Here is a 57,010-nt window from a genome sequence, read left to right as displayed (position 1 = left end):
ATCGATTCCTTGTGTTTTCGGTTGCGCTCAGGCCGCCAGCTTTTCCACTTCGGCAATGCGCGACACCAACGCAGACAGTTCTGCCGTCTCGGCATCGGTCAGGTCGGTCAAAGGGGCACGGACCGGACCTGCATCACGACCGATAACCTTCATACCGGCCTTGACGATCGACACCGCATAGCCGCGCTTGCGATTGCGCAGCTGGATGTACGGCAGCACGAACTCGTTGAGCATCTTGTAGACCTTGGCATTGTCGAACGCTCGCACGGCGGCGTAGAACTCTAGCGCGAACTCCGGCACAAAGTTGAAGATGGCCGACGAATACGTCGACACACCCATCGTCAGGTACGGCAGAGCGAAGGTCTCGGCGGTCGGCAGGCCGCCAACGTAGGTGAAGCGGTCGCCCAGGCGGGCGTAGATGCGGGTCATCAGTTCCAGGTCGCCCACGCCGTCCTTGAAGCCGACAAGGTTCGGGCAGCGGTCTGCCAGGCGTTCGAGGTGGTTCTCGTCCAGGATCTGGTTGGCGCGGTTGTAGACGATCACGCCCAGCTTGGTCGATTTGCAGACCTGCTCCACGTGCGCGGCCACGCCGTCGGCGGAGGCTTCGGTCAGGTACGGCGGCAGCAACAGGATGCCGTCGGCGCCGGCAGCTTCAGCGGCCTTGCAGTATTCGATCGATTCGGCCGTGCCGCGGCCAGCCGGGGCAATCACCGGAATCTTGCCGCCGGTTTCCGCCACGGCAGCGCGCACCACGTGGTCGGTTTCAGCCGCGGTGAGCGAGAAGAATTCGCCCGTGCCACCGGCGGCAAACAGGCCGGCTGCATCGTGGCTGAACAGCCAGTTCAGGTTGGCGCGATACGCTGCCTCGTCGAACGACAGGTCCGACGCCTTGAAGTGCGTGACCGGAAAGGACAGCAGACCAGAGCCGATCTGTTGGGCGAATTCTTTGGGGCTGTATCGGGACATGTCTCGCTCGCGATGAATGCGTGTTGTTGATGAGCGAATTCTTGCACCCGCATCGATTCAAGTCCAAGCCAACTGCTGTCTCGATTAATACAAAACTTGTATTGATACAGGGTCTTCCCTAAGTCCCCGATTTCGATGCTGCAGCCGCACGTGACGGCGCGGCCGCGTCTGGTCAGTGGCGCGTCAAACTGCGCCCTCGGCCTCCACATAAAGGGCGTACAGGGAATGCGAACTGGCCATGTAAAGGCGGTTGTTCTTCGGCCCGCCGAAGGTCAGATTGGGGCAGCGTTCCGGCAGGTGGATGAAACCGATCGGCTTGCCGTGCGCGTTGAAAATCTTCACGCCGTCGTAGTCGGCCGAATTGATGCCCAGGCGCCCGTCCGAGCCCCAGCCGCACCAGAGATTGCCGTCCTTGTCGACGCGGAAACCATCGAGCGCGCCCGCGCCATTGGCGTCGATCAGCTTGGTCTTGTTGGACGCCGTGCCGTCGGGTGCGATGTCGTAGCTCCAGATGCTGCGCGACGGCGTGCCCTTCCACTCGACCACGTAGAGCTTCTTCTCGTCGGGCGAGAACGCCAGGCCGTTCGGGTTGACGAGGTCGGTGATGATCGCGCGGATGCTGCCGTTCGGGTCGATCCGGTAGACGTTGGTGGTGGCCTGCTCCGGCTGCGCCTTGAAGCCCTCCCAGTTGCCGTTGATGCCGAACGTGGGGTCCGTGAACCAGATGCTGTCGTCGGACTTGACCACGATGTCGTTGGGCGCGTTCAGCCGCTTGCCCTGGTATTGATCGGCCAGCACGGTAATGCTGCCGTTGAATTCGGTGCGCGTGATGCGGCGCGTCACGGAGTGCTCGCACGTGACGAGGCGCCCCTGCCGGTCGCGTGTATTGCCGTTGGCGTAGTTCGACGGCTCGCGGAACACGCTGAACGCACCATTCGTCTCGTCGTATTTCATGATGCGGTTGTTCGGGATATCGCTTACGAGCAGGTAGCGCCCGGCAGGAAAGTAGACGGGCCCTTCGGCCCAACGCATGCCCGTGGCAAGTTGCTCCACCGAACTGCTGTACAGGCGGTATTTCAGGAAGCTTGGATCAAGCACTTCTACCGCCACGTCGGGGTAACGCGCGTTCGGCTTGAACCCTTCGATCTTCTGCGCGGCGGCCAAGCCGCTGGCCGCTGCAAGCCCTGCGCCTGCCACGCTCCTGAGAAACCTGCGGCGGTCGACTTCCGCGCTTTCCATGGACATGCTTGTCTCCTGATGGTTGTTATTGGCCCTTCAAGCCGAAGGGGCGAGCCGATTCTTGCACCGGCGATCTTTCCCATTCAAGATAAGCACTGACTCAATCCATACAGGTTTTGAATCGATGTTTGAACTCAGCCAACTCCGCTGCTTTGTTGCCGTGGCCGAAGAGCTGCACTTTGGGCGCGCAGCGGAGCGCCTGCACATGACGCAGCCGCCGCTGTCACGCCAGGTCCGCCTGCTCGAACACCAGGTCGGCACAGAACTGCTGGAGCGCAACAGCCGCTCCGTCAAGCTGACCGCTGCGGGGCGCAGTTTTCTACCCGATGCGTCGCGCATCCTGCGCTTGGCGGACGAGGCGGCCGCCACGGCCCGGCGCGTGGCCACAGGTGCCGCAGGCCAGTTGGCGATTGGCTTTACCGCGTCGGTCGGCTACGGGAAGTTGCCTTCGCTGGTGAGCGCCGTGCGGGCGGCTTCACCCGGCGTGCGATTGACGCTCAAAGAAATGGTGAGCGGCGCGCAACTCTCTGCGCTGGATGCGCGCGAAATCGACGTCGGCCTGCTGCGCCCGCCGGTGGAGCACGGCGAGCTGATTGCCGTGCCGTGCTCGCAGGAAGCGCTCGTGATCGCGCTGCCCGAGGCGGTTGCCGACAGCTGGCCGCAACGCCCTAGCCTGCGCGACTGCGAGGGGCAGCCGCTGCTCATGTATTCGCCATATGAGGCGCGCTATTTCCACCAAATGGTGAGCAGCCTGTTTGAGCGTGCGGAGGTACTGCCCGACATCGTTGAATACGTCAGCCAGATCCACTCGATGCTGGCGCTGGTGCGTGCCGGCATTGGCGTAGCGCTCATTCCCGCGGCGGCGGCCATGCTGCACTTCGAGGGCGTCGTCTACCGCCCGGTGCGCACCACGCCCGCCACGCCGGTTGAACTCTGGATGGCCTATCGGAAAGACAACGACAACCCGGTGTTCAACCTGCTCAAGACGGTGCTGCACAACTCGCTTGCCGAGGGGCACTGAACTCACGCGGCACTGCACTTGCTGAGCCATGGCGATCCCGACCAGGAGACCGCCATGCCGCAAACACGCCAGAACATTCGACGCTCCGCCATATGGTCTGCCGCGGTTGCCATCGGTTTGACCGTGGTTGCGCTGCCGCACCCCGCCCACGGCAAGCTGCCACCGCCCACGCCGGCCGAACAAGCCGCCGCTGCCCAGAAGGCCGAGACGGAGCGCGCCCAGAAAGCGCAGGAGCAGGCCCAACTGACCACAGTGCAGGACCGCTTGGCGGCACGCTTTGGCAAGGGTGGCAACAACGCCCCAGACGCCACCACTCCGACCTCTAATCTGCCCAAGAACGTCGCGGAAGCGCCCGGTACCGCTGGCCCGCATGGCGGTTCACGCCCCAGTGCGGAATCCCATTCGGGCAACGCCCGCTAAGCCCCAAGCGGAAGCCTGCGCGTCAAAGGCGGAAGCCGCCGCAGGCAGCAATACGGCCTCCACCTTGACCATGCATCGATCGACCCATTGATCAGCATCGACGTGATCGCGACGTGCTGTGCAGCCGAATCCACGCTCTGCACGACAACTCCGGGCTGCTCCCCGTCAGCCGCACGGCACCTGGGGTTTCAGTAGACGCCTCCGCCCAAGTCCAGCAAGATGCGCAAAACCCCACATCAGGAACTTGCCGATGAGCACGCCTGCCCGCGCTGCCGTTTCCGCTGCGGCATCCGCACAAACCCAGTCCACGGTGCCGCTGCGTGATTTCGTGACCTCTCTGTCGCGCTTGCTGGATCAGCAGCCGACTGAAGCCGAGATCCTCGAGCGCGCCGGCGCCCTGCTCGGCGCACTCGTCGCCCGCGACGACTGGCTGCCAGCTGAATACGCGCAGCCGCACCCCGAGCACTTCCAGCAGTTCCTGCTGCATGCAGATTCGGGCGAGCGCTTTTCCATCGTCAGCTTTGTCTGGGGCCCTGGCCAGCGCACGCCCATTCACGATCACACCACGTGGGGCCTGATCGGCATGCTGCGCGGCGCGGAATACTCGCAACCGTTCAAGCTCGACGCGCAGGGCAAACCCAAACCGGATGGCCCCGCCATCCGCCTGGAGCCCGGCGCTGTGGAGCGCGTTTCCCCGCGCATTGGCGACATCCACCGTGTGCACAACGCCTTTGACGATCGCACGTCGATCAGCATCCACGTGTATGGCGGCAACATCGGCGGCATCCACCGCTCCGTCTATATGGAAGACGGCGAGCGCAAGCCTTTCGTCTCCGGCTATTCGAATACCCATCTGCCCAATCTCTGGGATCGCTCCAAGGACACGCCCACATCATGAGCAGCCCTATCGACGCCATTGAATCGCCGGTCGCTGCGCCGCTGGCCGAAACCCACGTCCCGACGCTCGCGTATGCCGACGTGCGCGCTGCCCTGCTGGCTCGCAAGGAGATCGCGCTGCTCGACGTCCGCGAGGAAGACCCGTACGCGCAAGCGCACCCGCTGTGGGCGGCCAACCTGCCGCTCTCGCGGCTGGAGCTGGAAGCGTGGTCGCGCATTCCGCGCCGCGATACATTGATCGTGTTGTATGGCGTGCACGATGGCGTGGACCTCGCCCCGCGCGCGGCCGCCAAGCTGGCTGAACTCGGCTATACGCGCGTGTACCTGCTCGAAGGCGGCCTCGATGGCTGGCGCGCCGCCGGCGGCGAGGTGTTCCAAGACGTGAACGTGCCCAGCAAGGCCTTTGGCGAATACGTGGAGGCGCACCGCCATACGCCGTCGTTCAGTGCGCAGGAGGTCAAGGCGCTGCTCGATGCCAAGCGCGACGTGGTCATCGTCGATGCCCGCCGCTATGAAGAGTTTCAAACCATGAGCATCCCTACGGCGACGAGCGTGCCGGGAGCCGAGCTGGTGTTGCGCATCCGCGAGCTGGCGCCGGACTCGAGCACGCAGGTCATCGTCAATTGCGCCGGGCGCACGCGCAGCATCATCGGCACGCAATCGCTCGTGAATGCCGGCATTCCCAACCCGGTGGCGGCACTGCGCAACGGCACCATCGGCTGGCTGCTGGCTGATCAGATGCTGGACCATGGCGCCAGCCGCCGGCACCCGCTGGACGTGTCTGCCAACACGCGCGCGCAAGCGCAAGCCGATGCGCGCGCCGTGGCCGAACGCGCCAACGTCCCGCGCATTGCGCTGGCTGACGTCGCCAAACTGGAGGCGCCGGACCGCACGCTCTACAAGCTCGACGTGCGCACGCCCGAGGAATACGCCGCCGGCCACCTGCCCGGCTTTGCCAGCGCGCCCGGCGGACAGCTTGTGCAGGAAACCGATCACACAGCAGCAGTGCGCGGCGCCCGCATCGTCCTGGCCGATGACGACGGCGTGCGCGCCGACATGTCCGCCTCGTGGCTCGCACAAATGGGCTGGGAGGTCTATGTCGTCGATCCGGTTAATGCCAGCGACCGCAACGTCACCGGCGCGTGGCAGACACCGGCCCCGCAACCACCCGCCGTGCGCACAGTTGACGCCCGCACTCTGGCCGGCTGGCTGGAAGCGGGCGACACAGCCGTCATCGACGTCACACGCAGCGCCAACTACGTTGCACGGCATATTCCGGGCGCGTGGTTTGCCGTGCGCTCAAACCTGCCCGCCGCGCTCGCGCGCATCCCGACAGCACGCCGCTACGTGCTGACCTGTGGCTCCAGCCAGCTCGCCCGCTTTGCCGCCGCCGACCTTGCCGAGCTGACGCAAGCCGAGGTGTGGGTCCTCGACGGCGGCACCGCAGCATGGGTGGCGGCCGGCCTGCCCGTAGAAACCGGCGAGACCCACCTGGCCTCAGCCCGCATCGACCGCTACCGCCGCCCGTATGAAGGCACGAGCGCCCCGCGCACCGCGATGCAGGCCTATCTCGATTGGGAGTTCGGGCTGGTGGAGCAATTACGGCGGGATGGTACGCACGGGTTTCGGGTGATCTGACCCGCCTTCGAGGTTCGGAACGTGAGGCTTGGCGTTTTGAACTCGACACTCCGGGTTCCAATACTCCGCGCTTGCGGTTCCGAACTGCACCGTTGGCGTTCGGGACCTGACGGGTAGCGTTCAGAACCTCGATATCTCGTAGTTCGAACGCCGACGTTGCGGTTCTGAACGCCATGCATGAGGTTCAAAACTCGGCACGCCGGGTTCATAATCCCCGATCACGAGGTTCGGAACCCGGCGGTTGGGGTCTCAAACCCCGCATACGCCTCAGCTCACTTGCTTGCTAACACCGCTCACAACGAGCGATAACAAAACTCGTTTTGCGCGTCAGCTTGCCTTGAGTAGCATCGGGACTTCCTCGCAGAGGTTCCCTCATGTCCCCCTTCATCGCCCTGTGCCTGCTCATCACCTACGTGGTGTGGGGCACAACGTATCTCGCCATCCGCTTTGCGCTGACCGATCTGCCGCCCTTCCTGATGATGGGCTCGCGCTTTCTGGCCGCCGCGTTGCTGCTCGCTCCGCTGGTCATCCTGCGCCAACGCGGGAAACCGGAAGATCGGCCGACTGCGCGCCAGGTCCGCAACTGCGCGCTCATCGGTGCGTTCATGCTGGTGGGTGGCATGGGCATGACGGCGGTGGCCGAGCAGACCATCTCGTCGGGTGCCACCACGGTGATGATCGCGTCGATGCCGCTGTTCTCCACGCTGTGGACGTTGCTGGCCGGCGGCCGCCTGCGTGCGTATGAGATTGGCGCCATTGCGCTGGGCAGCATCGGGATTGCGGTGCTGTTTCGCGGGGCGGAGTTCCAGGCCAGCACGGTCGGCGTGCTGGCACTGACCATCGCCATTGCTTCGTGGTCATTCGGCTCGCAGCTCTCCAAGCGGATCGACATGCCCAAGGGCATGATGGCGTTCGTACTGGAGATGGCTTTTGGCGGCGTGGCGCTGGTGCTGCTCAGCCTGATCACCGGCGAAGCGTGGCCGAAGCACATCGGCATGCATGCCGCGCTTGCATGGGGCTACCTTGTGGTGTTCGGCTCGGCCATTGCATTCACGGCTTACATGGCGCTGGTCGAGCGCGTGTCCACCGTCATGGCGACAAGCTATGTGTATGTGAACCCGCCGATCGCCCTGCTGATGGGCGCATGGCTGGCCGATGAAGTGGTCGCGCCGCAGACGCTGGGCGCCACGGGCATCATCCTGGCAGCGGTGGTAGTGCTGACGGCCGGGGCTACGCGGGCGGCGCGGCGGGCGGCGGCTTGAACGCCCCCAATGGCCACTCAGCAAAAAGCCCGCGCATTGACGGGCTTTTCTTTTGGCGCGATCAAGCCGTCTTGATTTCAGTCAGCAGATCGGGGTGGTGATCCAGAAGCTTCAAGAGTTTCACCAGCGCCAGAGACGGTTTCGTCTTACCGGTTTCATAGCGCGAGAACGCATTGACGCCGCCACCAAAAATCTCGGCGGCCTCACGTTGGTCAAGATTCAGCTTGCGACGCACAGCCGCGATGTAGGCGGGGTCAACGTAGGCCGAATTCACCTGACGCTGAAAGGCGGATACCAGTTCGCCATATCGGTCGCCCTGCCCCCGTTCGAGCACGATTTCATCGCATGCCGGGCAGAAATCTCCCGTCACGGAGGGGATGACAGTGGTTTCGCCTTTGTAGGCGTACGGCACATCGCGCGTGTCATGAATCAACTCGGCAGCACCACAGCTCGGGCATTTCACGATCAAAGCTCCTTGAAGGAAACGATCAGCACGTCATCAACGACGGTCAGCTTCAGGTAGATGTCTTGGTCGCTCGCCTTGGCGTGATAGACGTCTTGCCACACGCGGTGGTCGGCATGCGTTGTCATGCTCTTGTAAAAGCAGTGCGGCGTAAGCGTCATGACGACTGCGCACATACCCGCCAAATTCGTGATACCGAGTTCGAGCGCACCCTCGTATGCGCTGCGTGTCGCGCGCACGCTGCCGGATCGGATCAGTTCGCGAACGAGCGACAGTTTGGCATGTGGCGTACGTTTTTCCATGCACGCCAAATTGACCTAGTTGGTTATTATACCAAATAGGTCAATTCTGAAAGCTCGGCTTTCTGCGGGAGGAAATTACCCCGCCAACGACGACGGCAACGAAGCACTCGGCATCGCATCCTCGTCGGCACACGCAGCGGTGCCGCTGTCCGCAGTGTTGTCCAGCCGGTTGAGCCACGCCATCAATGCGTCGGCTTGCTGCGGGCGCGAGAACAGATAGCCCTGCCCCAGGTCGCATCCGGCGTTGCGCAGCAACGCGAGCTGCTCGGGATCTTCCACGCCTTCGGCCACCACTTGCATGCGCAGGCTATGCGCCATGGCGATCACCGCGCCGGCAATGGCCTCGCCGTCGCCGGGCATGCGCTGCACGAAGCTGCGGTCGATCTTGAGCTTCTGGATCGGGAAACGCTGCAGATACGCCAGCGACGAATACCCGGTGCCGAAATCGTCAATCGACAGGCTGATGCCGGCCGCGTGCAGGGATTCGAGCAGCGCGATGTTGGCCTCGATGTCTTCCATCAGCACGCTCTCCGTAATTTCGAGTTCGAGCTGATTCGGCGGCATGCCGGTTTCGCGCAGCACGGCCATGACGTTTTCCACGAGGGCCGGGTCACGCGTCTGCCGCGCCGACAGGTTGACGGCCACCCGCAGCGTGACGCCGTCTTCGTGCATCCAGCGCACAGCCTGTTGGCATGCGGTGCGCAGCACCCATAGGCCGAGCGGCACGATCAGGCCGGTTTCTTCCGCCACCGCGATGAACTCGCCGGGGCCGATCAAGCCGATCTCCGGATGGCGCCAGCGCACCAGCGCCTCCACGCCGTAGACGTTTGCTTTGCAGATCACCGCATCGTGTGCGTCTTCTGTGCACAGGCGCACCTGCGGCTGGTAGGCCAGCAACAGCTCTTCGCGATCGAGCGCGCGGCGCAGATCGGCTTCCACACGCAGGCGGCGGCGCGCCTGCTGGTCCATCTCCGATGTGAAGCTCGCAGCCGCATTCTTGCCGTGGTTTTTGGCGTGGTACATCGCCGTGTCGGCGTTGCGTGTGAGCACCTGCACGTCGCGTGCGTCATGCGGATACAGGCTCACGCCCACGCTCGCCGTCACGTAAATCTGATGCAGGTCGAGCGCAAACGGCGCCGCCAGCGCGGCAAGAATGCGTTTGGCCAATCCGTCGGCCAGCGTTGCCGCTTCCGTGTCGGCAATTTGCGCACGGCCGGACAGCTCTGCGATCACCGCAAACTCATCCCCGCCGATGCGGCACAGCACGGCACGCAAGTTGGCTTGGTCGACCACGTCATTCAGCCGCCGCGCAACCTGGCGCAGCAGGCGGTCGCCGTTGTTGTGGCCCAACGTGTCGTTGACCACCTTGAAGTTGTCCAGATCCAGCAGGAGCAGCCCCACTGCACCCGCTTGGCCTGCGCGCTTGAGCGACACCTGCAGGCGTTCGTTGAAGGCATGCCGGTTCGGCAGTTCCGTGACCGAATCGATGTGGGCGAGGTAGTCCAGATGCGCCTCTGCCTGCAGCACCGCGCGGCGCATGCGGGCGATCACGAGATACGCCAGACCCATCGCGCCGATGCCCACCGACACCGTGAGCACGGCATAGCCGAGCAGTTGCATGTACAGCTCGGTCAGGCTCGAGCGCACCACCACATAGCCGATCACGCGACGCTCCGACTCCACCGGCTCCACCACCTCCAGCGTGGTCAGCGTGGACACATCCGAGTCCCGCAGCATGGCGGCATCGGGCGCGCGCACCGGCGCGGCATCGCGGTGCTGGTACAGCGCCAACGGCTTGCGCAATGCACTGAAAATACCGGCCGCACGCAGCGACGGCGATGCCTCCAGCGCGGCCAGCGTTTCTTCTGCGGCACGACGGTCATTGAAGAGCAGCGCGGCCACGCTGTTGGCGCCAACGATGCGCGCCTGCACATGCACGTCGCGCACCAGCGCCGCATGCAGCGCGATGAACTGGAACACGATGAGCAGGAACCCCGCGATGGTCAGCGCCGCGCCAGCACCGGCCATGTTGGCCCGCACCATGGAGTGCCCCAGGCGGGGCCGAGGGGTCGTAATGGACAAGCTCATTGCACGGTCCTAGCCAGGCGCAGCAGTTGCGAGCTGAGCTGCAGATGGGCCTGCCGCGCGGCCACTGCATCGATGTCGAAAACCACGCGATCGTCATGCAGCGTCAACGCGATCATCGGTTCGGGGTTGCCGGCCACGCGCTCGTTCTTCGGGCTGTCGGACACCGTCAGCACCGGCGTGCCCGGGTCGAGGCGCACGCCGTTCTGGGCACGCGTGTCAAACACCAGGACATGGCAGCCGGCAACGGTGCCGTCGTTGATATGTCGGATTTCCAGGCGGTGTCCGCGCACGGGTTTTCCTGTCAGTTTTTCCAAGGCCGCTTGCAACGGATGCTGTGCTGTCACGCACACCACCATTGGCGCGTCGGCCTGCATGACTTCGGCCGGCCAGTTGGTGAACAGCGCAAAGTTATAGATGAACGCCGCCTTGACCTGCCCCTCGCTGGCCTGCATTTGCGCGTGCGTGGCACCCATGCATGCCACGCCCGCCAGCACGGCGCCCAGCACCGCGCATAACCTGCGCGGTCGTGGCCATTGGGCGCGTCGGACGATGCCGTGCGGGGCTCTCATCGGAAGGTGTAGGTGAACTTCACGCGAAAGGCACGGCCATCCTGCTCGACGGACGGCTGAGGCAACTCCGGCCCGGCCGGATCGGCATAGCGCCGATCGAACAGGTTGTAGATGCTGGTCGACATCTCCAGGTTGGGCGCCAACCGTGCCGCCAGCAAGGTCAGGTTGGCGATCCAGTAACCGCCCACCTGGCCGGCTGTCGTCAGCCGATTGCTGATGTACTGCGCCTCCACCCCAGCACGCCAGTCGCTGCGCCACACAGGCGCGGTGGCGTTGATCTTGAGCATGTGACGCGGCGAGTTGCTCAACGTCTGGCCGGTATCGACGTCTTCGGAACGCTGGAAACTGTAGCTCGTGCGCAGGCGCGTGCCGCCCGGCCAGTTCTGCTCGTAGCCGAGTTCTGCGCCGCGTGTGCGCACACGCGCTACGTTGCTGAAAAAGAGCAGCCCGGTGTTCGGGTCTTCGCTCTGGCTGATCAGGTTGGAAACGTTGTTCTGAAACACCGACAAGGTCGCCTTGCCGCCCGCGGCAACTTGTTGCTCGATCACCGTTTCATACGTACGTATGCGTTCGGCCGATAGCCCGTTAGTGACCTGCTGGCCGCCGGGCGCGCTGGTCTGATAGTTCAGCTCGTAATCGTTCGGCGCGCGATAGGCCATGCCGTAGATCGCCTTGACGGTGGTCGTTGGGGCGGCATGCCAGATCAGGCCCACGCGCGGGCTGAAGATGCCCGGCGCAAAACTCGTGTGGTCGTAGCGCAGGCCCGTGTCCAGCACCCAGTCCCGATGGAGCATGAATTGATCCTGCACATACACGCCCACGCGGTTGTTGTCGCGATGGTCGTCCAGGTAGCTGGCGTACGGCGCTGTATCGAAATTGCGCATTGCATCACGGTAGTCGCGTTGCAGCTCCGTGCCGATGACCAGAGTGTGGCGTTCGATGCGGCGGGTCACGAGCTTGAGTTCCGTGCCGTACCACGCAGTGTCGAATAGATCGCGGTTGATGCCGACCGGCGGCGGGCTGTATGCGTAGTCCCCCTGCGAGACATAGCGGCCCCAGAACAGCCGCGCCGTCACGTCGGTCGTGTCGTCCAGCGCGTGCTGCCACGTGCCGTTGAACATCTGCCGCGTGTCGACGGTGCGCGAGCGCGGGTCGTTGAAGCTTTGGTCGTACGGCGCCGTCGGCACGCCCTTCGTACGATCGACGTAGCCGAAGGTCAGCCCGAACTCTCCAAAGCTGCCCTTGGCAAACAGGCGCTTTGCGCGGTCGTAATCCATGCCGCGGGCCACGCCATCGCTCACGCCCGGCTGATTGAACTCGGGAAAGTAGAGGTCGCGCCCCGGGGCATCGTTCACGCTGGCCGACAGCAGCCATTCGGCGCCGTTCTCGGCCCGCTTGCCCCACGTCACGCGGGCAGCGCGCGCATTGGCGCTGCCCGTTGATCCGCTGGCCTGCACGCCGTCAATGTCGCGGCCCCGCTTTGTGATGATGTTGATCACACCGAATAGCGCGTTCGATCCGTACACCGCCGAGCCCGCTCCGGGCACGTACTCCACCCGCTCGATCAGGTCGACGTCCAGGATGGCTTCGGTGCCGACGGCCGCCTGGTCGAAGATGGGATCGTTGGTGCGATGGCCATCAATCAGCAACAGGAAGCGCGTGTCGTAATCGCCCGCGCGCAAGAAGCCGCGTGCGCCCAGCGTGGTGTAGTTGCGATCGTAGTTGGTGTAGAGCCCCGGAAGACTGCCCAGAATGTCAGCCAGCGTGCGCCAGCCATAGGCTTTGATGTCAGCAGCGGTGATGACCGAAACCCTGGCGGGTGCCTCATTTGCGGCTTGCGCGTACTTGGATGCGCCGGTGACGACCTGCACCTGCATGAGTTGCTCGATGGGCAGTGCGGTCAGATCGGTGACGTCTGTTTGCGCCAGCGCCGTGCGGCAAAGCAACGCACCGACCACCGCAAACATTTGCGCGCACCGCTTCGGGTGGGATGGCACGCACGGCAAGCGCATGGGCAACGCGAATGAATGCTCGGCACTCGGGTGTTTGCGGCAACCAAGCGCAAACGCACGGGCAATTACAACAAGGGGCGACATCAGCAGAACCGGCAAAACCGATCACATCTCTGGAGGGACGTTCAGCGGGAATTCGATAGTTCTGCTTTAAAACGGAGAACCGGCGCGGTTCTTTACCCCTCCCAGGCTGGGGCGACACATTACCGCCGTTATGGTGTGGAGGCAGCACGGGCCATTTGTGACGCCAGAGGCTCAGCGGCGGCGCTTGCGCAAACGTTCGATGGCGACCAGTTGCGCGACGGCCTCGGCCAGCTCCGCCTGCGCACGTGCATAGTCGAATTTGCTCTTGCTGTTCTGCATGTGCTCTTCTGCGGCCTTGCGCGCCTGCTCGGCTTTGGCCTCATCCAGGTCGTGCGCGCGCACAGCGGTGTCTGCCAGCACGATGACCTGCTCGGGTTGCACGTCGACAAAGCCGCCGGCCACGAAGAGGATCACCTCTTCCCCGTTCTCCTGCGTGACCCGGACGGTGCCCGGACGCAGCCGCGTAAGCAGACGTTCATGGCCGGGCAGAATGCCTAGTTCACCCTCGGTGCCGGGGATGACCACAAACTTGGCGTTGCCTTCGTACAGCCGCTCTTCTGCCGTGACGACATCGACCTTCAGCACCGGCATGGTGTCTCCTCTGTTACGCGCATAGGTTCATACGGTAGCACGATGTGCGCCCGGCGCCCTCCTCGAAACTCGCTCAAATTCAGGCCAGCGTCGACGCAAGCAGCCACGGCTGACCGTAAGGTTTCACGGTATGTAGCGTCACAAACGCTGCCTAGACTGTGCACCTGACGATCAAAAAGACATATCAGGGAAACACAAGCATGCTGGGCGATCTATTGATGTCGTTCTTCGAGGTGGCGCGCCAGGGCAGCGTCACCTCCGCTGCCAAGCACCTGCGCCTGTCGCAGCCGACCGTGACCGGACGCATCCGCCAGTTGGAGGAGATGTACGGCGTGGAGTTGTTCCACCGCCGCGGCAGCCGGCTGGACCTTTCAGACCTGGGCGTGAGCCTCATGCCCATCGTCGAGCGCCTTGCGCAGCAGGAAGGTGACGTCGATTTTCTCCTGCGCAATGCCGGCGATCTGCGCACTGGCAACCTGCGCGTGGGCGCCACGGGCCCTTACTACATCCTGCCCAGCGTGGCGGCGTTTCGCGCGCGGCATCCGACCATCGAGATCACCATCGAATTCGGCAATTCGCAGCAGATGCTCGAGGCGCTCTCGGAGGTGCGTATCGACCTGGCGGTTTCGTCTCACGCCGTGGATGATGAACGCCTGCATCGCATCACGTTGGCTGAAGACACCATGGTGCTGGTCGTGCCGCTAGACCATGCGCTTGCACGGCGCCTGAGCATCACGTTGGATGACGTTGCCGGCTGCCAGTTGCTGATGCGCGAACCGGGCTCCGTCACCCGCCGCGTCACCGAAGACGCGTTCGCCGCAGCCGGCATCGAGCCTGCCAGCACGAGCATCATCGGCAGCCGCGAAGCCATTTACGAGGCGATCAGCCTGGGGCTGGGCTGCAGCATCGTGCCCGCGCGTGAAGCACCGCGCCGCCCCGACGTGCGCGTGCTACCGTTTGCAGACAATGCGCCGGTCATCTACGAATACCTGTACTTCCTGAAGGAGCGCAAGGACGCACGGCTGGTACGCGCGTTCCTCGACTGCCTGAACCCTCAGGTTGCGCAGGCACCGAAGAAAAATGCCAATGCGTTCATCGCCAAAGTTATGGCGATGGACACAGCCGCGACGCGCTAGGGCCGTAACCTCGCGGTTTTTCAACCGCCCCCGCCCGCCTGCTGTATGCAATCGCTTGCCCTGTTTGACCTGGACCACACCCTGCTGCCCATTGACAGTGAATACGAATGGGGCCGCTTCCTGGTCGCCCAGGGCGCCGTGGATCGAAGCGTCTTCGAGCAAGCCAATGAACGCTGGATGCGGGAATACCGCGACGGCACGCTCGACTTTGCGCGACATGCGCGCTTCTCGCTCGGCCTGCTGGCGCAGCACCCGCGCACACGGCTCGACGCCTGGCGCGCCACATTCTTGCGCGACGTCATCGCGCCCGCCATGCTGCCGCGCGCGCGACAACTGGTCGACACACACCTGCGCGCCGGCGACCTTTGCTGCATCGTCACCGCCACGCACCGCTACCTGACCGAGCCGATTGCCGCCGCGTTCAACGTGCCACATCTGCTGGCGGTGGAGGGCGAGACCCTCAACGGTCAGAGCGATGGCGCGTTCACGGGCAACCCGCTCGGCACCGCCACGTTTGGCGCAGGCAAGATCGTGCGCGTAACGGAGTGGCTCGCGCAGCGCGGCCAGCGCATGACAGACTTCTCGCGCACCGTGTTCTACAGCGACTCACGCAACGACCTGCCGCTGCTCGAAGCCGTTTCGCATCCGGTGGCCGTGAGCCCCGACACCACCTTGCGAGCCGTGGCCGAATCGCGCGGCTGGCCCATCGTCGAACTCTTCGCTGCCTGAAAACAAAAACGCCCGCGCGGCCTGAACCGTGCGGGCGTCTCCGCACTGAATAAAGCTGCGTCAGGCAGCCACCGCTGCGGGCGCGCTTGCCGGTGGCGTCCATTGCGGCAGTTCGGAGCCGTCGACCAGCGCGTCCATATGCCGATGCGCCAGCGCCGGACCCACGCTCATGCCAATGCCGCTGTGCATTAGCGCGACGGTGGTGCGGTCGTCGACGCGGGTGACGGAGAACGCGCCGCTGCCGGGTACATGGCACTTGGCGCCGTACACGCCCTGCCAACGCTCCACCACGCGCAGCTTGCTGCCGAAGGTGTCACGCACGAGCTCGAGCATGATGTTGTCGACCGACTCGGCGTTGAACGGGCGGGCGTCCTGACCATAGTCGTGCGAATCGCCAATGATCCAGTCGCCATATGGCGTGGGGCTCACCAACAGGTGAATGCCATGACGCGCCAGCTCGGGGCGCTGATGCTCGATCTGCATGGCCAGCGCCTGGGCGGTCGGCAAGTCCGCAAATGCGCCGTAGTGCGTGCATGACAGGCCAGTCAGCACGGCATGCTCCAGGCGGAAGCCGTCTTCCGGCGTGACACGCAGCATCTGCAGGCGGCAAACCTGCGGTTGCAGCGTGCGAAGCTGGTCAGCACACAGCGTCTGGTAATCGTGACCGCTGCAGACAACCACACGCTGGGCGTTGCACACGCCAGCAGTTGTTTCCAGCCGGCCGCCTTCCACATGGCGCACCAGCGTACCGAAATGGAAGCGCACGCCTTGCGTGGCAAGCCATGACGCCAGCGCCGGAATGGCTTCGCGCGAATAAAGCTGCAAATCATCAAAGCCCTGGAGCGCTGCGCGGTGGCGCATGAAGCGGCCATCGTAGAGGTTTGCCAGGTCTGCGCTGCGCAACAGCTTTACGTTGTAGCCGAAAGCCGGTGCGCGCGTCGCCATGAACTCGTCCACCACGGCTTCTTCTGCGGCATTGCGGGCAAACAGCAGCGCACCGTTGGCGCGCGCAAAGATGCCGGTCTTGTTGGCCCAGTCGAGATACAGCGCGCGGCTTTCGCGCGCGAGGTCCAGCATGATGCCGGGCGGCTGGCCGGTCACCAGCATCTGGCCGAAATTGCGAATGGACGCGCCGACGGCAATATCACTACGCTCGAATACCGTCACGCGCAGGCCGCGTTTGACGGCAGCGGCCGCGTGCGCCAAGCCCAAAATGCCAGCCCCGACGATGGCGACGTCGGTGCTGGCATCCAGGCCCCCTTGAGTTACGGGAGCTTGCATCGCTTACTTCTTCTCCGACTTGCCGTCGTAGCGCTTCGTCCACTCAGCGAGGATGCGATCACGATTGGCGCTGGCCCACGTAAAGTCGTTCTTGATCAGACGCTTTTCGTAGTCGGCCGGCAGCAGCGGATCAGGCTTGGAGAAGCCCGGCGTGGCGACCACGGCAAAGTTCTTCTCGTACAGCGCCATTGCAGCCGGGCTTGCGGAGAAGTCGGCCAGCTTCTTGGCGGCGTCCAGGTTCTTCGTGCCCTTCATGATGCCGGTGGCTTCCACGTCCCAGCCCAGGCCTTCGGACGGCAGCACGATGTCGATGGGTGCGCCTTCCTTCTTCGACTTCACGGCACGGTATTCAAACGCGATGCCGATCGGGAATTCGCCCGAAGCAGCCATCTTGCAAGGCTTGGAGCCCGAGTGCGTGTATTGACCGATGTTCTGGTGCAGCGCGTCCATGTAGGCCCAGCCCTTCTGCTCACCCAGCATCTGCAGCCATGCGCTTACGTCGAGGTAACCGGTGCCGGACGAAGCCGGGTTCGGCATGACGATCTTGCCCGCGTACACGGGCTTGGTCAGGTCAGCCCACGAAGTCGGCTTCGGCAAGTTCTGCTTCTGTGCTTCGACGGTGTTGAAGCAAATGGCCGCGCCCCATGCATCCATGCCCACCCATGCCGGCGGGTTGGCCTTGTCGCGGTACGTTGCACCGATCTTCGACAGATCGGCCGGTGCGTACGGCGTCAGCATGCCTTCCTTGTCCAGGATGGCCAGGCTCGATGCGGCCAGGCCCCACACGACGTCGGCGCGCGGGTTGTTCTTCTCGGCCAGCAGCTTGGCGGTGACAACGCCAGTGGAGTCGCGCACCCACTTGATCTCGATGTCCGGATTGGCCTTCTCGAAAGCTTCCTGGTACGCCTTCACTTGATCAGCTTCCAGCGCCGTGTATACGGTCAGCGTGGTCTTGGCAAAAGCCGACGTGGCGAAAGCCATCGCGGCCGAAGCGACTGCGGCGGCCAGCAGGGAAAGACGTGCGGTCATGGTTTCCTCGGTATGGTGTGATGCAGCGGAAAAGACAACAAACAGAACAACAAACTCAGATGCACTGCGGGCGTTCACCGCGCGCCAGACGGCGGTTGATGTCGGCCACGACTTCAGGCAGATCGGCAATCGTGTCGATCTCGTAATGCGGACGGCAGGCGGAAAAGCCGGCCGAGATGGCAACGCGATGGCGCGCACGCTCGTCTGCAGACAGTGCGATGTATTGCTCGTACGGCAGGCCCAGCGCGTTGCCCGACATGAGCAGCGCAACGGTCCACATGCCGGCGCGGCGGCCCTCTTCAATTCCGGGCACGGTGTCGTCGACCTTCACGCAGGCCGCGACATCGCCAATCGCAAGATCAACCACGCAGCGCAGCGCCTGCGCCGGCCACGGGCGGGCACGCGGCACTTCATCGCAAGCGACCACGCAGTCGGGCGCGTAGCCGGCACTGGCAGCCAGGTCGACCACGCGGTCCATCACCACGCGCGGATAGCCCGAGCACGTGCCGATCTTCAACCCCGCTTCGCGCAGTGCGGCGATGGTGTCCAGCGCGCCCGGGATCATTGCGGAATGCGCACCCACCTTTTCGATCTGCAGCGGCATGAAGCGGTTGTAGATGGCGGTGACATCGTCATCGGTGGGCATGCGACCGTGTGCGAGCGAGAAACGCGCGGCAATCGCACCGTCATTGCACAGCGTGCGGATGTGGTCCCACTTGCCCAAGCCCATCGGCCCGCGTGCTTCGTCCAGCGTGATGGCCACGCCAAACTCGGCAAACGCTTCGACGAAGATCTGCGTGGGAGCAAACGAGCCGAAATCGACCACGGTGCCGGCCCAGTCGAGCACAGCGGCCTCCAGGCGCAACAGCGTGCCGCCCGGGTTGACGCGGTCTGCGCCTGCCTGGCGCGCCGAGATTGGGGAGGAGTCACCCATGTTCATGCTTCCTTTCTGCTTTTTTTCGGTTACGGACTACGAATTCAATGCGCCGCCGTGCGCCAGGCCTGCGTGCGGCGCACGACGCCGCGCGTGGCCAGTTCCAGCAGCAGCGATACGGCGATCGACGTGACGAGAATGAGCGTGGACATGGCCGCAGCGGGGCCGATGTCGCCGGCGTCGTCCATGTTCAACACGGCCACGGAAGCGAGCACGGTATCGGGGCTGTAGAGGAAGATCACCGCCGACACGGTCGTCATGGCCGACACGAACAGGTAACGCGCGCAAGACAACACGGCCGGCAGGCACATCGGCAGTGTCACGCGCCAGTACGTGCGAAGCGCCGACACCTTGAGCGAGGCCGACACCGCCTCGAACACCGGATCGAGCTGCCCCAGCGACGCCACCGACGTAAGGTGTGCCGCCGTGGCGCAGTGCATGATCGTGCAGAGCACCATCAGCGCCATGCCGCCATACAGGCCGTTGAGCGGATTGGCCGGATGGTTGAAGAAGAACACGTAGCCCAGACCGAGCACGAGGCCGGGCACCGCCATCGGCAGCAGCACGGCAAAGCGGATGGCCGAATGCAGCCCGGATTGCAACCATCCTGCGGCGCGCGTCTTTTCGACCAGCCATGCACCGGTGAAGATCAGTGCGGTGCCAAACACCGTGGTCAGCGCGGCCAGCTTCAGGCTATTGCGATACGCCAGCCAGCCGCCGCCGTCCATGTTGTCGAAGTCGTAATTGCGCAGCGAGAGTTCGAGGTTGTAAGGCCAGAGCTTCACCAGCGACGCGCCAACGGCGGTGGCAAGCATGAGCAGAATCCCGCCGACGACCAGCACGCTCAGCAGCAGGAAAAGCCCATCACGCAGGCGATCCGGCTGCGGGTGATATGGCTGCGCGCGGCTGGCCAGCGCGGCGTGCTGGCGGCGCTGCACGAGGCGCTCTACCGCAAAGGTCAGCAGCGCCGGCAGCAGCAGCATCAAACCGATGACAGCGCCGCGTGCAAACTGCTGCTGACCAACCACCGCCTTGTAGGCCTCCACGGCCAGCACCTGATAGCTGCCGCCCACCACGGTCGGCACACCAAAGTCGGTCGCGACCAGCGTGAAGACCAACGCGAAGGCGCCGAACAACCCGTAGCGCGCACCGGGCAGCGTGACCGTGCGGAACGTCCGCCACGGGCTCGCGCCCATGGCACGGGCGGCGTCATACAGCCGGCCGTCTGCCAGCGTGAGCGTCGCCTGCAACAGCATCAACGCATACGGAAAGGTGTAAAACACCTCGCCCAGCACGATGCCCCAGAAGCCGTAGATGTTGTTGCCGCTCATCCATGCCTTGAGCAGGCCTTGGTTGCCAAACAGGTAGACCAGCGCAATGCCCGGCAGCAGCGACGGCGCAAACAGCGGCAGCATCGCCAGCGTGCGCAGCGTGCCGCGCAACGGCATGCAGGTGCGTTGCACCGCGTAAGCCAGGGCAAACGCCAGCGGCACCACAATGGCGGCCACCGCGCCGGATACGGCCAGCGTACGGCCAACCATGTCGAGAAAATTTGGCGCCTGGACCACGTGGGCAACCAGCGCCAGGCCATGCTCGTCTGTGCTGCGCACACTGGCAACCAGACCCGTGGCCTGCAACAACATCATGGCCGTGGGAAGCAGCAAACCGATGGCGAGCAACAGCAGCCAGCCAAGCTTCATGCCGGTCAGCACCGGCGCATCGGTACGCCAGAAAGGCCGGCTCGCAGCGCGAACCGGCTCGGATTGAGTGGCCGCAACCACGTTCGTCTCGGGAGGCAACATCGACATGGCGGCCTCAGGCATACACGCGCAAGCCGTCGCGCTCCAGCGCAATCCACAGCTTGCTGTCGCCCAGGCCATTGCGGCCGGCTTGCAGCGCGCTCGATGCCACTTCGGCCACCAGCGGTGCATCGGCCAGGCCATCGATCGACAGCGTCACGCGCGTGCGGCTGCCGAGGTAAATCTGGTCGACCACGCGAGCGAGATGGCGGTTGGGGGCGTCGTCGTCCGGTTGCAGCGTGACGGCTTCGGGGCGGCAGAACAGGCGGCCCTGCATCGAGCCGCCATCGGCGAAAGCCGGATCGAGCAGCAGCGGTTGGCCGGCCAGCGTGGGCGTGCCATCTTCCGCGCGTTCCAGCGGCAGCCAGTTGGCCTGGCCGACAAACCCGGCGACAAACCCGGTGGCCGGGCGCGAATAGATCTCCGCCGGCGAGCCCGTCTGCTCGATGCGGCCGTTGGACATGACGGCGATGCGATCGGCCATTACCATGGCCTCGTCCTGGTCGTGCGTGACCATCAGCGTGGTGACGTTCAGCTTGCGCTGCAGGCGGCGCAGCTCGATGCGCAGGTGTTCGCGCACCTGGGCGTCCAGCGCCGACATCGGCTCATCCAGCAGCAACAGCGATGGCGCGGGCGCCAGCGCGCGGGCCAGCGCGACACGTTGCTGCTGGCCGCCCGACAGCTGCGACGGGTACTTCGCCTCGCTACCGGCCAGGCCAACCAGCGCGAGCATCTCCGAGACTCGCTCCTGCATGCGCGCACGGTTGCCGTTGCTGGCGTCCAGCCCGTAGCCAACGTTCTGCGCGACCGTCAGGTTGGGAAACAGCGCATACGACTGGAAGACGATGCCGTAGTCACGCTCGCGCGGGGGCAGGCTGGAAATATCGCGGCCACCGGCGATGATCTGGCCACCGTCGTGCGCCTCCAGCCCGGCGATGATGCGCAGCAGGGTCGTCTTGCCGCAGCCCGACGGGCCCAGCAGGCAGACGAACTCGCCCTGCGCCACATCCAGCGACACACCGTCAAGCGCCGTAAACGCGCCAAAGCGGCGCGAGACTTGCCGCACAGACAGGAACGGCGCGGCAGAACCCAAGGTCGGGTTGGAAACAGGCTGAGAGATGGGCACGGGGCGCAGACAGTGGCAAAAACGATCGCCACTGTAGCCAGCCGACATGTACCCCTTGTGGCAGTTACCCCAAAAACGCCAATGCGCGCATTTCCGGATTTTGGTTCGTCTATGACGAGACCGGCCGGACCTCGCTCAGGAAGGCGGCAATCAGCCGCGCCTCGCGCCGATCCTGCAGGCAATACAGGTATTCACTCAGCTCCGGCGCGCCACCTTCAAAGGGCAGCACACGCAGATCGGCGTGGCTTGGCACTTCCTGGCGGGCGATCACGCTGACACCCAGGTTGCGCGTGATGGCCTCACGGATGGATTCGCGGCTGCCGATCTCCACCGTGGAAGCCGGCGTCACGCCAGCCTGCGCCATCATCGTTTCGGTCATGGCGCGCGTGGTCGATCCCACCTCGCGCACCAGCAGCCGGCACTGCGACAGCGCGCTTACCGGCACGCTCGTCCGGTCGGCGAGCGCGTGGCTGCGATGCACCACGAGCACGAGCGGATCGCGTGCCAGTTCAATACGCAGAAAGCGCGCGTCGTCCACCCGCTGCGACGACGATGCCACGTCGACCCGGTACTCCTGCAGCGCTTCGAGCATCTGCACCGAATTGCCGGCTTCGATGCTGACGTCAATGCCGGGATGGCTTTTGCAGAACCGATCAACGATGTCGAGCACGTAATACGGCGCGGTCGCGCCGATGCGCAGGTGGCCCGATCCCATGTCGCCGGAATTGCGCAGGAAGAAGTCAATCTCGGTTTCCTGGCGCACGAGCTGGTCCACCAGGGGCATCAGCCGCACGCCCGCGTCCGCCAAGGAAAGCCGGCGCCCGCCCCGGTAGAACAGCTCGACACCGTAGGCCTCTTCCAGGGCGCGGATCTGCGAAGTCACGGTCGGCTGCGACAGGCCGAGCTGCTTGGCTGCCAGCGTGATGCTGCCCAGGCGGGCAACCATGAAGAACGATTTGAGCTGCGCAACGAGCATCGGCGGGTGACGTATTGAGCGCGTTTGCGGCGCGGTGAATGAGCGGGCGGCCCATTCTAGCGGACGGCACCGTCGCCAAAGTGGCGCCAGGCGCCCTCCTCCGTTTTCTGCATCTACATCCCGGGGCTACGACTTTTTCAACCTTTTCGACAACGCAAACTTTGCGTACCCCCACATCGGGGGGAATTGGCGCCTGTGAGGCCGTCATTTCCACGAATCGAATCCGCCACTTCGCCTTGAGAATCCGTCCGCATGTTGCGCTTGAGGCAGTCACGAGCCGCCCCTGTGCAGGCATCTGGTATGTGCGGAATTGGAGAGAAGTAGATGGAACGCAGCAGCAACAACGTGCGCGGCACGAAGCAATGGACCATCGCGATGATGGTGGCAGCAGCAGGTACCCTGGCCGCATGTGGCGGAGGCGGTGGCGGCGGCAGTTCGGGGGCCGCCCCGGCCTCCACGCAAGGCTCGTCCGCCAATATCACCGTGGCGGCGGCGTGCAGCGGGTCGAACTGCGGCGCACTGGGCAACACCTACGCCGGCTCCGGCGTGGGCGTGTGGCAAGCGACCAATACGGGCGCAGCGGCCGGCTCGGTGCCGGTGTCGATCGCGGGGCTCACGGGCCAGAGCGTGACGCTCGTCTACACCAACCAGAGTGCGGCGGCACAGCCGATGCCGTCCGTCTCGCTGACGGGCCTGGGCCTGCTGAACGCCACCGGAGCGCCGGTCCAGAAGACTGCCGCCGACGTGGCCGGCAATGACGCCAACGCGGCGTTCGATCGCCAGCTTTCCGATTTCAACATCCATGCGCTGGACGGATACGCCACTGGCGGCGGCCCGCTCAAGACGCAAGGCGCGTCCAACGACACGGTGCTGCGTCCGCAGTCGGTCGCCAGCGTCGGCACGCAGCGTACGTGGAACCACCAGCAGCCGGACGGCACCGCCACCGTGCGTACGGCCACGCTGCGCCAGCAAGCCACGGCCACCGACGGCCGCATCGTCAACCTGTGGGTGGAAAACACCGAATACGGCACCAGCAAGATCACCGACGGCATCATCAACACGCTCATCAGCAAGTTTGCTTCGGGCACGCAGTCGGTTTACACGCTGGCTACTTCGCTGGTCGGCCAGCCGTGGGGCAGCTACTCCAGCTCCGCCAGCCTGATCGATCCGAACCAGGCGCTCGACATCGTGGTGCTGAACATCCAGCCCGATAGCCAGCCCTATGGTCGCGTCGGCTATTTCTGGGCGCGCAACAACTTCACCACCAGCTCGCAGCCGCTGTCGAATCAGTCGCTGTCACTGTATGTGGATTCGGAAACCATCTACCTGGGCGGCACTGATGGGCTGAATACCGTCGTCTCGACGCTCGGCCATGAGTTCACGCACATGGCCAACTTCTACCAGCGCGGCGTGCTGCACGGCTCGCAGTACATGTACGGCACGTGGCTGGAAGAAATGACGGCGATGACGATGGAAGACGTGCTCTCCAGCCAGATCGATCCGACCTTCAACAACGTGCGCGACAGCCGCTTCCCGGCCTGGCTGCAAAGCGCGTACGACTGCTCGCTGACGGCGTTTGATCCGTCGCTGTCTTCGTCGTGCCCGGGGTATCCGATTTCGGGCAGCCTGGGCGGCTTCCTGCTGCGCCAGTACGGCATTGCGTACTACACGAACCTGCTGCAGAACTTCTCGTCCACAGATTCGGCTGCGGTACTCAACAGCGCCATCCAAGCCGGCGGCGGCGCAGGCCTGGGCGATGCAACGGGCCGTTGGGGCACGGCGGTCGCGCTGCTGCCGGTGCCAGGCAGCCCATCGGGCTTTGCGTATCCGGCTCGCTCGGACAGCGGTTTTTCGATCCCTGCGCTGAACGGCCCGAGCTACAGCAGCCAGCGCACCATGCCGACGTCCGTACCGGCCACGCTGCAAAGCTTCGGCCAGTTCCCGGTCGCGCGCGGCATGAAGGCAGGCACGTACAGCGAGACGATCACGGTGCCAGCGTATTCAACGGTGTCCATCATCATCCACTGACAACGCTGGTTGAGGGAGCGTGCTCCCTTTTGGTTTCAGCCCGTGCTGGAATCTTGAGAAGCACCAAAAAGAAAAGGCGCCGAGGGCATTCAACCCTCGGCGCCTTTTCATTTGACTACGGCGGGAACGACCCACCGCAGTCGCGAAACACCTTTACATCTGCACGGTGTCGGCCACTTCCTTGAAGTCTTCGATCTGGTCGAAGTTCATGTACTGGTAGATCTTGTCGCCGTTCGCGGTGAGCACGCCCATGTCGGCCATGTACTCTTCCTTGCTCGGAATCTTGCCCAGACGCGAGCAGATTGCCGCCAGTTCCGCCGAGCCCAGATACACATTCGTGTTCTTGCCCAGGCGGTTCGGGAAGTTACGGGTCGACGTCGACATGACCGTCGCGCCTTCGCGCACCTGTGCCTGGTTGCCCATGCACAGCGAGCAGCCCGGCATTTCGGTGCGGGCACCGGCCGTGCCGAACACGCCGTAGTGGCCTTCTTCGGTCAGTTGCTTCTGGTCCATCTTGGTCGGCGGCGCGACCCACAGCTTGACCGGAATGTCGCGCTTGCCTTCCAGCAGCTTCGACGCGGCACGGAAGTGACCAATGTTGGTCATGCACGAGCCGATGAACACTTCGTCGATCTTGGCGCCGGCCACGTCGGACAGCGTCTTCACGTCGTCCGGATCGTTCGGGCAAGCAACGATCGGCTCGTGGATGTCGGCCAGGTCGATCTCGATGACGGCGGCGTACTCGGCGTCGGCATCCGGCTGCAGCAGTTGCGGATCGGCCAGCCATTGCTCCATCGCCTTGATGCGGCGTTGCAGGCTGCGCGGGTCTTGGTAGCCCTGCGCGATCATCCACTTGAGCAGCGTGATGTTGCTGTTCAGGTATTCGATGATCGGTTCCTTGTTCAGGTGCACCGTGCAACCAGCGGCCGAACGCTCGGCAGACGCATCCGACAGCTCGAACGCTTGCTCGACCTTCAGGTCAGGCAGGCCTTCGATTTCGAGGATGCGGCCCGAGAAGATGTTCTTCTTGCCTTGCTTGGCGACCGTCAGCATGCCTTGCTTGATCGCGTACAGCGGAATCGCGTTGACGAGGTCACGCAGCGTAACGCCCGGCTGCATCTTGCCCTTGAAGCGAACCAGCACCGATTCCGGCATGTCCAGCGGCATCGTGCCGGTGGCCGCCGCGAACGCGACCAGGCCCGAGCCTGCCGGGAAGCTGATGCCGATTGGGAAGCGCGTGTGCGAGTCGCCGCCGGTGCCGACGGTGTCGGGCAGCAGCATGCGGTTCAGCCACGAGTGGATCACGCCATCGCCCGGGCGCAGCGCAATGCCGCCACGCGTGCTGATGAAGTTCGGCAGCGTCTGGTGCGTCTTCACGTCCACCGGCTTCGGATACGCAGCGGTGTGGCAGAACGACTGCATGACGAGGTCGGCCGAGAAGCCGAGGCAAGCCAGATCCTTCAGCTCGTCGCGGGTCATCGGGCCGGTGGTGTCCTGCGAACCCACCGAGGTCATCTTCGGTTCGCAGTACGTGCCCGGGCGAATGCCCTGGCCTTCCGGCAGGCCGCACGCGCGGCCAACCATCTTCTGCGCGAGCGAGAAGCCCTTGCCGCTGTCGGCCGGCTGATGCGGCAGGCGGAACAGCGTCGACGGTGCGAGGCCCAGCGCTTCACGCGCCTTGGCGGTCAGGCCACGGCCGATGATCAGCGGAATGCGGCCGCCGGCGCGCACTTCGTCGAACAGCACGTCGGACTTGACCTGGAATTCGGCGATCACGTTGCCGTCCTTCAGCGCCTTGCCTTCGTACGGGCGCAGTTCGACCACGTCGCCCATGTTCATCTGCGACACGTCGAGTTCGATCGGCAGCGCGCCGGCATCTTCCATCGTGTTGTAGAAGATCGGGGCGATCTTGCCGCCAAGGCACACGCCGCCGAAACGCTTGTTCGGAACGTAGGGAATGTCTTCGCCCGTGAACCACAGCACCGAGTTGGTGGCCGACTTGCGCGAAGAGCCGGTGCCGACCACGTCGCCCACGTAGGCAACCAGGTGGCCCTTTTCCTTCAGGGATTCAATGAATTTGACCGGGCCGCGCTTGCCGTCTTCTTCGGGCGTGATGCCGGGGCGCGCGTTCTTAAGCATCGCGAGCGCGTGCATCGGGATGTCCGGGCGGGTGGTGGCGTCCGGTGCCGGCGACAGGTCGTCGGTGTTGGTTTCGCCCGTCACCTTGAAGACGGTGATGGTCAGGCTTTCCGGCACTTCCGGACGGCTCGTGAACCATTCGGCGTCGGCCCAACTCTGCAGCACGGCTTTGGCGTGCACGTTGCCCTTGTCGGCGAGTTCCTTCACGTCATGGAACTGGTCGAACATCAGCAGGGTTTTCTTCAGCGCGTCGGCGGCCACAGCGGCCACGGCGTCATCGGACAGCAGCTCGATCAGCGGCTGGATGTTGTAGCCGCCCAGCATCGTGCCAAGCAGTTCGGTGGCGCGGCTGCGCGAGATCAGCGGGCAGGCAGTTTCACCCTTGGCCACGGCGGCCAGGAAGCCGGCCTTGACGCGAGCGGCTTCGTCCACGCCAGCGGGCACGCGATGGGTAATCAGATCGAGCAGCGTCTGCTCTTCGCCTGCGGGCGGGTTCGTCAGCAGTTCGACCAGTTCGGCGGTCTGCTGAGCCGTCAGCGGCAGGGGAGGAATACCGAGCGCGGCGCGGGCGGCCACGTGAGCGCGAAAGTTTTCAAGCATGGGAGACCTGCTGAGATGACGTTACAGGGAATCTTTTCAGGCACCCCGAGGCTGGTCCGGGCGCCGCTTGGGCGCGATTCTAATCGCAATACCCCACACGGTCAAATGTCTTATATCTTATATAAGAGTCAAGCAAACCCGCCGTCTTCCGCGGCCCGATGCTGCTTGTTGGAACGATTTCCTGCACAGCATGCAGCGCCCGGAAGCACCTCAAGGCGTGCCAAGTGTCGCCTCGTCCACGTCTGCATTGTCTACGTTGACGCGTTCGGCGCGGCCCACGATACTGTATAAACATACAGTGTCTGAACCATGCCCTATCCCCTTCGCATCGAATACCCCGCGCCCACGAACGCGCAGCTCGCGCTCATTGGCGATCGCTACGGCCATGACCCGGTCGTGCGGCGGTTGCTAATGGAAGTGCAGGCGCTGCGCAACCTCGTCTGGCGCGCACATCAGGTGGCAGAGGCAGCTGGCCCGGGCGGTCGAACAGACGCCTTCAGCATTGCCGTCGAGGCGCTGCATAGCGAACTCGCGGTGGAGACATGGTTCCACGAGGGCAAAGCTGCGCAGGAGGCGTACCGCGCGTCGCTCACCGACGAGCCCACCCCACATGAGCGCCGGACGATGCGCGTCGCTCGCAAGTGGTGACGGTGCGCCCATGTCGAAACCCATCCGCGAGCGCTTTCCCGCGCTGACCCTTGCCGAACTCAAAACGCTGGCCCAAGAGCACCGCGACAACGAAACCGTGATCCGTCTGCTGTGGGAGATCCGCGCCCTCCACGTCGTCGCATACAACGCCTGGCGCGTGGAGGCTGAGCACTACTTCGTCTACCCTGACAACCCGCAGGGCGCCGCCCTGTACGCACTGCGCAGAGCGCTTCAAGAGGAGCGCTGGCTCTCGGAAATGGTCGACAAGCTGAACGGCAAAGGCACCTACGACCAGCACTGGTGAAGACCGGGAGGTGGCAGCGTCCTTCCCCCGGAGCGCCATCGGCTTCTGAGCAATGCCCGCAGTGAAGCCGCTTCAGCCTTCCTCAAGTTCCAGGCGAACATGCCGAAGAAGAGTCCGATGTATAGCGGCAAGCACATCACGCCTGCCGACATTCAAACAAGAAGAATCAGCTATGCGAGTCGATCCCTCACTCACGCCCAACGCCGTGCCGCCTGCGGCGAGCCGCCCATCTAGCGCCTCAGCAGGGAATGAAGCTGCGGCCACATCCACCTCGAAAGGCAACGACACCCGCTCGAACAAGGACCAAGCGCAATCATCGACTGGCCTGAATCCAACATCGAGCGACGCGGGCACGTCCAGCGACAGCCCCGTGGTCAAGCAGTTGAAAGCGCAGATCAATGCGCTGCGGCAGCGGCTTTCAGCATTGCAACGCCAGATGGAAGCCGAATGGAAACAAGCCACTGTCGACAAGGAAGCGGCTGCGCGGCTGCAGGCGCTGTCGACGGAGGCAAGCTCGGTCTCTGCGGCACTTGAAACCGCAATCGGCCAACTTGCACAGGCACAGCAAGCGGAAGGCAAGAGCTCGGGAAGCCTGTTCTCCGCGACTGCCTGAGAAGACGGCAATACATCTCGAACGCAGCGACAAGCCCTATCCCGCCGTCGCGCGGAGTTTCGGCGATGCATGGCGGCATGGGCGGACGTCCGCATATTTTGGGTACCGGCCCCCAAGCGAACACACGCGCCCTGTCCAGCGATAACGGTCTACCTGCCTTCAGCGCGTATCTCGAGCGGATTCTGCGGATATGCCACCCGGCACAGCTCTAGAACTTCAGTGCGAAACCATTGATGCGCCGGATCGTGGTCAAGGCGCGGGTGCCAGATCTCTGAAATGGTGAAAGCAGGTATAGCCAGCGGCAGTTCGAAATACTGCAACCCGTTGGCCGCCGCGAAATCCGCTACAAAGGCATTCCCAAGGCAGGAATGCGGAACGGCGGCGAACAAGTCCGAATGGCGCGCCAGTTGCATCGCGCTCAAATAGGACGGCACCACGACTGCCACCTTCCGCCGAAGGTTTGGCGGCTCCAATGACACGTCGATCGCATTTTCCGTTTGGCCTGTACGCGAAACCATGACGTGGCCGCATGCTGCCCATTGTTCCAGGCTGATGCGCGCAGCGCCCAGGAGAGGATGGCCCGCGCGACACACGCCGACATAGCGATCGCGGAAAAGCGGCCGCGTACGGACTTCGGGGGCAGCCGTCCGGACAATACCGATCTCCAGATCAATCGCACCGTCCCGCAACGGCTGCGCGTTCCAGTCCGGCTTGGGCGTGAAGCGGACTTGCACGCCGGGCGCGGCGCGTTGGAGGCGATCCATCAACGCCGCGCCAAGCAGATCGACGAAGCCCTCACCCGCGCGCACGGTGAAGCATTGCTCAAGGGTGGCCACGTCGAACCGATGTTCAGCACGGCTGAGCGCCGCCTCCGCTTCACGGGCCAGAGCAGGAATACGCTGGCTCAGTTGCTCGGCATAAGGTGTCAGCACCAGCGCGCGGCCAGCCTGCAACAGCAAGCGATCGCCCGTTGCGACGCGCAAGCGCGAAAGCGTGCGGCTCATGGCCGAGACGCTCAGATTCAGACGCCGGGCCGCACCGGTAACGCTACGCTCGCTGAGCAATGCGTCCAGTGCGGGCAGGAGGTTGAGATCGACGCGTGACATGCGGCCAGAATAATCGAAAACGCATCCAACCATGGCGTCTGATGCAATCGTGGATTGTCTACCAGGCGTCTGGTGCAAGACGCGAGTTCTCTCGACAATGCATTGCATCACCTGTGCACAACGGAGAACGCCTTGCCCAACGCCCCCATCCACACGCCCACCATCTTGTTGATCGGCGCCTCACGGGGTCTTGGTCATGCCATGGCCGCCGAATTCCTGAAAAACGGATGGAATGTCGTGGGCACGGTTCGCGCCGGCAGCAGCCGGACGCTCTTGCATGATCTCGCCAATGCGCATCCGGGCCGGGTCGCGATCGAAACGCTGGATATCACGCGGCCCGAGCAGATCCAGGCCCTGCGTGAGCGCCTGTCCGGCCGGATGTTCGACGTTCTGTTCGTCAATGCGGGGACGACCAATCCGGATCCGACGCAGACCATCGGCGAGGTCTCCACAGAGGATTTCGTAGCGCTGATGATTACCAATGCGCTCAGCCCGATGCGCGTGGTCGAACGCATGGCCGATCTTGTTCCGCCGGCCGGCCTGATCGGGATCATGTCGTCAGGGCAAGGCAGCATTGCCGACAACGAATCCGGCCAGCGCGAACTCTATCGTGGCAGCAAAGCGGCGCTGAACCAGTTCATGCGCAGCTTCGCAGCGCGCCAGGCGCACACGCCGTTGGCCATGCTGCTGATCGCCCCGGGTTGGGTACGCACCGACCTCGGTGGCCCCGAGGGCCGATTGTCAGTCGAGGAAAGCGTTCCGGGCGTCGTGAACGTGATTTTGAACAAACTGGGGCGGCCCGGCCTCGAATATCTCGACTATCGCGGCAGGACTGTCCGCTGGTGATTGGGATCGGCTGTTTTGGAGAAAACGGCTTTCCACGTGCTTGCCCCACGATGCCAGAGGATGCGCTCAACGATCCGACCGCTCGACCACGACCTCGCTGACCTGAATCACCGGTGCGATGTCGGTGTAATTGGCAATGTCGCCCAGGATCTCGGCGCCGTGCTCTTGCATGGCGGCCTGAAAGCCTTCGGTCGAATCACAGATCAACGCGCACATCGCCACGAAGGCGGGCGGCGTGCCCGGCGCTCCACCGGCCAAGCCTTTTTCGACGGTGTAGTAGGCGCAGACACTGCCCAACCTCGCCTTCACCATCGGCATGTGCCGGTCGCGGTAATAGGCGTGGTCGAAACGCGCGCCTTCGGAGTACGGGTACATCACGGTGACCTTGATCATGCGGCTCTCCTTGCCATCATTGGCATCGTCGCCGAGAGATTCTCGTGACTGCTGGCGATCATACCGTCTTGAGTTCGGCGGGGCTTGGGGCGTCCGTTCGGGCCAAACTGGAAAGCCCGCTACGCCAGCATGCTCATCGTCCTGAAGACCGACGATGCCAAAGAGCCGGTCGTGGCTCGGGCGATCAAGCTGCGCAAGTCAACAGACATCTGCGCTGAGGTCGTTCCATAAGGCGCCGGCTAAGCATTCATGTGCCGCCCGCCAGCGTCATCTGGCTCGCTTCAGCACAATTTCTCCGGAGCCCCCTCCCGAGGCGGCGGGCGTGGTCCATCGCAATTCATCTCCCGAGAGAACGAACGGCCTGCGCTGCTCTACCCCGTTCCAGTTCGGGAATGTGCTCGTCTCAATGCGGAAGGTGATGGTTCTGTCCGCTTCATTTACGACGTACCTCCCAAAGTGCGCAATCGAACCTTGCGCTACCGCGCGATACTCGTCCGCACTGCCCTTCATGCGGTCGTTGGCGACGTACCTTGGCAGGTCGGCGCGTGAGTTCACCAGCGCGTAGTGACCGTGGCCGTCAAAGATGACAAGGCCCTGCGGATTTGGCCCATACATGGGTGCGCGACTGCCATCTGGGCGGACGGTATCGACCGAGACATACGTCTAGGCGCCGGCCAGTTGCTCATCAAGCGGCTTTTCGCCCAATGCGACGCAGGATTGAAGCGCTAGTCCCGTAAGCACAAACATTGAAACCGTGATGAAGGTGTACAAGCGTTTCATTGGGCCCTCCGCTCGAGCAATGCCGACCGTAACACCCAATATAGGCCGCAAGCCGGAAAAGACGAACGCGAGCCGGCCCCGTTGCGCCTCCTCGGCCCGCCGGAGGGACTGTCATAAGCGGTACGCTGCACTCCTCACGCCAAGGCAAGCAGAAGCTGTAAGCCTCTGCCTCCTGTCGATACTCACGACGACGTCTACGTGCCGAACGACGATAGCTGGTCCGTCCGTGTCGTATCGAGCGCAGGCATGGAGGCACTTTCTTCAGGACGCGTTGCCAGCAGCAGCGAAAGCGGCATATCTGGCGGTGCAATCAAACCCGAGCCACAGCATCAACTACGTCATCTTGATCGGACCATTGGTCGGCCTCAATCGGCTGGACGAAGCGCGAATTGCCGCGGCACGCGTGCTTGAATTGCACCCGACTTTCCGCTTCGAGCGACAGTTCAGCGGAGCCGACTGCGCGCCCGCGCTCGCCTCGAAACTCGGCCATGCCTTGAGCTTGGCCGGATTGCCCGGATAGCTGCAAGAGCGCTCCAGATGCTTCTGCGCTGCGCGCCCACCGGAATCGCCGATGTGGGCGTTTCTTCGCTGCAACGCATCGGCCCCACGACAAGACCGTGCGCACGACTTCGATGCGCCTGATGCGATCCTTGACGACAAACTCCGGCCTTATTTTGTGCATTGAGCAGCCACGTACGATAGGTCTGCGGAACACCGCCGTAACTTACCGTCACGATTTCAGAGGTTTGACCATCAGTCGTCGCGGCCCCGCCCCCTCCTGGGCTAGCTTATCCAGCGGATTGCGCAGGCGACACCGGTCGATCGACAAGCAGCCACAGCCAATACAATCGTCCAATGTGTCGCGCAGCTTCTTGAGTTGAGCGATGCGCTCATCAAGATCGCTGCGCCATGTCGTCGACAATCGCGACCACGCTTCGCGGTCCGGAATGCTGCCCTTGGGCAGTTCGTCCAGCCCGGCCGCTATCTCACCCAAAGAAATTCCGACACGCTGCGCCACACGCACAAACGCTACGCGGCGCAGGACGTCGCGCGAATATCGGCGCTGGTTGCCTGTCGTGCGGTGACTCTCGATGAGGCCTTTGGCCTCATAGAAATGCAGTGTCGACACAGGTACGCCGCTGCGGCGGGATACCTCACCCACGCTCAACGTGAGCGGAATACCCATTTCTTCCAAGGGATGCTTTTTCATGCGCGAACCTCTTGACCTCAACCTTACTTGAGATTTTAGAGTACGGCGGTATCTTTTATCCACGCCTAAGGACAAGGTTCAGCATGACATCCGCAAAAGCTTCCGACGACTCACACATGGCGGTTTTCCGCATTGGTCGCTTCGCCGTACCGGCTGCCGCCATGCCGGCTTTCATGGAGCGCATCCAGCAAGCGAGGGCCCTGCTCGCCGCCCAACCAGGTTGCCTGAAAAGCTCAGTGCTGACGCACACCGCTGGCGCCACCGAGTTCAACGTGGTGTCCATCGTCGAATGGACCAGCCTCCAAGCGATGGAGGCCGCGAAATCCGCAATCGAGACGCAGCAGATTCAGGAAGGGTTCGATCCGGAAACGTTCCGTCGTGACCTCGGCATCAGGGCCGATACGGCTGTGTATACGGTCGCGCCAAGTTAAGAAAGGCGCAGTATTGAGCGCCTCACCTTGCCATTCTCACCGCGCTGACCAGGGCTTTAGCCCGTTCCGACCGGCGCCGCAATCATGTGCCCGCTGCTGTCCAAGCGGAAGAATGCGACTGAATCGCGAAGCTGGCGCCCATGATCCTCTAACGAAGCAGACGCTGACGCAGCCTGCTCCACGAGCGCGGCATTCTGCTGCGTCATCTCATCCATCTGGGCAATCGCAAGGTTGATCTGCTCGGTACCTCTGCTCTGTTCAACTGAAGCTACGGCGATCTCGCTCATGATGCCTGTAACGCGCGCAATAGCGGTTGTCACCTCAGACATTGTCGCCCGGCCTCAGACGCCAATTGGGCACCATCTTCAAGCTCACGACCTTCCCAACCACGACACTGCCCTTCTGAGCGATGTTGCCAGCGCTGCTCGCCAGCGTGCTTCCCTGCTGGGCGTTGTCGGCGTTCTGCCGGACAGTCGCAGTGGGCTCTTCCATGCTGGAGGCTGTTTCTTCCAGCAAGCCCGCCTGTTCTTCTGTGCGCGTCGATAGTTCGAGATTGCCCGCTGCGATTTGGCCGGTTGCAGACGCCATCGTGTCAGCACCCCGTGCGCACATGACCGACGAAGCGCAAGAGGCTTGCGCTCATCTCACTCAGTGCACGCAAGAGGCGACCGGTTTCATCTTTGCCGTGGGTATTGAATTGCTGCGTAAAATCTCCGCGCGCCACAGCCTCGGTTGCCGAGACAGCAAAGCTGAGCGGCACAGTAATGCTGCGCGTGATGAAGAATGCAAGCATGACTGCGGCAACGATGGCAACAATCGTCACCACGATAATCGTTTGCTCTGCGATTTGCGCAAGATGGGTGACCGTCTCGCCCTGCGCAGGCACCGAATCGGCAAGGCAATGGACAAATGCGCCTATACAGTGGCCGTAGGAGCCGCTGGGGCAGCAGCAGGCACCTTGTATCGGTTGTAGCCCCACAGGTATTGCTGAGGAAACCGCCTGACCATCTCTTCCATTTCTGCATTGATCCAGGCAGCCTGAGCTTCGGCGCCGTCGGGAAGCGGCCCGGTCAGGCGCTTCACGTGCATCCGCCAGCCGCGCCCGCCGGGCAGGCGCTCGCCGGCGGCGATGATCAGGGGCGCGTTCGTCTGCTTGGCGAGCTTGCCTGGCAGCGTCATGGTGTACGCCGGCCGGCCAAAGAACGGGACCCATACACCATCGCCCTTCGGGGCTTGATCGGGAAGAAGGCCGACCGCGTCCCCCTGGCGCAAGGCGCGTACGAACGATCGAACGCCTTCAGAGGTTGCTGGCACCGCCTTCAGGTTCGAAGTCGCGCGCACGGCATCCAGCAGGCCGCGCAGCACGGCTTTGCGGTGCGGGCGAAACATGATCGTCAATGGAATGCGTTGTGCCATATAGCGTGCAGCCAGCTCAAAGCAACCCAGGTGGGGCGTGAGCATGATGAGTCCATTGCGCTCGGCCAGAGCCTCCTCGATGACGTGCCTGTCCTCGCAAGTCACCTGGGCCATGCATGCATCGCTACGAAACCAGACCCGTGGCAGTTCGCTCATCATTGCACCGGTTTCTGCTGCTGCCTGCCGCGCAAAGCGGGGCGCGTTGAATCCGGCCTGCGCAGCGTTGCGCTGGACATGGCGGCGATATCCACCGGGTAAGGCATAGAGGAGCCGCCCGCCCGCGCGTCCGATGCTGTGGATGACAGCTAGCGACAGCGAGGAGAACAGCCTCAAGAGAACAGGTAGCGCGCGCTGAGCGAACTGGGATGGGTGATGCACGGTGTTGCACTCCTGGTGCCAGTTGCCTGACGCGCCGCCAGGCGTTTCTCGGAGCCTCGGCCAAGACACCGGAGGCTAGCGAACCAATGAAGGCGCTTACTCTTCCAGCGACCATCCCGGGTTGGGCACGTTTTTCCCTTCGCGGTAGGTCCAGTTTGCGCCGCACGTGCGGCATGCAAACGTGCTCACCGTGACGGCCGCTGTCTTGGAAGCTTTGATGCGCTGGGTGTCGGTGATTCGTAAGAAGGCATGGCCTGACGCACCAAGTCGGTGGACTTCAATCGCAAGGCAAGCGCGGCAGAGTGTCATGCCAGTTTCTCTCTCAAATAACGTGGGCGCGATGTAGTGCGCGAGCATTCGTCCGCTTCGTCTGCGGCCTAGACGCCAAAGACAGGAGCGCCGTACTTCAACAGCAATTGCTCGATCTGGCTCAGGTCATCAGTGCGCGGTGTTCTGTCTTCTGTCACGCGTGACGGCCCGCCATAGACGGCAGCAACATGCCTGCGCACGGTCAGTACATCATTGGCCGGCGGCGCGACGATGACGGCATCACCAGGTACGTGTCGATAGCTGCCATCTTTCCAGCCCTCGGGCGTCAGATGCAGTTCTTCCCACTCTTCGCTAATAGACATGGTGATTTCCTTCCTGTTGACTGCTGGGTTGCGCCTGCTCTTGCCGCAAGCGGAAAAAAGCCGCGCGGGGCGGCTTGAGCGGTTCAGTTCTTGTGATGGGGTGCCAGACGTGCGATGGCTGCTCTTCCTGCAACCCGGGCAGCATTCGTTGCGAGTGCTTCCGTTCCATGTACGTTGTGGCGCATCGAGACGTTGGCGAGGATACGTTCCGTGCCGTCCCTATACTCATTGATGAGATAGGTGGCAAACCAGACGCCGGGTTCTTGTTCAATTGGGTACACGGACACCGTGTACGGGGAGTCGATTTTGTTCAATACACTGCTGAATTTCGGGCGAGAGCTGATGCAGGCGTGGAACGCCTGAGCAAACCAGTTCCTGCTGATGAGCTACGCCACGATGGGTAGGGCCAACGCCTTTGGGTCATGCATACAAATGCATGGCGCAAGCTATTGGCAACGAGGTGACCGTACTTGCGTAGGCTGGCACGCCTAGTACATGCGCGCTGCGTACGGAGCGGATAAACCGCCGGTCAGGTAGGTGATGGACCGTGTGGTCCAAGATGACTCGGGTGTACGCCCGACGGGTGGCCAGCGATTGATTAGTCTTCTTGCCAGGCACCCAGCCCGATCAATTCGAAGAACGGGTAAAGGTTGCGCATGGTAACAGCTTCTCGCAATTCCTGCTCTGTGAGCCGCCTCAATGGCTCGCGTGAATGCGACTGCTCGACTGTTACAACCAAACGCGGCGGTGTATGGGCAACATGGAACGTTTGCAAAGCGCGGTCGCATCCACATTCACGGCTTATTTCCGGGTTCATCGCCTTTTTGATTGACAGGACCTTGTGAGCCCGGTACAAGTTGCGCCGCAGGCTTTTGAAGTAGTTACTCCGATGTTTTGGGTTGTCACGTTAGGCGATACCTTTTCTCATTGTTCCTTCCTTGATTGTCATGCTTGGTGAGCATGGGCTCGACCAGAACATTTAGGGAATCCAACATGGAAACCGGTATCGTAAAGTGGTTCAACGACTCCAAGGGCTTCGGCTTCATCACCCCTGACGCAGGCGGCAACGATCTGTTTGCTCATTTCTCTGAGGTTCAGGGCAATGGCTTCAAGTCGCTCCAAGAGGGGCAGAAAGTCAGCTTTGTATCGGGCGTAGGCCAGAAAGGCCCGGTCGCGACCAAGATTACGGCGAACTGATCCGTCTCGCGCGCAATAAAAAAACCCCGCCACGCGGGGTTTTTTTTCGTCGCTCACTCATCTGGCGCCAGCCCCGACACGCAGCCGTGCATATATGGGAGTACAGTGGGCCCCACCATCCTCCTGTTCCGCACACGGACGTTCGCCCGTTGATGCTCCGACTGACGATGTAAGTCATGGAGATCCGTGATGCTCGACCTTGTCGCATTTACCAAGCCGGTGCTCGATGAAATTACCGGGCAGGATGTGCGGACCTGGCACTCCGAATCGAGTGTGCTCGGCGCAAACTGGCAAGTGCCTCAGTTCGATAGCCGTATCTGGCACGTGAGGACGTTGACGATCACGTTTACGCACGATGCCATGAATCAGTTGATGCACGCAGACCGGCAAGACCTCGGTCAGTTGCAGCGCATGCTTGACCGTTTTCTACGGGCGCAGTTGGGCGTGCATACCCAAGCGGATCGTGGAGATCGGATGCTCGTGATCACCGTCGATCATTTGGGGACGGACTCATAACTGCCCCCGGCCAATCAGCAGATTGCTGTGGCCAGTCAATGTCGATATCCAGCCGGGTATCGATCACGCCCACCATCGGTTGGAGCCATTCATGAACGCAAGCCCGTCAGCCACGTACAAAGGTTTCGACCTGTATCCATTGGTGTACAGGACCGAGATTGCCCAGTCTTGGCCGCGCAAGCGTGCCGATCGTACATTCAACGCATCTGTAGTGATCTGCCTAGCAGGTCATCAACCTGGAGCCGAGCATTCGCGCGTTTTTCGAATGACACCCACCGCTTGGGAGAATGTCGGGACCGCGAGGCGGGGGGCGCTGAAGTTCGGCGAAGACGTCATCAATGGCCTGGTACCCGGCGAATCGGTGGCGTCGCTGTGACAGGCGCGGCGTATTTCTGAAGCCCCTGCTTTTTTGATATTGCGTTGGCGAGGCGTATTGCTCGCATGACAAGCCAGGAAGCAAGATGATTCATGCGACCGACAAGACCAGCTTTCTCTGCACACTTCCCGGAGCGGCAAAAGACATGGCGTACTCCATCACTGTGGGCTTTGTCCGCGATGGAGAGCCGAACTGTGTCCAATTCACCAGTTTCGTGGGGGAAGGAAGGCGGTCCTTCAGGGTGTTGGCGAACGCGACGGATTTAGCCTCGGCAGCCAGGGGCGGCATTGAAAGCTTGTGTCGCCTGGCCATCGCGCAAGTTATCCGAGACAGCCTCCACGCGAAAACCGCACAAGGTGACCATACCCTCGATATGCACGTGCAGCCTTGGCAAGGAGATCTCAAACCAGCGGGATCACGTGGCGAATAAATGGCCGCACCGTCCGCATTCGCTCGTTCGCGGATAGTCCAATGGAGCAAGCGGAAAGAGCGTACAGTGAGGCCACCCCTTTCAACGGAGATTGCTGTGGATGCCTATCCGACTTGCCGCTACAAGGGGTTCGATGTTTACCCCCTGATCTATCTCTTTGACCCGCCTCGTGAATGGCATGAGCGGCGTCCTGATCGGTCTTACAGTGCCTCCGTGTTGATTTGCCAGGAAGGGATGCCGCCCAGTAACGAGCATTCTCGTATTTTCGCGCTGCAGGCCGATCATTGGGAGAGCATTGGTATCGCCAGACGGGCGGCAACGAAGATGGCGGAGTCCATCATTGATGGATTTATCCCGGGCAAGTCAATGGTTTCCGCGTAGTTTCGCCGATCGGCACTCCGGGGCAGCATCTTTACGGCTGGATGCACGCACCCGTGGCCTCCAGGGCCCGTTCCCGCCCCCGCAACCACCTCAGCTTCTCAGCATCCCTCCGCCCCGCCGAAGAGATCGGGACGATCCGCCGTATCCTCTCCTTGCAGCTCACACATCGGCCGGCGGTTCCATCGCCCATGCTGGCGCGGGGCTGATCCTCAACTGCGCGGGCACTGGCGTCGGCGCGGCATGGGGCGCGCTCTGGCAAGCGAACACGGCTTCAGCGTCACTCTCAAACAATCACCACGTCACTGTCGGGATACCTGCACCACGCATAGGCGTGAAGGGCGTCTTGTATGGTTGATGTGCGGAAATCGCCGGGATAGACTGCGCCGACGTTTACAACAAGGTAGGAGTGCAGACGTGGCGTCGATGCCTTCGGAGCTGTTGCGGGTGGTGGTGCTGGGAGGATCGGCGGGTAGCCTGGATGCGTTGCGTACGATTGCGGCCGCGCTGCCAGAAAACCCCGGGTTCGCGGTACTCGTCATTACGCATCTCGACCCGAACCAAGAGAGCCAACTGGCCGGCATCCTCCAAGCGGATTCGAGCATGCCGGTTGAAAGACTCGTTCATCTGCGCAAAATTGAACACGACCGGTTCTATGTGCTGCCCGAGAACGCCGGTGTGATTGCACTGGACGGTCATTTCCGGCTCACGCGCCGGCAGGCTGGCCTTCACCTGCCGATCGATGCCTGCTTGGCGTCGCTCGCCCAGGATCCCGACGTCAACGGCGCAGCGGTCATCCTTTCCGGCATTGGTCAAGATGGAGCCAGCGGCCTCGTTGACCTTAAAGCCTCCGGCGGCTTCGTCATCGCCCAGCTGCCGCAGTCGGCCAGCCAGCAAAGCATGCCGGCCGCGGCAATCGACACCGGTCTGGTCGACGAGGTTTTACCACCGGAAGACATAGCGCAATGCCTGGTCAGGCGCTTTGGTGAAGCGCCCCAGCCCGAGACCGCTAACGCCCAGGCAGGCGATGCCGACGCCCTCGGCACTGCGCTCGCCGTCGTGCAGCAAAAGACCGGTATCAACCTCAGCTACGTCAAGGACGTCAACCTGCGCCGGCGATTCTTGCGCCGTGTGCTGCTACAGAAGGACCGCGACGTAGGCGGCTATCTGCAGTTGCTGCGCGGGGATGCGCGGGAAGCCGAAGCACTGCGAGATGACATTCTCATTGGCGTAACCGCCTTCTTCCGCGATGTCGAGTTCGTCAACGTGCTCAGGCAAACGGTGATACCAGCCCTCCTGGAACTGAAGCACGATCCGATCCGCGTATGGGTGCCTGCTTGCTCGACAGGCGAGGAGGTCTACACCATCGCCACGCTGCTGAAAGATGCGCTTGACCGGGAAGCGCCACACCGCCGCGTTCAAATCTTCGGCACCGACATCAACGAGGCGTCCATCGAGATTGCGCGCGCTGGCCGGTATGGCATTGCCTCGATGGACGACGTGCCGGAGGCGTTTCGCGAGCGCACCTTCGCAGCGACGTCCGGAGGCTACGTCGTGCGCAAGTCGATCCGGGATATGTGTGTCTTCGCACGGCACAACGTGCTGACCCACGCACCCTTCTCCGGCATGGGGCTCATCAGTTGCCGCAATCTTCTTATCTACTTGCGCAAAGAAGCACAGCAGCATGTGCTCGAGATGCTGCACTACGCCTGTCGGCCAGATGGCTTCGTTTTGCTTGGCCGGGCCGAGGCAGCATCGGGAGTCGATGGCTTCGAGCATGCCGGCGCACCGCACCTCTACCGTAAGGTGCCCGTAGCAAAGCGGCAGCAGGCGACCTTCCCGATCGATGCACTGCGGCCATGGGCGAGCCAAGGCGGGACACCTCCTGTGCGCCGTGTGCAGCCGGTCGATCCGGTTATTGAGGCCGCCAATCGGGTCGCGCTCGAACGGTATGCGCCACCCGGCTTCATCGTCGATGAGAACGGTAACGTAGTGCACTTTTGCGGCGACGTGTCGGGCTTCGTCGCGCCCGCGAGCGGCGAAGCGTCGCTGGCGCTGCCGCGCCTGTTGCAGCCGGAACTCAACGTGACGGTGCGCACCGCGCTGATCGAAGCGAAGCGCACAAGTCAGCCGGTGCGGCGAGAGCGCGTGGCGCTTGGCGACACACGCTTCGCGCTGGACGTGCTGCCGCTAGTTGCCGAAGACCTGGTACCGCATTTCTTGGTCACGCTGGAGCGCTTGCCAGACGACGCGATCGCCGTTCAGAGCACCAGCCCAGGCTCACCCCACACCCGCGTTCAGGAACTTGAGCGTACCGTCACCACGTTGTCAGATGAACTCGAAGCTGCCCAGGCGCAGCTCAAGACAGTGGTTGCAGAGTTCGAGTCGGCCAACGAGGAGCTCAGGACTGCCAACGAGGAGATGCTCAGCACCAACGAAGAACTCCAGAGCGCCAATGAAGAGTTATTGCTGGCAAAGCAAGAGCTGGAGTCAGCCAACCAGGAGCTGGGCTCCCTGAACGTCGAACTGAAATCGCGCAACGATCAACTCGACAGGGCGAATGACGACTTGAGCAATCTTGTCGAAGGCATCCCGCTGCCCGTCCTGCTACTTGATCGGCAATTGTGCCTGCGCCATTTCTCGCCGCAGGCCCAGACGCTGTTTGGCTTGCCCGAAGACAGCGTCGGGCGGCCGTTGGCACAGCTGAACCGCCTCTTCTCGGCCGCTGATGTCGAGCACATTGTGCAGTCCGCCGTCCAAGGCCTGGCAGGCTTGGAGCAGGAGTACCAGGACAGCGAGGGCCGCTGGTGGCTGGTCAACGTGCGCGCCTACCGTACCGCAGATGATCGCATCGACGGCGCAGTGCTCGCCTTCCAGGACATAGACGAGCTCAAGCGGGCAGTCAGCACGGCGCAGGCCGCTCGGTGTGAAGCCGAACGCGCTAACACTGCCAAGGACAATTTTCTCGGCCTCGTTTCGCACGAACTGCGGGCGCCCCTCAACGTAATCTCAACTTGGGCTGCGGTGCTCATGGCCGCCAGCGAGCGCAATCCGGCGGCCAGCGAAGACAAGGATCAACATGCCATCAAGACTATCCTGCGCCATTGCCAGTTGCAGGCCGAACTGATCGACGACCTGCTGGATGTGTCCCGGATCTCTTCCGGCCGATTCTCGCTCGATGTGAAGCCCATCGACTTTGCAGCCGCCGTCCGTACCGTGGTGGAAGGCCATCGGCCCGCAGCGGCAAAGAAGGAAATCACACTGATCACCTCCGGCTTGCAAACCAAGGCCGTCGTCAGTGGCGATGCGCGCCGTCTGCAACAGGTGGCGTCCAATCTGATCGGCAATGCTTTGAAGTTCACGCCGGAGGGTGGCCGGGTCGAAGTCGCCTTAACCCGCCTCGGAACGCTGGTCGAACTCTCCGTCACTGACAACGGCATCGGCGTGAAACCCGAACTGCTGCCGCAGCTGTTCGACCGCTTCATGCAGTCCGATACCAGTCGGACGCGTGAATACGGCGGGCTCGGGTTGGGTCTGTCGATCGTCAAACATCTGGTTGCGGCGCACGGGGGCACCGTGACAGCGAGCAGCGAGGGCGAAGGTCGAGGCACTAGGCTGACGGTTCGCCTGCCGCTCATTCAGGCCCAGGTTGATGAGCATGCGTTCACTGCGCGCGCGGCGAACGGAGCCCAGCGGCTGGATGGTTTGTCGGTGCTGCTGGTCGACGACGACACGCAGTCTCAGGAAGCCCTGACCTATCTGCTTCGCAGTCTGGGTGCGCAGGTACAGACAGCCTCCGGGGCCAAAGAGGCACTGACGTGCATCGGGGCTGGTTCGTTCGACATTCTGGTGAGCGATCTCGCGATGCCAGGAACGGATGGCCACGCGCTGCTGCGAAGTATTCGGCAACAAGAAGGCGGGCGACGACGGATCTACGCGTTGGCGCTTACCGGCCTGGCCTCCCTACAGGATCGGGACGCCGCGATTGCCGCCGGATTCGACGACCACCTGCCCAAGCCGGTCAACGTTGAATTGTTGTTGGAAAAGCTATCGCTCGGACGGGGGCGTCAGCCGCAATAAACCGAGGCACGAGCTTCAGGCCTTCGGCCGATTAGCTCACTGGATTAACCGCTCGCGTGCGCGAACCGGAAGGTGTGACAGCGTCCTCAGGGCTGGGCACAAACACCGGCCCCGTCAAGCGTCTGCCCCCTCCCCCGCAAATACCTCGATTTCTCCGTATCCCGCTCTGCTCCGGCGCCGGGGTCGCGCTGGCAACTCGCGGGCACGGACTTTCGCACATCACAAGCAGCGAGAGCGCGCTGCAGGATTGCCATCAATGGACTTAGGCTCGTCGCCCCAAAACACTCCGCTAGGGCCACACCTCAGATGAAATGGCAGCCGTATATGCAAGCTCACGCAGGGTGCCCCTGACGGGGTTCAGCTTGATGCTGCATAATTTTGGACGAATTCAGAACAGGTTTTGAACAGCCCACGTAGTTATGCCATATGTAGTTACTGAGTCTTGCATCCAGTGCAAATACACCGACTGCGTCGCCGTCTGCCCCATGGACTGCTTCCACGCCGGCCCGAATTTCCTGGTGATCGATCCGGATGAATGCATCGATTGCTCGATCTGCGTGCCGGAGTGCCCGGTGGGCGCGATCTATCCGGTGGCCGAAGTCCCAGCGGACCAGCAGGACTTCATCGCCTTGAACGCACAACTCTCCCGTCGCGCCGACTGGCCCCGCCTGACCAAGGTGCAGCCGCCGCTGCCCGATCATGCGCACTGGGCGCAAGTGAAGGACAAGCGCGATGTTTTGGTCATCGCTCCCGACTGATTCGACGCCGACCTCACACGGACACTTTTTCATGACTGAACGCATCCTGCTCAACATCGACGCCGGCGTGGCCGAAGTCCGGCTCAACCGCCCCGAGAAGATGAACGCCATCGACCCGGCCATGTTCGAAGCGCTCGTCACCATCGGCGAGCGCCTGATGAACGAGGCAGATCTACGCGCCGTGGTGCTTTCGGGTGAGGGGCGTGCCTTCTGCGCGGGGCTGGACATGGCCAGCATGGCGAGCCTCGGCAGCAACAATGCGGATTCGGATGTCAGCGCTGGCCGACTTGCCAAGCGCACGCATGGGGCCAGTACGCCTGCACGGTATGGCGCGACTTGCCGGTGCCGGTATTGGCTGCGGTGCATGGCGTCGCGTATGGCGGCGGTTTGCAGATTGCGCTGGGCGCAGACGTGCGCTACGTAGCCGCCGACACGCGCCTGTCGGTCATGGAAATCAAATGGGGCTTGGTGCCCGACATGGGCGGCATTGTGCTCATGCGCGGCCTGGTCCGCCCGGATCGACTGCGCGAGCTGATCTACAGCGGCCGCGTCGTCAATGGCGAAGAAGCCTGCGCCCTGGGGCTGGCGACGCACGTCGTGGACGATCCGCACGCTGCAGCGCTGGCGGCAGCCCGTGACATTGCGCAGAAGAGCCCCGACGCCATCCGCGCCGGCAAGCGCTTGATGCGCGTTGCGGAAAATAGCGACACCGCCGCGATTCTGCTGGCCGAGTCGGTCGAGCAAGACCGGCTGATCGGCGCGGCCAATCAGCGCGAGGCGGTGCTGGCGGGCATGCAGAATCGCGCACCGGTCTTTCAGCCGGCCGCGAAGTTCGCAGAGAAATAACCCCGCGCGGTGGGCTCAGGCGGCGGCGTGCTTGCCGCCCATCGAGGCACGCATGGCGTGCGAACGGCTGACCACCTCATCGCGCAACTTCGCGCGCAAACCCAGGGCAAATGCCGTCTCGGCCACGAGGAACAGCGGGCCGATCACCAGACCCGCCAGGTCATCAACAAACGCCGGCTTGCGTCCTTCGTAGTAGTGACCAACAAACTGGATGATCCAGCCGATCACGAACAAGCCAACGCCCACTGACAACCAAGCCGCCGTCGAATGCGCGGCCACATGGTTGCCGGCCCATACGCACACGCCGATCAAGGCAAACATCACCACGCCGAACACCGCATCCAAGCGCAGGTAGAACAACGTCGTGAGGGCCAACACGGCCAGCGCGGGCGTCAGAGGCACACCTGACAGGTCAGCCAGCACGGGCCGCGACAGCAGCACCGCTACGGCCAGCACAATCGCCGGAATGCCGACAAAGTGCGTGGCGATATTGCGACCGTCCAGGTGATAGGCAGCGTAGTTGGAAAGATGGTCAGACAGGGTCCGCATGAGGGTCTCCGGATTTTTTGTGCGTTTGCAGCATGGACGCTCCAGCCGCACGCTCGTTATGATCATTTCATCGTAGTCAGTGGATGGCACGTCGTTCTGTCGCGTAGCCGACAAATTCCACGTGTCCGAAGCGTTCCTCAGTCGCCCCTCATGGACCACCCTGTCGCCACATCCGGCGCGCTGGACGCCGCCTCGTACCGCGAACGCCTGCACGCCAGCAGTTGGTTCGGCACGCTCGACGCGGCCTTGCAGGACGCATTGATAGACATTGCGGCGGTGCGTCGCCTGGGCGCTGGCGAGATCCTCTTTCAGCGGGGCGACGCGCCCGACGGGCTGTACTGCGTGGTGGAAGGCACGATCCGCATCGGCGCCACCAGTGCGGACGGCCGCGAAGCCTTGCTGGCCGTGCTGGAACCCGTCAACTGGTTTGGCGAGATCGGGGCGTTCGATCGCCAACCGCGCACGCACGATGCCCGCGCCGACGGCAATACGACATTGCTGCACATGCCGCAAGCGGCGCTGATTGCGTTGCTGGAGAGCTCACCCGCGCTGCTGCATGCGTTTGCCTTGCTGCTGACCCACAAGCTGCGCCTGACCTTTATCGTCCTCGAAGAGACTGCCCTGCTGCCCGCCACCGTGCGCGTGGCGCGGCGCCTGCTACTGATGGCCGACGGCTACGGCGACCTGCGCCTGGGCACCCGGCGTGTGCTGCACGTGCCACAGGAGCAGCTTGCGCAATTGCTTGCGCTGTCTCGCCAAACCGTGAACCAGGTTTTGAAGGATTTCCAGGCGCGCGGCATCCTCAGGCTGGCGTACGGAGAAATCGAGCTGCTCGACTTTGCGGGCCTGCACCAACTCGCATATGAGGTGGCAAGGGGGTGAAATCTCATCCAATACCCCTACATGCGATGGGTTAGGACCGATCCTATAATGTGTTCCCACTCGCACATTCGCCCTTCGCATGGTGCGGAGTCGGCGATGCGAGTGTCCTTCAACGGAAGAGAAACATCATGCCCCGCCAGACCCCCATCGAGCGCTATCGCAACATCGGCATCTCGGCGCACATCGACGCCGGCAAAACCACCACGACCGAGCGCATCCTGTTCTACACCGGGGTCAATCACAAGATAGGCGAGGTGCATGACGGCGCGGCCACGATGGACTGGATGGAGCAGGAGCAGGAGCGCGGCATCACCATCACGTCTGCCGCGACGCACTGCATGTGGCGCGGCATGGCGGGGGACCGCCAGGAATACCGCATCAACATCATCGACACCCCGGGCCACGTCGATTTCACCATCGAGGTGGAGCGCTCCATGCGCGTGCTCGACGGCGCGTGCATGGTCTACGACTCCGTGGGCGGCGTGCAGCCGCAGTCCGAAACGGTCTGGCGCCAGGCCAACAAATACAAGGTGCCGCGCATTGCGTTCGTCAACAAGATGGACCGCATCGGTGCGGATTTCTTCCGCGTCGAGCGCCAGATGCGCGACCGCCTCAAAGGCAACCCGGTACCGATCCAGATTCCCGTCGGTGCGGAAGATCATTTCCGCGGCGTGGTCGACCTCGTCAAGATGAAGGCCATCGTCTGGGATGACGCCAGCCAGGGCGTCAAGTTCGAGTACGTCGACATCCCCGACGAGCTGAAGGCCACCGCGCAGGAATGGCACGACAAGATGGTCGAAGCCGCGGCCGAAGCCGATGAAGCCCTACTCGACAAATACCTTGGCGGCGAGACGCTCTCCGAAGCCGAGATCAAGCGCGCCCTACGCCAGCGCACCATCGCCGGCGAGATCGTGCCGATGCTGTGCGGCTCCGCGTTCAAGAACAAGGGCGTGCAAGCGATGCTCGATGCGGTGGTCGACTACCTGCCCTCGCCGGTGGACATTCCGTCCATCCAGGGCCACGGCGAAAAGGACGAACCGCTCGAGCGCCATGCTAGCGACAGCGAGCCCTTCGCCGCCCTCGCCTTCAAGATCATGACCGACCCGTTCGTCGGCCAGCTGGCGTTCTTCCGCGTGTATTCGGGCAAGATCAACTCCGGCGACACGGTCTACAACTCGGTCAAGGGTAAGCGCGAGCGCCTGGGCCGGATCCTGCAGATGCACGCCAACCAGCGCGAAGAGATCAAGGAAGTGCTGGCCGGTGACATCGCCGCCGCGGTGGGCCTGAAAGATGTGACGACGGGCGAAACGCTGTGCGACCCGGAGCACGTCATTGTGCTGGAGCGCATGGAATTTCCCGAGCCCGTCATCAGCCAAGCTGTCGAGCCCAAGACCAAGGCCGACCAGGAAAAGATGGGCATCGCCCTGAACCGACTGGCACAGGAAGACCCTTCGTTCCGTGTGAAGACGGATGAAGAATCCGGCCAGACCATTATTTCTGGCATGGGCGAACTGCACCTGGAAATCCTGGTCGACCGCATGAAGCGCGAGTTTGGCGTGGAAGCGACCGTCGGCAAGCCGCAGGTGGCTTACCGCGAAACCATCAAGAAGGCCGCTGAAGACGTCGAAGGCAAGTTCGTCAAGCAATCGGGCGGACGGGGCCAATACGGCCACGCAGTCATCACGCTGGAGCCGAACGACGGCAAGGGCTACGAGTTCGTCGACGAGATCAAGGGCGGTGTGATTCCGCGCGAATTCATCCCGGCAGTGGACAAGGGCATCCGTGACACGCTCAACACGGGCGTGCTGGCGGGCTACCCGGTGGTGGATGTGAAGGTACGCCTGACCTTCGGCTCATACCACGACGTGGATTCGAACGAAAACGCCTTCCGCATGGCTGGCTCAATGGCCTTCAAGGACGCCATGCGCAAGGCCGGCCCCATCCTGCTCGAACCGATGATGGCCGTGGAAGTGGAAACGCCGGAAGACTACATGGGCAACGTGATCGGCGATCTGTCGTCACGACGCGGCATGGTGCAAGGCACGGAAGACATTCCGGGCGGCGGCGGCAAGGTCGTGCATGCCGAGGTGCCGCTGGCTGAAATGTTCGGCTACTCCACCAACCTGCGTTCGCTCAGTCAGGGCCGTGCAACGTACACGATGGAGTTCAAGCATTACGCTGAGGCGCCGCGCAACGTGTCGGAAGCCGTGATGGCGGCCAAGAAGGTCTGACGCTTTCTTGCTTCACTGCTTGCGGCCGCCTAGTGCGGCCGCAGTACTTTACGGGCTAGCCTGCGGGCAGGTTCTCGACGCAGAAATCGATGAATGCATGCACCTTGGCAGGCAGGTAGCGCGCGATGGATACAGTGCGTAGAGCGCAAAGCGCTCCTCCGACCAATTAGGAAACAGATCGGCCAGCTGACCGCTACGCCGCAGCTGTGCTTTCGTACCGAGCGCCATCACCTGGACCAGCGTCGCGCCCGATTAGGATGCCGTGCCAGCCTAACGCAGCCACATCAGCCACGCGTACACGATGCCTGCCGCAGCCAAGAGAAACGGCATCGAGTACGCGTGAAACACCCACCAGGCACGGCGGTCGCCCAGCATGCGTAACGCAATCAGGTTGGCCAATGACCCAATCAGCGTGCCAAATCCGCCCACGCTGACTGCAAAGGCAATCATCGGCCAGTCATGCGAATACTCGGCCAGCAGGATCGCCGCCGGCACGTTGCTAATGATCTGCGACACGCCAATGCCAGCCCAGTACAGATGCATTGGATTGCTCAACGCCAACGCGTCCAGCGCCTGCCGCACGATGCCAAGCTGCGCCACCAGCCGCAAGTCAATGAACATCAGCATGAACACGAGGAGGAGGCCCCAGTCCACCCGGGCCAGCACATAGCGCGCCCCGATCAGGTACAGCCCGATCAACCCGGCCGCCGCCACCAGCGGATGGCCCAGATCGGTCAGCACCAGAAATGGCACGTACAGCACGAGCGCCGGCACCAGCAGGCGCTTGTGCAATTCCACGTCGGTGGCTTCAGCATGCAGATGGATTTCGTGCGAGGCGAACGCCAGCCACGTCACCAGCAGAAGCAACGCCATCAGGAGCACGACCATCGGCGTCATCTGCCAGACAAATGCGCCAAACGACAGCCCGGATTGATGCCACAGGAAGAGGTTTTGCGGATTGCCGATCGGCGTGAGCGCGGAACCCGCGTTGACCGCCAGCGCCTCGAATATCACTAGCCGCGCCACCGGCAGGCTGGCGACCTGCCGCAAACCGACGGTGAGCGGCACGATCACGAACAACGCCACATCGTTGGTCAATACGGTCGACAACGCCGCCGAAGCCGCTACCAGACTGAGCGCCAGCACACGCTCGCTGCTGACGACTTCGACGAGGCGCCGGCCGAGCAACTGCAGCATGCCGCTGGCCTCTACCGCCTTGGTCAGGATGAGCAAACCAGCCAATGCGGCAATGGTGTGCCAGTCAATCAGCGCCGGATATTCAACGATGCGCTTGGGAGCCGCGAGCGTTAGTGCGCCGCAGATGGCCAACAGCGCCCAGAAGAAAACGTCTTGTTTGAGGTTGTGCCAGAACGGCGGATGTTGCGGTACGGCTTGCGCCATGTGCGTGCGTGGCGGATCGCCGTGCATAGGAAAGGAGAAGGAAACGTTAGCGCAAACGCGCACAAACCAACCGGGCGCGGTTTGCCGGGCCGATTGTAGTGCGACTGCTTCCTGCGCTCAATCGCAAGCCGGGCGCTTGCGTGCCCGGCCTATACCAGAGGGATCCGCTTACGACTCGCGCGAACCCGAACCGCCGCCCGGGCGATCTGAACCACTGGACGAACCGCCAGCGCCCGGCTTGTCCGAAGACGTCATGCGCGAGCGATCCTCGGCGCCGCTGCCCGCATGGGGGGCACCTTGCTGGCCCGCTTGGCTGTGCGAGGCACCTGGGTGATAGGCGGACTGCGGATGGCGCTCCGGCCCACGATACTGCCCTGCCAGGCCATGTCCGCCGCCCGTGCCGCCCATCGAGCCATGCTCCGAACGCTCGTGGCCAGCTTCCGCTGCGCCGCCCGCTTGCGTTGGCTGAGTCGGATGATTGGCAATCACGCGCTCGATCTCGGCAACGGCTTCTCGCGGCGCCAGAACGACCTCCAGCCCCAGCGCGCCGGCCACGGCCATCAGCGTCGACAGGCGGGGATCGGCACGACCGGATTCCGCGCGCAAATACGCTTCGCGAGAGATACCGGCCATCTTGGCGACATCTTCCTGTTTGAGCTTGCGCGACTTGCGCAGACTGTGTAACTGCTTGAAAGGCTGTTCCATCTGTTCGCTCCTGCACCTGAGATGGGAAACACCGCCGGGTCTGGACCCGATCGATGGGCTGAAAATATGCGGGTCGGGTGGCTGCACCTTCGTCCGCGGTCATACACAGCAGCACGGCAACGGTGGCGGTGTCATCTATGCACGCCGTTGCACACGTTTTTGGGGGCGGCCTCCGTGATGTGTTTTCTACAGAGTAGACGTAATTTCGACTGCACCCAATATTGACGCGTGATGAAAGCGCATCTCGTCAACCCTGCTTATGGTGACAAGGCGCCTTGAGGGTCAGTTCCCTTACAGATGCCGTTTTCTTCGCTTGCTGGGGGTTTTTGTGACGCCTCAAGCGCAAATCCTTGCATCCGCACTACGTTTCGTCGATCCGCGCTTGCCCTATCCGCCAATTGGAGGGTGCACGGCGGAAGAGAACCGCCCGAGCCCTCTGCATCACGGTGAGGCGACTGCGCGTGCCTCTCGTCACGCAATTGCCGTGCCGAAGGTGACGCGGCGGTCAGTTGGCGGTCGGACAGAAATTAATGGAAGTCGCGACTGAAAGTGGCAAGGCGCCCCAGAAGTGGGGTCAAATCCACCAGATGCTGAGCGACAAGGTGTCGGGTCTCGCGCTCACATTGCCATTTGCCGTAAACGCCCAGCAACTGGGCGTTCAGCACTTCACGTCGCTGACGCTCGATCAAGTGCGGCCAGAGGATGACGTTGATGGCGCCCGTCTCGTCTTCAATGGAAACGAAGATGGTGCCGTTGGCCGTGCCCGGCCGCTGCCGAACCGTGACAATGCCGCAAGCGCGCGCCAGTTGCCCGTTGCGATAGCCAGCCAGCGTGGCGGCGGTGGCAAAACGCATGCGTTCGAGCCGTGCGCGCAGCAGCCCTACCGGATGGCTCTGCAGCGACAACCCCAGGCTGCCGTAATCGGCCATCACCTCTTCACCAATGGGCGGCGCTGGCAGCTCGAGCGGCGCCTCCACCGGCCGGGCCTGGCGCAGCAGCGCGTGATCCTGGCCGGGCTCCTGCAGTGCGAGCGTTTGCCATAGCGCCTGACGACGGTGGCCGGCCAGCGGCTTGAGCGCATTGGCTGCAGCCAGCACGTTCAGGTCATGGCGGTCGAGCGCGGCGCGATGGGCCAGATCCTCCACGCTGGTAAATGGCGCCTGGGCGCGAGCCGCTTCGATGCGTTCGGCGGCCGGTTTGCGCATGCCCCGAATGCGATTCAACCCGAGGCGGATGTCGGGCTGCACAATGCCGCCGTCACCGGCCTCGCCGTCGGTGCGGGGATGAAGCGTGCTGTCCCATACGCTGGCCGTCACGTCCGCCGGCAGCACGCGCACATGGTTGCGCCGGGCTTCCTGCACCAGTTGCGACGGTGAATAGAAGCCCATGGGCTGACTGTTGAGCAACGCCGCAAAGAACGCCGCCGGCTCGTGGCACTTCAGGAAGCTGCTGACGTAGGCCAGCTTGGCAAAACCTGCCGCGTGGCTTTCGGGGAAGCCGTATTCGGCAAAACCTTCCATCTGCTTGCACAGCGCTTCAACAAAAGCGGGGTCGTAGCGCCTCTTCTCGACCATCGCATGCACCAGGCGCTCCTGATGCTGTGTGAGATTGCCCTTGCGCTTCCAGGCAGCCATGTCGCGGCGTAAGCGGTCAGCATCGTCCGGAGTGAAATCGCCGGCCTTCATGGCGATCTCCATCACCTGCTCCTGGAAGATCGGCACACCCAGCGTGCGTTCAAGCACGGCTTTCACCTCGGGCCCTGGGTATGTCACGCAATCGGTGTTGCCATTGCGCTTCGCCTCGCGCCGCTGCAGATACGGGTGCACCATGCCGCCCTGGATCGGCCCGGGCCGTACGATGGCCACCTGGATCACCAAGTCGTAATACTCGCGTGGACGCAGACGTGGCAGCATCGATTGCTGCGCGCGCGATTCGATCTGGAACACGCCGATGGTTTCGGCGCGGCAAATCATGTCGTAGGTTTTCTCGTCGTCATCGCGCAGGTGCTGCATGGCGAGCTTGCCGGTTGCACCATAGTGCTCGCGCCTTCCGGGTAACGCGTCAAGCATGTCCAGCGTGCGGCGAATGGCCGTCAGCATGCCCAACGCCAGCACGTCAACCTTTAGCAGGCGCAGCGATTCAAGATCGTCTTTATCCCACTGGATGACGCGACGGTTTTCCATCGCCGCATTCTCGATTGGCACCAGGCGTGAAAGCTTGCCCTGCGCAATCACGAACCCGCCCACGTGTTGCGACAGATGGCGCGGAAAACCACGCAACTGGTCCACCAGTTGCGCCCAGCGCAGCACCAACGGCGATTCCGGATCCAGACCCTGCTGGCCTGCCCGCTGCGCAAATTCCTTGCGGCTATCCCACCACGCCTGCCCCTTGGCCACCTGCTCGATGATCCCAAGATCAATGCCCAACGCGCGACCTACGTCACGCAGTGCGCTACGCGTGCGATACGTGATGAGCGCGGCCGCCAGCGCGGTACGTGTCACGCCGTACTTGTTGTAGATGTACTGGATGACCTCTTCGCGGCGCTGGTGCTCGAAATCGACATCGATGTCGGGCGGCTCATTGCGTGCACGCGAAAGAAAGCGCGCGAACAGCGTGTTGCCGCTGTCCGGGTTCACCTCGGTAATCCCCAGGCAATAGCACACCGCCGAGTTGGCCGCCGAGCCACGCCCCTGGCACAGGATCCCCTTGCTGCGCGCAAATTTCACCACGTCATAGACCGTGAGGAAGAAGGGCTCGTAACCCAAGTCGGCAATTAGTCCGAGTTCATCCTGGATCTGCGCGCTCACCTTCTCCGACACGCCGTTTGGATAACGCTTTGCGGCACCGGCCAACGTTTCAGCAAGCAGGTATTCGGCCGGCGTCATGCCTTCCGGCACGACTTCGCTCGGATATTCGTATTCGATCTCGTCAAGGGAAAAATTGCACAACGCCGCCAACTCCACCGTCCGGCGCAGGATCTTGGCACCGCGCTTGCCTTGATAAAGAAACGCGAGTTGCATGCGCGTGCGCATCGCCTGTTCAGCGCTGGGCGCAAGTTCCAAGCCGCATTCAGAAAGCGGCTTGGACAGGCGGATGGCGGTCAGCACGTCGTGCAGCGGCTTGCGTTGACGCGTGTGCATCTGCACGCCGCCGGTCGCGACCATGGACACATCGATCTGCTCCGACACCGCCGCGACCGTTCCGCGATGGCGGTCATCCGCGTGCCGTAGCGGCAACTCCAGCGCAATCGATAGCCGATCACCGAACACGCGCTGACACCACCATGCCTGAGCCAGCAGTTGCTGCGGGTCGGGATCGTAGTCCGGCAGCAGAATCGCCAGACAATCGGGCACGCCGCGCAGGTGAGCGAGTTCACCTTGGGGCGCGGCCAAATCGTCAGCCAGCAAACGATATTCGCCCTTCGGTGCTGCCAGCCGCGCGTGCGTGATGATCTCGCTCAGGTTGCCGTAACCCTCGATGTTCTGCGCCAGCAGCACCAGCCGCAGCCAGGGTTCACCATCGGCATTGCGCACCGTAAAGCGGCTGCCGATGATGAGCTTCAGTTCGTGTTCCTTGGAAGCCACAAGCGCTCGCGCGGTGCCCGCCACAGAGCATTCGTCGGTCAGCGCCAGCGCTTGATAACCATACAGCTTGGCGCGCTCCACCAGTTCGTGCGGATGCGACGCGCCGGTCAGGAACGTGAAGTTGCTGATGCAATGCAGCTCGGCATAGTCGGGCAGACCGGGGAGTGGCGTGGGCGAAGTCATGACGTGCTTAGCCAAACAAGCCGTGCAGATACCAGCGGGCGTCCTCGTCTGCCGCATTGGCTTTGCCAGCGGAAACGCGTTCGCGATACACCCAGTAACGCTCGCCTTTTTCTCCGGCGGCGATGAAGTAATCGCGCTTGATGAGGTCGTCGTCCCACCAGCCGGATTCAATGCGCTCGGGCATCGACACCAGCCGCAACAGCCCGCGGTAATACGGATAATTCTGACGTGTCAGCAGCGGGATGGGCTTCTCCAGCAGCCACAGCGGGCGCTCCGGCTGCTGCGCATGCCACTGCGCCAATGCTTGACGCGCGCCCGCACGGCTCTGCGCGGTGGTTGCGGCATTTACCTCGACCCAGTGGTTGGCGCGCTCAGGGCGATGGTCGGCACACGGCTGCGGATGACGCACGTTCTCAGCACCCAGGCGGGCGATCAGCGTGTCGATCAGGCGTGCTGCATCTTCAGCGCGACCACCGGGCTCGGGAAACAGCGATTCCGTAGGCGGCGCGAGCGGCGTAGCGTCGGTCACCGTCAAGCGCAGTTCGACCACCGGGGCGATCAGCGTGAGCCGATGCACACGTTCATGCAGTACCCGTGACAAGTGCGCCAGCGTGCGAACCGGCTGTGCCAGCGCGATCTCCACCGGCGTAGACGAAGCGGCATCTTCACTGCTCCGGCCGCGCCGGCGTTCGTGCTCCAGCGTGAGCCGATACGTCTTGGCACCCAACTGAAGTGCCGACAGCCAGCCGACCAGCTGCAACAACAATTGCTCCGAGGCTGCCAGCACACCTTCCGCGTTATCGATGCGGCCTGATAATTCCAGCTGCACATCGAAGCGCAACGGCGCGGTAAACCAGGTGAAGCTTTCGTGCCCGTTGCCATACGCCGCGTCGAGCGTATCCACGAGCAACGGCCCGCAGCGCCGCCGCAGGCCGCTACGTGGTAACTCACGCAAATCGGCCAGCGTGCGGCAGCCGAGGCCTTCAAGCCAATCGGGCCGTGTGAGTCGCGCCACCGCATCAATCGACAATTGATCAAGTAATACCGACAACCGCTCCTGCCGCACCGCCCTCCGCGCGCGCCCTTGACGTGCTGTCGTGCGACGACGCCCACGTATCGGCGCCGGCTGTGCGCTGGCAAGCCACGCCGCACCGCGTGCCGTCGGTCCGGCGCCAAGCTGCGGCATAGCGCCCAATCGAACCGCGCAATACTTCACTGCCCGACACAGCGCGCGATGTCCGCCGAACAGGCGCAAGCTGGCCTCGACTTCCAACAACACCGTCGCCTCATCCACCACATCCAACGTGACATGCGGCGTGAATGCCAGCAGCGCCAGCGCCAGCGATTGCAGCAACCGTGCCTCGGCCGCCAGATCACGATCAAGCTGTATGGCGTGCGGCACCAACGCCTGCGCACCTGCCCGGCGCAGGCCTGCGTGTACGCCTTCGCGCATCGCTAAGCGATTGGCCGACACCACGCGCTCCTGCTCCAGCACCACGACCGGCAAAGGCAGCGCGGTTGGGTCAGACCACCGGGGTCGAAGCGCGTCGAGTGGGAGACGGGGCAGATGCACCGCGATCCAGAACGGCATGATCGGGAGTGTTTTGATCGGAAACGTCCGACAAAGCGTTGAACGCAACAGAAGACGAAGGAGACGAAAGCGCGGCCAGCAATTTCGCCGTGGCCGGATCCATGATGAACGGCTCGACGGGCGGCACAGGCAACGGTCGCACGGAAGCGCGACCGGCCCGAAGCGGATCCGCCAACGGCAGTAGCAACGGAGATTCACGCAACGGCCCACGCCGCTTGTGGAAGAGAATGGACAGCGAATCGGCGCCAGCCGGTTCCAGCCCCAGCCTCAGCACCGCTGGCGACGACTCACGCTGCGCCTGAGCCGGCCGGAACACCCAGATGGCGCTCTCTCCCGCCTGGGCCAACACTTGCAGCCTGCGCAACTCTCCTGGGCGCACCCTGTTCAGCCAGATCAACACACCATCGAAAGCCTTGCAGCGTAGAACCTGCTCGGCTGCCCACAGAAGATCAGCCGGCTTGTCAGCGCGCACCCAGACGATTTGTTCAGGAGAGAAATCCCAGCCCACCAGTCTCACTGCATTCGGCAGATGCGGCGGAGCAATCAGCGCAATGCGCCCTGCACCCGCGCACAACGTAGACAACGCCGGGCGCAGCAACCTGCATTCACCAATACCGGATTGGGGGCACAGCAGTTCGGTCAATCCGCCGAGGGGCCAGCCACCACCGGGCAGCTCGACATTCAGCGAGTCATACCCAGTGGTCAAAACGCGCCCGTCGCTTCGCGCCAGACGGCCTGCGCTCCACAGAGCCGGATGCAGCGCCTCCGGCAATGGCACCGTCGAGGCTTTCGGCATAAGCGAACGCTCCCCAGACACCGCGCGTCCAGCGAGAACGGGACATTCCGCCACATCTTCGGCGATGACAAGAGACGGGGACAACGTAAACATGGAAACGCCAAAGCAAGCCAGTGAATACTGTATGAATATACAGTATCACAACTTCTCTTCAACGCGATCTAGTTTTGCTTGTGCGTTGCAAGGCGGCGATAGCAACCTCAAACACTAGCTTGAAGAGACTGTGAAGTAGGCTTCGTCCAAATATTGATAGGGGGACGCGATCAAAAAGCGATCTATAAACCTCTTATTCGAGGCCTTTTGTTTTTTGTGCGAGGGAGGGGTTGTTGCGGGGTGTTGCGGAGCCTTGCAGGCGGGACGTGTGCGAAGCGTTCGCGCAAAGACAAACACCCCAGCTCTTTGATGGAGCTGGGGTGTTGAT

At 63.1% G+C, this 57,010-nt stretch carries 51 protein-coding genes and 3 pseudogenes; 24 read left to right on the top strand and 30 right to left on the bottom strand.

All coding sequences use genetic code 11. The features are described from left to right. Positions 1-27: 27 nt before the first annotated feature. Complete coding sequence (gene kdgD, locus NKG59_RS00270; protein ID WP_253534224.1) at positions 28-966, bottom strand: 5-dehydro-4-deoxyglucarate dehydratase; 939 nt, start codon at positions 964-966, stop codon at positions 28-30. A gap of 183 nt (positions 967-1,149) precedes the next feature. Further along, positions 1,150-2,211 carry an SMP-30/gluconolactonase/LRE family protein gene (locus NKG59_RS00265; protein WP_239498063.1) on the bottom strand — a complete coding sequence of 354 codons (1,062 nt, stop codon included), beginning with the start codon at positions 2,209-2,211 and terminating at the stop codon, positions 1,150-1,152. Positions 2,212-2,329: 118 nt separating this feature from the next. Between NKG59_RS00265 and NKG59_RS00260 the strand changes: the two genes are divergently transcribed. From NKG59_RS00260 to NKG59_RS00240, 5 genes are all read left to right on the top strand, one after another. Next, positions 2,330-3,226, top strand: coding sequence for a LysR family transcriptional regulator (locus NKG59_RS00260; RefSeq protein ID WP_253534222.1), 897 nt, complete (start codon positions 2,330-2,332; stop codon positions 3,224-3,226). Between the two features lie 54 nt (positions 3,227-3,280). Next, positions 3,281-3,646 (top strand): hypothetical protein, encoded by a 366-nt coding sequence (locus NKG59_RS00255; RefSeq protein WP_253534220.1) that lies wholly within the window; start codon positions 3,281-3,283, stop codon positions 3,644-3,646. Between the two features lie 250 nt (positions 3,647-3,896). After that, entirely contained in the window at positions 3,897-4,544 is a 648-nt protein-coding gene (locus NKG59_RS00250; RefSeq protein WP_253534218.1) for a cysteine dioxygenase family protein, read from the top strand. Then, complete coding sequence (locus NKG59_RS00245) at positions 4,541-6,181, top strand: rhodanese-related sulfurtransferase (protein WP_253534216.1); 1,641 nt, start codon at positions 4,541-4,543, stop codon at positions 6,179-6,181. The genes NKG59_RS00250 and NKG59_RS00245 overlap by 4 nt, the downstream gene beginning before the upstream one ends. A gap of 374 nt (positions 6,182-6,555) precedes the next feature. Continuing rightward, complete coding sequence (locus NKG59_RS00240; protein ID WP_253534214.1) at positions 6,556-7,443, top strand: EamA family transporter; 888 nt, start codon at positions 6,556-6,558, stop codon at positions 7,441-7,443. A 61-nt stretch (positions 7,444-7,504) separates the two neighbouring features. Here the strand turns inward: NKG59_RS00240 and NKG59_RS00235 are convergent, their stop codons facing one another. From NKG59_RS00235 to NKG59_RS00210, 6 genes are all read right to left on the bottom strand, one after another. Further along, positions 7,505-7,906, bottom strand: a complete 402-nt coding sequence (locus NKG59_RS00235; protein ID WP_045204060.1) for a type II toxin-antitoxin system MqsA family antitoxin — start codon at positions 7,904-7,906, stop codon at positions 7,505-7,507. A gap of 2 nt (positions 7,907-7,908) precedes the next feature. Continuing rightward, the gene (locus NKG59_RS00230) at positions 7,909-8,208 is read right to left on the bottom strand and encodes a type II toxin-antitoxin system MqsR family toxin (protein ID WP_045203996.1); all 300 of its coding nucleotides are present in this window, start codon (positions 8,206-8,208) and stop codon (positions 7,909-7,911) included. 75 nt (positions 8,209-8,283) lie between these two features. After that, complete coding sequence (locus NKG59_RS00225; RefSeq protein WP_253534211.1) at positions 8,284-10,296, bottom strand: putative bifunctional diguanylate cyclase/phosphodiesterase; 2,013 nt, start codon at positions 10,294-10,296, stop codon at positions 8,284-8,286. Beyond that, positions 10,293-10,865 (bottom strand): YfiR family protein, encoded by a 573-nt coding sequence (locus NKG59_RS00220; protein WP_253534209.1) that lies wholly within the window; start codon positions 10,863-10,865, stop codon positions 10,293-10,295. Before NKG59_RS00220 ends, NKG59_RS00225 begins: the two co-directional genes overlap by 4 nt. Then, on the bottom strand, positions 10,862-12,877 hold the full coding sequence (locus tag NKG59_RS00215) for a TonB-dependent receptor plug domain-containing protein (RefSeq protein ID WP_253534207.1): 2,016 nt from the start codon (positions 12,875-12,877) through the stop codon (positions 10,862-10,864). The genes NKG59_RS00220 and NKG59_RS00215 overlap by 4 nt, the downstream gene beginning before the upstream one ends. A gap of 255 nt (positions 12,878-13,132) precedes the next feature. Then, positions 13,133-13,552, bottom strand: coding sequence for a F0F1 ATP synthase subunit epsilon (locus tag NKG59_RS00210; RefSeq protein ID WP_045204000.1), 420 nt, complete (start codon positions 13,550-13,552; stop codon positions 13,133-13,135). 200 nt (positions 13,553-13,752) lie between these two features. On the opposite strand from NKG59_RS00210, the gene NKG59_RS00205 reads away from it, so the two are divergent. Both NKG59_RS00205 and NKG59_RS00200 read left to right on the top strand, forming a co-directional pair. Next, the gene (locus tag NKG59_RS00205; RefSeq protein ID WP_253534205.1) at positions 13,753-14,688 is read left to right on the top strand and encodes a LysR substrate-binding domain-containing protein; all 936 of its coding nucleotides are present in this window, start codon (positions 13,753-13,755) and stop codon (positions 14,686-14,688) included. A gap of 45 nt (positions 14,689-14,733) precedes the next feature. Then, entirely contained in the window at positions 14,734-15,417 is a 684-nt protein-coding gene (locus NKG59_RS00200; protein ID WP_045204002.1) for an HAD family hydrolase, read from the top strand. A 60-nt stretch (positions 15,418-15,477) separates the two neighbouring features. On the opposite strand, the gene NKG59_RS00195 is transcribed toward NKG59_RS00200, so the two are convergent. The 6 genes from NKG59_RS00195 to NKG59_RS00170 all read right to left on the bottom strand — a co-directional run bounded on the left by NKG59_RS00195 (position 15,478) and on the right by NKG59_RS00170 (position 22,562). Further along, a complete protein-coding gene (locus NKG59_RS00195; protein ID WP_253534203.1) occupies positions 15,478-16,698 on the bottom strand; it encodes a TIGR03364 family FAD-dependent oxidoreductase in 1,221 nt (406 codons plus the stop codon). Positions 16,699-16,701: 3 nt separating this feature from the next. After that, entirely contained in the window at positions 16,702-17,727 is a 1,026-nt protein-coding gene (locus tag NKG59_RS00190) for a putative 2-aminoethylphosphonate ABC transporter substrate-binding protein (protein WP_253534201.1), read from the bottom strand. A 55-nt stretch (positions 17,728-17,782) separates the two neighbouring features. Then, positions 17,783-18,661 carry a phosphonoacetaldehyde hydrolase gene (phnX, locus tag NKG59_RS00185; RefSeq protein ID WP_253534199.1) on the bottom strand — a complete coding sequence of 293 codons (879 nt, stop codon included), beginning with the start codon at positions 18,659-18,661 and terminating at the stop codon, positions 17,783-17,785. A gap of 44 nt (positions 18,662-18,705) precedes the next feature. Beyond that, entirely contained in the window at positions 18,706-20,469 is a 1,764-nt protein-coding gene (locus NKG59_RS00180) for a putative 2-aminoethylphosphonate ABC transporter permease subunit (RefSeq protein WP_253534197.1), read from the bottom strand. 7 nt (positions 20,470-20,476) lie between these two features. Next, positions 20,477-21,634 (bottom strand): putative 2-aminoethylphosphonate ABC transporter ATP-binding protein, encoded by a 1,158-nt coding sequence (locus tag NKG59_RS00175; protein ID WP_253534195.1) that lies wholly within the window; start codon positions 21,632-21,634, stop codon positions 20,477-20,479. Positions 21,635-21,695: 61 nt separating this feature from the next. Further along, positions 21,696-22,562 (bottom strand): LysR family transcriptional regulator, encoded by an 867-nt coding sequence (locus NKG59_RS00170; protein ID WP_045204004.1) that lies wholly within the window; start codon positions 22,560-22,562, stop codon positions 21,696-21,698. A 324-nt stretch (positions 22,563-22,886) separates the two neighbouring features. Between NKG59_RS00170 and NKG59_RS00165 the strand changes: the two genes are divergently transcribed. Beyond that, on the top strand, positions 22,887-24,590 hold the full coding sequence (locus tag NKG59_RS00165) for a M30 family zinc metallopeptidase (RefSeq protein WP_253534193.1): 1,704 nt from the start codon (positions 22,887-22,889) through the stop codon (positions 24,588-24,590). 153 nt (positions 24,591-24,743) lie between these two features. Here the strand turns inward: NKG59_RS00165 and acnB are convergent, their stop codons facing one another. Then, on the bottom strand, positions 24,744-27,329 hold the full coding sequence (gene acnB, locus NKG59_RS00160) for a bifunctional aconitate hydratase 2/2-methylisocitrate dehydratase (protein ID WP_253534190.1): 2,586 nt from the start codon (positions 27,327-27,329) through the stop codon (positions 24,744-24,746). A gap of 309 nt (positions 27,330-27,638) precedes the next feature. Here acnB and NKG59_RS00155 point away from each other — a divergent pair, with 309 nt between their 5' ends. From NKG59_RS00155 to NKG59_RS00145, 3 genes are all read left to right on the top strand, one after another. After that, positions 27,639-27,977, top strand: a complete 339-nt coding sequence (locus NKG59_RS00155; protein WP_253534188.1) for a hypothetical protein — start codon at positions 27,639-27,641, stop codon at positions 27,975-27,977. Positions 27,978-27,987: 10 nt separating this feature from the next. Next, entirely contained in the window at positions 27,988-28,281 is a 294-nt protein-coding gene (locus NKG59_RS00150; protein WP_045204008.1) for a hypothetical protein, read from the top strand. Between the two features lie 172 nt (positions 28,282-28,453). After that, positions 28,454-28,894, top strand: coding sequence for a hypothetical protein (locus NKG59_RS00145; protein WP_253534186.1), 441 nt, complete (start codon positions 28,454-28,456; stop codon positions 28,892-28,894). Between the two features lie 149 nt (positions 28,895-29,043). Here NKG59_RS00145 and NKG59_RS00140 read toward each other — a convergent pair whose 3' ends face one another. Beyond that, entirely contained in the window at positions 29,044-30,000 is a 957-nt protein-coding gene (locus NKG59_RS00140; RefSeq protein WP_253534184.1) for a LysR family transcriptional regulator, read from the bottom strand. A 132-nt stretch (positions 30,001-30,132) separates the two neighbouring features. Between NKG59_RS00140 and NKG59_RS00135 the strand changes: the two genes are divergently transcribed. Then, entirely contained in the window at positions 30,133-30,846 is a 714-nt protein-coding gene (locus NKG59_RS00135) for an SDR family NAD(P)-dependent oxidoreductase (RefSeq protein ID WP_253534181.1), read from the top strand. A gap of 66 nt (positions 30,847-30,912) precedes the next feature. Here NKG59_RS00135 and NKG59_RS00130 read toward each other — a convergent pair whose 3' ends face one another. Together NKG59_RS00130 and NKG59_RS00125 are read right to left on the bottom strand one after the other, a co-directional pair. Continuing rightward, complete coding sequence (locus NKG59_RS00130) at positions 30,913-31,239, bottom strand: EthD family reductase (RefSeq protein WP_253534179.1); 327 nt, start codon at positions 31,237-31,239, stop codon at positions 30,913-30,915. Between the two features lie 267 nt (positions 31,240-31,506). Continuing rightward, positions 31,507-31,878 (bottom strand): annotated as a pseudogene (locus tag NKG59_RS00125) (lipocalin-like domain-containing protein); the annotation flags it as partial. A gap of 367 nt (positions 31,879-32,245) precedes the next feature. Between NKG59_RS00125 and NKG59_RS00120 the strand changes: the two are divergent. Continuing rightward, a complete protein-coding gene (locus NKG59_RS00120; protein WP_253534175.1) occupies positions 32,246-32,539 on the top strand; it encodes a hypothetical protein in 294 nt (97 codons plus the stop codon). A gap of 210 nt (positions 32,540-32,749) precedes the next feature. Here the strand turns inward: NKG59_RS00120 and soxR are convergent, their stop codons facing one another. Beyond that, positions 32,750-33,229 carry a redox-sensitive transcriptional activator SoxR gene (gene soxR, locus NKG59_RS00115; RefSeq protein ID WP_316679365.1) on the bottom strand — a complete coding sequence of 160 codons (480 nt, stop codon included), beginning with the start codon at positions 33,227-33,229 and terminating at the stop codon, positions 32,750-32,752. Positions 33,230-33,345: 116 nt separating this feature from the next. Between soxR and NKG59_RS00110 the strand changes: the two genes are divergently transcribed. Further along, positions 33,346-33,660 (top strand): antibiotic biosynthesis monooxygenase family protein, encoded by a 315-nt coding sequence (locus tag NKG59_RS00110; RefSeq protein WP_253534173.1) that lies wholly within the window; start codon positions 33,346-33,348, stop codon positions 33,658-33,660. Between the two features lie 56 nt (positions 33,661-33,716). On the opposite strand, the pseudogene NKG59_RS00105 reads toward NKG59_RS00110, so the two are convergent. The 5 genes and pseudogenes from NKG59_RS00105 to NKG59_RS00085 all read right to left on the bottom strand — a co-directional run. After that, positions 33,717-34,483, bottom strand: a pseudogene (locus NKG59_RS00105) (HAMP domain-containing protein); the annotation flags it as partial. Between the two features lie 92 nt (positions 34,484-34,575). Next, positions 34,576-35,454, bottom strand: coding sequence for a lysophospholipid acyltransferase family protein (locus tag NKG59_RS00100; RefSeq protein ID WP_253534171.1), 879 nt, complete (start codon positions 35,452-35,454; stop codon positions 34,576-34,578). A gap of 96 nt (positions 35,455-35,550) precedes the next feature. Next, positions 35,551-35,763 (bottom strand): hypothetical protein, encoded by a 213-nt coding sequence (locus tag NKG59_RS00095; protein ID WP_253535649.1) that lies wholly within the window; start codon positions 35,761-35,763, stop codon positions 35,551-35,553. A 68-nt stretch (positions 35,764-35,831) separates the two neighbouring features. After that, the gene (locus NKG59_RS00090) at positions 35,832-36,086 is read right to left on the bottom strand and encodes a translation initiation factor 1 (protein WP_253534169.1); all 255 of its coding nucleotides are present in this window, start codon (positions 36,084-36,086) and stop codon (positions 35,832-35,834) included. 83 nt (positions 36,087-36,169) lie between these two features. After that, positions 36,170-36,400: an isochorismatase gene (locus NKG59_RS00085; protein ID WP_080693703.1), complete on the bottom strand. Its 231-nt coding sequence runs from the start codon at positions 36,398-36,400 to the stop codon at positions 36,170-36,172. A 679-nt stretch (positions 36,401-37,079) separates the two neighbouring features. On the opposite strand from NKG59_RS00085, the gene NKG59_RS00080 reads away from it, so the two are divergent. The 8 genes and pseudogenes from NKG59_RS00080 to NKG59_RS00045 all read left to right on the top strand — a co-directional run bounded on the left by NKG59_RS00080 (position 37,080) and on the right by NKG59_RS00045 (position 44,667). Further along, positions 37,080-37,283 carry a cold-shock protein gene (locus NKG59_RS00080; protein ID WP_045204014.1) on the top strand — a complete coding sequence of 68 codons (204 nt, stop codon included), beginning with the start codon at positions 37,080-37,082 and terminating at the stop codon, positions 37,281-37,283. A 189-nt stretch (positions 37,284-37,472) separates the two neighbouring features. Further along, a complete protein-coding gene (locus NKG59_RS00075) occupies positions 37,473-37,799 on the top strand; it encodes a hypothetical protein (protein ID WP_253534166.1) in 327 nt (108 codons plus the stop codon). 91 nt (positions 37,800-37,890) lie between these two features. Beyond that, the gene (locus tag NKG59_RS00070; RefSeq protein ID WP_045204016.1) at positions 37,891-38,175 is read left to right on the top strand and encodes a hypothetical protein; all 285 of its coding nucleotides are present in this window, start codon (positions 37,891-37,893) and stop codon (positions 38,173-38,175) included. An 85-nt stretch (positions 38,176-38,260) separates the two neighbouring features. Next, positions 38,261-38,605, top strand: a complete 345-nt coding sequence (locus tag NKG59_RS00065; RefSeq protein WP_253534164.1) for a hypothetical protein — start codon at positions 38,261-38,263, stop codon at positions 38,603-38,605. Between the two features lie 96 nt (positions 38,606-38,701). Then, positions 38,702-38,986 (top strand): hypothetical protein, encoded by a 285-nt coding sequence (locus NKG59_RS00060; RefSeq protein WP_045204068.1) that lies wholly within the window; start codon positions 38,702-38,704, stop codon positions 38,984-38,986. A gap of 414 nt (positions 38,987-39,400) precedes the next feature. After that, the gene (locus NKG59_RS00055; RefSeq protein ID WP_315862586.1) at positions 39,401-43,063 is read left to right on the top strand and encodes a CheR family methyltransferase; all 3,663 of its coding nucleotides are present in this window, start codon (positions 39,401-39,403) and stop codon (positions 43,061-43,063) included. A gap of 419 nt (positions 43,064-43,482) precedes the next feature. Beyond that, on the top strand, positions 43,483-43,821 hold the full coding sequence (gene fdxA, locus NKG59_RS00050; protein ID WP_045204019.1) for a ferredoxin FdxA: 339 nt from the start codon (positions 43,483-43,485) through the stop codon (positions 43,819-43,821). A gap of 31 nt (positions 43,822-43,852) precedes the next feature. Next, a pseudogene (locus NKG59_RS00045) lies at positions 43,853-44,667 on the top strand (crotonase/enoyl-CoA hydratase family protein). A 15-nt stretch (positions 44,668-44,682) separates the two neighbouring features. Here the strand turns inward: NKG59_RS00045 and NKG59_RS00040 are convergent. Continuing rightward, on the bottom strand, positions 44,683-45,216 hold the full coding sequence (locus NKG59_RS00040; RefSeq protein WP_253534162.1) for an Mpo1 family 2-hydroxy fatty acid dioxygenase: 534 nt from the start codon (positions 45,214-45,216) through the stop codon (positions 44,683-44,685). A gap of 150 nt (positions 45,217-45,366) precedes the next feature. On the opposite strand from NKG59_RS00040, the gene NKG59_RS00035 reads away from it, so the two are divergent. Both NKG59_RS00035 and fusA read left to right on the top strand, forming a co-directional pair. After that, positions 45,367-46,098, top strand: a complete 732-nt coding sequence (locus tag NKG59_RS00035) for a Crp/Fnr family transcriptional regulator (RefSeq protein WP_253534160.1) — start codon at positions 45,367-45,369, stop codon at positions 46,096-46,098. A 128-nt stretch (positions 46,099-46,226) separates the two neighbouring features. Further along, a complete protein-coding gene (fusA, locus tag NKG59_RS00030; RefSeq protein WP_253534157.1) occupies positions 46,227-48,329 on the top strand; it encodes an elongation factor G in 2,103 nt (700 codons plus the stop codon). 270 nt (positions 48,330-48,599) lie between these two features. Here fusA and NKG59_RS00025 read toward each other — a convergent pair whose 3' ends face one another. From NKG59_RS00025 to imuA, 5 genes are all read right to left on the bottom strand, one after another. Further along, positions 48,600-49,757 carry an SLC13 family permease gene (locus NKG59_RS00025; protein WP_045204025.1) on the bottom strand — a complete coding sequence of 386 codons (1,158 nt, stop codon included), beginning with the start codon at positions 49,755-49,757 and terminating at the stop codon, positions 48,600-48,602. 141 nt (positions 49,758-49,898) lie between these two features. Next, entirely contained in the window at positions 49,899-50,435 is a 537-nt protein-coding gene (locus tag NKG59_RS00020) for a helix-turn-helix domain-containing protein (RefSeq protein ID WP_253534155.1), read from the bottom strand. 527 nt (positions 50,436-50,962) lie between these two features. Further along, entirely contained in the window at positions 50,963-54,202 is a 3,240-nt protein-coding gene (locus NKG59_RS00015; protein WP_253534153.1) for an error-prone DNA polymerase, read from the bottom strand. Between the two features lie 7 nt (positions 54,203-54,209). After that, a complete protein-coding gene (locus tag NKG59_RS00010) occupies positions 54,210-55,793 on the bottom strand; it encodes a Y-family DNA polymerase (RefSeq protein WP_253534151.1) in 1,584 nt (527 codons plus the stop codon). Then, complete coding sequence (gene imuA / locus NKG59_RS00005; RefSeq protein ID WP_253534149.1) at positions 55,726-56,682, bottom strand: translesion DNA synthesis-associated protein ImuA; 957 nt, start codon at positions 56,680-56,682, stop codon at positions 55,726-55,728. The genes NKG59_RS00010 and imuA overlap by 68 nt, the downstream gene beginning before the upstream one ends. Between the last annotated feature and the right edge of the window lie 328 nt (positions 56,683-57,010).

It is taken from the genome of Ralstonia chuxiongensis (genome assembly GCF_024158925.1).
GTDB lineage: Bacteria > Pseudomonadota > Gammaproteobacteria > Burkholderiales > Burkholderiaceae > Ralstonia > Ralstonia chuxiongensis.
Note: the sequence above shows the minus strand (reverse complement) of the source record. Positions and strands in the feature narration are given on the sequence as shown.

Excerpts from the sequence above, each read along its gene's own strand:
- NKG59_RS00260 (WP_253534222.1), top strand. The coding sequence starts at position 2,330 with ATGTTTGAACTCAGCCAACTCCGCTGCTTTGTTGCCGTGGCCGAAGAG.
- NKG59_RS00095 (WP_253535649.1), bottom strand. The coding sequence starts at position 35,763 with ATGACACTCTGCCGCGCTTGCCTTGCGATTGAAGTCCACCGACTTGGT.
- NKG59_RS00220 (WP_253534209.1), bottom strand. The coding sequence starts at position 10,865 with ATGAGAGCCCCGCACGGCATCGTCCGACGCGCCCAATGGCCACGACCG.
- NKG59_RS00210 (WP_045204000.1), bottom strand. The coding sequence starts at position 13,552 with ATGCCGGTGCTGAAGGTCGATGTCGTCACGGCAGAAGAGCGGCTGTAC.
- acnB (WP_253534190.1), bottom strand. The coding sequence starts at position 27,329 with ATGCTTGAAAACTTTCGCGCTCACGTGGCCGCCCGCGCCGCGCTCGGT.
- NKG59_RS00205 (WP_253534205.1), top strand. The coding sequence starts at position 13,753 with ATGCTGGGCGATCTATTGATGTCGTTCTTCGAGGTGGCGCGCCAGGGC.
- NKG59_RS00180 (WP_253534197.1), bottom strand. The coding sequence starts at position 20,469 with ATGTCGATGTTGCCTCCCGAGACGAACGTGGTTGCGGCCACTCAATCC.
- NKG59_RS00240 (WP_253534214.1), top strand. The coding sequence starts at position 6,556 with ATGTCCCCCTTCATCGCCCTGTGCCTGCTCATCACCTACGTGGTGTGG.
- NKG59_RS00025 (WP_045204025.1), bottom strand. The coding sequence starts at position 49,757 with ATGCACGGCGATCCGCCACGCACGCACATGGCGCAAGCCGTACCGCAA.
- fdxA (WP_045204019.1), top strand. The coding sequence starts at position 43,483 with ATGCCATATGTAGTTACTGAGTCTTGCATCCAGTGCAAATACACCGAC.
- NKG59_RS00015 (WP_253534153.1), bottom strand. The coding sequence starts at position 54,202 with ATGACTTCGCCCACGCCACTCCCCGGTCTGCCCGACTATGCCGAGCTG.
- NKG59_RS00225 (WP_253534211.1), bottom strand. The coding sequence starts at position 10,296 with ATGAGCTTGTCCATTACGACCCCTCGGCCCCGCCTGGGGCACTCCATG.
- phnX (WP_253534199.1), bottom strand. The coding sequence starts at position 18,661 with ATGGGTGACTCCTCCCCAATCTCGGCGCGCCAGGCAGGCGCAGACCGC.
- NKG59_RS00175 (WP_253534195.1), bottom strand. The coding sequence starts at position 21,634 with ATGTCGGCTGGCTACAGTGGCGATCGTTTTTGCCACTGTCTGCGCCCC.
- NKG59_RS00075 (WP_253534166.1), top strand. The coding sequence starts at position 37,473 with ATGCTCGACCTTGTCGCATTTACCAAGCCGGTGCTCGATGAAATTACC.
- fusA (WP_253534157.1), top strand. The coding sequence starts at position 46,227 with ATGCCCCGCCAGACCCCCATCGAGCGCTATCGCAACATCGGCATCTCG.
- NKG59_RS00170 (WP_045204004.1), bottom strand. The coding sequence starts at position 22,562 with ATGCTCGTTGCGCAGCTCAAATCGTTCTTCATGGTTGCCCGCCTGGGC.
- imuA (WP_253534149.1), bottom strand. The coding sequence starts at position 56,682 with ATGTTTACGTTGTCCCCGTCTCTTGTCATCGCCGAAGATGTGGCGGAA.
- NKG59_RS00155 (WP_253534188.1), top strand. The coding sequence starts at position 27,639 with ATGCCCTATCCCCTTCGCATCGAATACCCCGCGCCCACGAACGCGCAG.
- NKG59_RS00040 (WP_253534162.1), bottom strand. The coding sequence starts at position 45,216 with ATGCGGACCCTGTCTGACCATCTTTCCAACTACGCTGCCTATCACCTG.
- NKG59_RS00065 (WP_253534164.1), top strand. The coding sequence starts at position 38,261 with ATGATTCATGCGACCGACAAGACCAGCTTTCTCTGCACACTTCCCGGA.
- NKG59_RS00090 (WP_253534169.1), bottom strand. The coding sequence starts at position 36,086 with ATGTCTATTAGCGAAGAGTGGGAAGAACTGCATCTGACGCCCGAGGGC.
- NKG59_RS00080 (WP_045204014.1), top strand. The coding sequence starts at position 37,080 with ATGGAAACCGGTATCGTAAAGTGGTTCAACGACTCCAAGGGCTTCGGC.
- NKG59_RS00200 (WP_045204002.1), top strand. The coding sequence starts at position 14,734 with ATGCAATCGCTTGCCCTGTTTGACCTGGACCACACCCTGCTGCCCATT.
- NKG59_RS00140 (WP_253534184.1), bottom strand. The coding sequence starts at position 30,000 with ATGTCACGCGTCGATCTCAACCTCCTGCCCGCACTGGACGCATTGCTC.
- NKG59_RS00130 (WP_253534179.1), bottom strand. The coding sequence starts at position 31,239 with ATGATCAAGGTCACCGTGATGTACCCGTACTCCGAAGGCGCGCGTTTC.
- NKG59_RS00150 (WP_045204008.1), top strand. The coding sequence starts at position 27,988 with ATGTCGAAACCCATCCGCGAGCGCTTTCCCGCGCTGACCCTTGCCGAA.
- NKG59_RS00195 (WP_253534203.1), bottom strand. The coding sequence starts at position 16,698 with ATGCAAGCTCCCGTAACTCAAGGGGGCCTGGATGCCAGCACCGACGTC.
- soxR (WP_316679365.1), bottom strand. The coding sequence starts at position 33,229 with ATGAAAAAGCATCCCTTGGAAGAAATGGGTATTCCGCTCACGTTGAGC.
- NKG59_RS00230 (WP_045203996.1), bottom strand. The coding sequence starts at position 8,208 with ATGGAAAAACGTACGCCACATGCCAAACTGTCGCTCGTTCGCGAACTG.
- NKG59_RS00215 (WP_253534207.1), bottom strand. The coding sequence starts at position 12,877 with ATGCGCTTGCCGTGCGTGCCATCCCACCCGAAGCGGTGCGCGCAAATG.
- NKG59_RS00255 (WP_253534220.1), top strand. The coding sequence starts at position 3,281 with ATGCCGCAAACACGCCAGAACATTCGACGCTCCGCCATATGGTCTGCC.
- NKG59_RS00070 (WP_045204016.1), top strand. The coding sequence starts at position 37,891 with ATGAACGCAAGCCCGTCAGCCACGTACAAAGGTTTCGACCTGTATCCA.
- NKG59_RS00110 (WP_253534173.1), top strand. The coding sequence starts at position 33,346 with ATGGCGGTTTTCCGCATTGGTCGCTTCGCCGTACCGGCTGCCGCCATG.
- NKG59_RS00190 (WP_253534201.1), bottom strand. The coding sequence starts at position 17,727 with ATGACCGCACGTCTTTCCCTGCTGGCCGCCGCAGTCGCTTCGGCCGCG.
- NKG59_RS00035 (WP_253534160.1), top strand. The coding sequence starts at position 45,367 with ATGGACCACCCTGTCGCCACATCCGGCGCGCTGGACGCCGCCTCGTAC.
- NKG59_RS00020 (WP_253534155.1), bottom strand. The coding sequence starts at position 50,435 with ATGGAACAGCCTTTCAAGCAGTTACACAGTCTGCGCAAGTCGCGCAAG.
- kdgD (WP_253534224.1), bottom strand. The coding sequence starts at position 966 with ATGTCCCGATACAGCCCCAAAGAATTCGCCCAACAGATCGGCTCTGGT.
- NKG59_RS00145 (WP_253534186.1), top strand. The coding sequence starts at position 28,454 with ATGCGAGTCGATCCCTCACTCACGCCCAACGCCGTGCCGCCTGCGGCG.
- NKG59_RS00265 (WP_239498063.1), bottom strand. The coding sequence starts at position 2,211 with ATGTCCATGGAAAGCGCGGAAGTCGACCGCCGCAGGTTTCTCAGGAGC.
- NKG59_RS00245 (WP_253534216.1), top strand. The coding sequence starts at position 4,541 with ATGAGCAGCCCTATCGACGCCATTGAATCGCCGGTCGCTGCGCCGCTG.
- NKG59_RS00165 (WP_253534193.1), top strand. The coding sequence starts at position 22,887 with ATGGAACGCAGCAGCAACAACGTGCGCGGCACGAAGCAATGGACCATC.
- NKG59_RS00250 (WP_253534218.1), top strand. The coding sequence starts at position 3,897 with ATGAGCACGCCTGCCCGCGCTGCCGTTTCCGCTGCGGCATCCGCACAA.
- NKG59_RS00010 (WP_253534151.1), bottom strand. The coding sequence starts at position 55,793 with ATGCCGTTCTGGATCGCGGTGCATCTGCCCCGTCTCCCACTCGACGCG.